Source organism: Enterobacter sp. R-1.6.2 (assembly GCF_035064085.1).
GTDB classification, from domain to species: Bacteria; Pseudomonadota; Gammaproteobacteria; order Enterobacterales; family Enterobacteriaceae; genus Enterobacter; species Enterobacter asburiae_B.
Genome location: NZ_JASEYI010000009.1, coordinates 57,523 through 110,455, shown reverse-complemented (window position 1 = coordinate 110,455; position 52,933 = coordinate 57,523). Strand labels below are relative to the sequence as shown.

Here is a 52,933-nt window from a genome sequence, read left to right as displayed (position 1 = left end):
GGTGCATCCGGGAGGATTCGAACCTCCGACCGCTCGGTTCGTAGCCGAGTACTCTATCCAGCTGAGCTACGGATGCAAAATGGCGGTGAGGCGGGGATTCGAACCCCGGATGCAGCTTTTGACCGCATACTCCCTTAGCAGGGGAGCGCCTTCAGCCTCTCGGCCACCTCACCACACAACGCCTCTTTCGAGTGCTTTGAGTTACTCGTTAAGAGCTTCTCGTCGCTGCGTGGCGCATATATTACTTTCTGGGACTTATAAGTCAAACAATTTTCCAAAAGCTTTTATCGTTTGCACAAATCACACGCAATTCGCATGTAAAAGCCGCAAAGAGGGTGTTTTATAAGCGGATTTTGCAGGCATCTTCACAGAAAACCTTTGCAGAAATAGCGGCGTAAGGGCGAGTTTAGGGTAACGGAGTGGTTAAAAAGAGAGCGTTTGAAATTAAACGGTAACATTGAGCAGGAAATATGACAGGAGGGTTGCGTCTCGCCCGACAGCGAGACGCGACAATATCAGTAACTGGACTGCTGGGATTTTTCAGCCTGGATACGCTGGTAGATCTCTTCACGGTGGACAGATACTTCTTTAGGAGCGTTAACACCAATACGTACCTGGTTACCCTTTACCCCTAAAACTGTCACGGTGACCTCATCCCCAATCATGAGGGTCTCACCAACTCGACGAGTCAGAATCAGCATTCTTTGCTCCTTGAAAGATTAAAAGAGTCGGGTCTCTTGTATCCCGGCATTATCCATCATATAACGCCAAAAAGTAAGCGATGACAAACACGTAAAGTGTAAGCAGTCACGGCATCACATTCTGTTAAACGTAAGTTTAGCCGATATACACAAACTCAACCTGACTTTATCGTTATCGATAGCACAGTGAACAAGACGCCATAACGTTACCGCTATGGCGTCTGCTTGTGCTTTGTAGTTATTACAGTTTCGCGCTTACCCAGCTTTCAACGCTGGCCAAAGCTTGCGGAAGTGCCGCTGCATCCGTACCACCGGCTTGCGCCATGTCCGGACGACCGCCACCCTTGCCGCCCACCTGCTGAGCGACCATACCAATCAGTTCCCCTGCTTTAACGCGGTCGGTCACATCCTTAGAGACGCCCGCAATCAGAGAAACCTTACCTTCTGCCACTGTCGCCAGCACGATAACGGTAGAACCAAGCTGATTCTTGAGATCGTCGACCATAGTACGCAGCATCTTAGGCTCAACGCCCGCCAGATCGCTGACCAGCAGTTTGACGCCCTTAATGTCTACAGCCTTGCTGGAGAGGTTTGCACTCTCCTGCGCCGCAGCCTGCTCTTTCAGCTGCTGCAGCTCTTTTTCCAGCTGACGCGTGCGATCCAGCGCAACGCGCACTTTCTCGCCCAGGTTCTGGCTATCGCCTTTCAGCAGCTGCGCGATGTCGTGCAGCTGATCGCTCTGCGCATGCAGGCTGGCGATTGCGCCTTCACCGGTCACCGCTTCAATACGACGCACGCCTGCCGCCGTACCGGATTCGGAAACAATGCGGAACAGGCCGATGTCACCGGTGCGCGATGCGTGCGTACCGCCGCACAGCTCGGTAGAAAAGTCGCCCATGCTCAGCACGCGAACGCGGTCGTCATATTTCTCGCCAAATAGCGCCATCGCACCTTTTTTCTTCGCGTCCTCGAGCTCCATGATGTGGGTCTCGATTGGCAGGTTACGACGGATCTGCGCGTTCACCAGATCTTCCACCGCGCGGATTTCAGACGGTTTCATCGCTTCAAAGTGCGAGAAGTCGAAACGCAGCACTTTGTCGTTAACCAGAGAACCTTTCTGTGCAACGTGGGTACCGAGTACGTCGCGCAGGGCAGCGTGCATCAGGTGGGTTGCAGAGTGGTTCAGACGAATGCGCGCGCGGCGTGCTTCATCAACGTTAGCCTGTACGCCCTCGCCCACTTTCAGAGAACCGGAAACCAGTTTGCCCTGGTGACCAATCGCCTGACCGTATTTCTGGGTGTCGCTGACGCTAAAGCTAAAGCCGTTGCCTTTCAGTTCGCCCTTATCGCCAACCTGACCGCCGGACTCCGCGTAGAACGGCGTTTTGTCCAGAATGACAACCGCATCCTGGCCCGCGCTGATGCTGTCCACGGCTTTACCGTCAACAAACAGGGCGGTCACTTTGCCGGTCAGTTCCAGCGCGTCATAACCTTTGAATTCCGATGCGCTATCAACGCGGATCATCGCGTTATAGTCTGCGCCAAAACCGCTGGATTCACGCGCACGACGACGCTGCTCTTCCATCGCGGCTTCGAAGCCCGCTTCGTCAACTTTGATGTTGCGCTCGCGGCAAACGTCCGCCGTCAGGTCAACCGGGAAGCCGTAGGTGTCGTACAGGCGGAAAGCGGTTTCGCCATCCAGCGTGTCGCCCTTAAGTTTCGCCAGCTCTTCGTCCAGCAGCGCCAGACCGCGCTCAAGCGTACGCGCAAACTGCTCTTCTTCGGTTTTCAGAACCTGCTCTACCTGCGCCTGCTGGCGTTTCAGCTCATCACCGGCAGCACCCATCACGCCAATCAGTGGCCCAACGAGTTTATAGAAGAAGGTGTCCTTCGCGCCCAGCATGTTGCCGTGACGGATGGCACGACGAATGATACGACGCAGCACGTAGCCACGGTTTTCATTCGACGGGATAACGCCGTCGGCAATCAGGAACGCACAGGAACGAATGTGGTCCGCGATAACGCGCAGCGATTTGTTGTTCAGATCGGTCGCGCCGGTAACGTTCGCAACGGCTTTGATCAGGGTGCTGAACAGATCAATTTCGTAGTTGGAGTTAACATGCTGCAGAACCGCGGCAATACGCTCCAGACCCATACCGGTATCGACGGAAGGCTTCGGCAGCGGCTCCATCGTACCGTCGGCCTGACGGTTGAACTGCATGAACACGATGTTCCAGATCTCAATGTAGCGATCGCCGTCTTCTTCCGGGCTGCCCGGAGGCCCACCCCAGATGTGGTCGCCGTGATCGTAGAAGATCTCGGTGCACGGACCGCAAGGACCGGTATCACCCATCTGCCAGAAGTTGTCAGACGCGTATGGCGCGCCTTTGTTATCACCGATGCGAATAATACGCTCGCGCGGGATCCCGACTTCTTTTTCCCAGATTTCGTAGGCTTCGTCATCGGTTTCATAGACGGTAACCCACAGACGCTCTTTCGGCAGGTTGAACCAGTTTTCACCGGTCAGCAGTTCCCACGCATATTGAATGGCATCGTGTTTGAAGTAGTCGCCGAAGCTGAAGTTACCCAGCATTTCGAAGAAGGTATGGTGACGCGCGGTGTAACCGACGTTTTCCAGGTCGTTGTGTTTACCGCCCGCACGCACGCAACGCTGTGAGGTTGTGGCGCGGGAATAATTACGCTTGTCGAGACCAAGGAACACATCCTTGAACTGGTTCATCCCGGCGTTGGTAAACAGCAGAGTCGGATCGTTGTTCGGTACCAGGGAGCTGCTGGCAACAACCTGGTGTCCCTTACTATGGAAAAAATCGAGAAACGCCTGACGGATCTCAGCGGTGCTCTTGCTCATAATTATCCTGAAATCAAGCTAACGAAATGTCGTAGCCAGCCTGTATCGGTAAACCGTTGGACAGACCAGCTACTGGAAAAAGTGGGAATAAGATAAGTTTTCTTTAGTGGGAAGTAAAATCCCGCATGCGTTCAATCGGCAAAATTACGCCAGATATCCTGAATATCTTCCATCAGAAAGCCGCGGTAGAGCAAAAAGCGCTGGATTTTAACTTTTTCTGAAAACTCACGCGGCAGCGGTTCGCCGTATTTACGAATCGCCTGTTCTCTGGCCAGCTCGCACCAGTCAGTATCGCATTCGCGCATCGCTTTTTCGATGGACTCCCTGGCCACCCCTTTCTGGTTCAGCTCCTGCCGGATGCGCGCGGGCCCATATCCTTTACGGCCGCGGCTGGCGAGAAACCGTGAGGCAAAACGCTCGTCATCAAGATAACGATGCTCATAGCACCAGGCAATCACGCGGTCATAATCTTCCGCGGTGGCATCAATCTCTTCCGGCCCGTTTTTACTCATCACCGGAGCCGACAGTTTTCGCCGCAGCTCCTGTTCACTGTGGTCACGAACGGCCAGGATGCGCACCGCGCGGTCCAGTAAGCGCGCATACGCGGGTCTACGTGTTGTCGGTTCACTCATAAAAAACCTGCTGATTCAGAAATGCAAAAAGGGCCGCATCAGCAGCCCTTCATTTTTAAACGAAACAATTAAAAGTCTTCGTTAGTTTCTTCAGCATCCGCGGCATCCACCACGAAATCAGGTTTGGAGTCCTGGTTGTTCAGCAGAAGCTCACGCACCTTCTTCTCAATCTCTTTCGCTGCAGCCGGGTTCTCTTTCAGCCAGGAGATCGCGTTCGCTTTACCCTGACCAATCTTGTCACCGTTGTAGCTGTACCAGGCGCCCGCTTTTTCAATCAGCTTCTCTTTCACGCCCAGGTCAACCAGCTCGCCGAGGAAGTTGATCCCTTCGCCGTAGAGGATCTGGAACTCAGCCTGTTTGAACGGCGCAGCGATTTTGTTCTTCACAACTTTCACGCGGGTTTCGCTACCGACCACGTTCTCGCCCTCTTTCACCGCGCCGATACGGCGGATATCCAGACGGACAGAGGCGTAGAATTTCAGTGCGTTACCACCGGTAGTGGTTTCCGGGTTACCGAACATCACACCAATTTTCATACGGATCTGGTTGATGAAGATCAGCAGCGTGTTGGACTGCTTCAGGTTACCCGCCAGCTTACGCATCGCCTGGCTCATCATACGTGCCGCGAGGCCCATATGAGAGTCACCGATTTCACCTTCGATTTCGGCTTTTGGCGTCAGTGCGGCTACGGAGTCGACCACGATAACGTCAACGGCACCAGAACGCGCCAGCGCGTCACAAATTTCCAGCGCCTGCTCACCGGTGTCCGGCTGAGAACACAGCAGGTTGTCGATATCCACGCCCAGCTTGCGGGCATAAACAGGGTCCAGCGCGTGCTCGGCATCGATAAACGCACAGGTTTTACCTTCGCGCTGTGCCGCGGCAATCACCTGCAGCGTCAGGGTGGTTTTACCGGAGGACTCTGGCCCGTAGATTTCTACGATACGGCCCATAGGCAGACCGCCAGCGCCCAGCGCGATATCCAGAGAAAGCGAACCGGTGGAGATGGTTTCCACATCCATGGAACGGTCTTCACCCAGGCGCATGATGGAGCCTTTACCGAATTGCTTTTCGATCTGGCCCAGTGCTGCCGCCAACGCTTTCTGTTTGTTTTCGTCGATAGCCATTATTACTCCTGTCATGCCGGGAGAAGCGACTGTGCTTCACCGTGGATTTCTGTTCTGTTGGTGCAATTATACTGTATGGTCATACAGTATCAAGTGTTTTGTAGAAATTGTTGCCAGAGCGTTTTTAACGCATAAACGGTTGCCTGACGACGCACGCTTTCGCGATCGCCGCTGAAGCACTCCCGGCGGGTGATCCCTTCCCCTTTGGACGTGGCGAATCCAAACCAGACGGTGCCGACAGGCTTCACGTCGCTGCCGCCGTCCGGGCCCGCAATGCCGCTAATGGAAATGGCGTAATCTGCCCGCGCCTCTTTGAGCGCGCCAATGGCCATCTCGATCACCACCGGTTCGCTGACCGCGCCATGCTGTTCAAGCGTGGATTCACGCACGCCAATCATCTGAGCTTTAGCTTCGTTACTGTAGGTCACAAAACCGCGTTCAAACCAGGCGGAACTGCCGGCAATATCGGTAATCGCTTTCGCCACCCAGCCGCCGGTGCAGGATTCCGCGGTGGTGATTGTCGCGCCACGCTGCTTCAGCGCAAGGCCAACGATCTCGCTAAGCTGCATCAATTCATGGTCAGTCATTCTCGCTCCAGGCATCAGAAAAACGTGCTGCACAAGATAGCACTTTCTCGTCAGATGTGGGGATGGACTTCAGGTTTTACGAGGGGGCTTCAGAAAAAAGCCGGTACGGACGCACCGGCGGTAGAAAGGTTATTTCATGCTGTCGGCGAGAGTGTTCACATTGTGGCGAAACGCCTTAACGTAGGTGTCAGCCACCCCACCTTTTGCCGACAGCGCTTCGGGGTAAAGCTCGCCCCCGGGCTGTGCGCCCGTCGCCGACGCAATCTGTTTCACCAGACGCGGATCGAGCTGATTCTCCATGAACCAGGTTTTCACGCCGTCGGCTTTAATCTGATTGATAATCTCGGCGACCTGCGCCGCGCTGGCTTCGCTCTCAGACGACAGCCCCTGCGGCGCCATAAACGTCACGCCGTAAGCGCGGCTGAAATAGCCGAACGCGTCATGGCTGGTCAGCACTTTACGCTTCGCCGGCGGGATCTGGCTAAAGCGCGTTTTGGCCCAGTTATCCAGTTGCGTCAGCTGCGCGATATACGGCTTACCGGTAGCCTCGAGCGCCGCTTTATCTTGCGGATCGGCTTTCACCAGCCCGTTCAGAATATTTTGCGCATAGAGCGCCCCGTTCGCCGCGCTGTTCCACGCATGGGGATCGGTCACAGTCTTTCCATCTTCCTCAAGCGTGTGGGTTTTCACCCCTGTTGAGGCGACAACCAGTTGCCCTTTGAACCCGGAGGCTTTCACCAGACGATCAAGCCAGCCTTCCAGCCCCAGGCCGTTCACCACCACCACATCAGCCTTGCTCAGGGCCGCGCTGTCTTTCGGCGACGGTTCGAAGGTATGCGGATCGCCGTCCGGCCCGACCAGCGTCGTCACGTTCACATAGTCGCCGCCCACCTCCTGCGTGATATCCCCCAGTATCGAAAAGCTGGTCACCACATTCAGCGTTTTCGCCATCACGCCGTGCGACATCATCCCCAGCGCGAGCGCCACTACAAATCCTGTACGTTTCATCGTTTCCCCTTGCGTTAAAAATACGCCCGCAGGCTGCCAGCGAGCCTGCTTCGCGTACCCAGTAAAATGGAAATAAAGAACAGCGCGCTGGCGGTGAGCACGATGGACGGCCCGGCCGGCAGACTCATCGCCCAGGAGAGGCTCAGCCCCAGCCATGCGCAGACGATACCGCTGATACCCGCCATTAGGAGTAAGGCAGGTAACGTGCGCACCCAGCAGCGGGCTGCCACGGCCGGAAGCATCATCAGCCCGACGGCCATCAGCGTGCCGAGCACCTGAAAACCGGCCACCAGGTTAAGCACCAGCAGCGCCAGAAACAGTCCGTGCAGCAGGCCAGGCAGCCAGCGGGCGTTCACCTGCAGCCAGGCGGTATCAAACGCTTCTGTCACCAGCCCGCGATAAAACAGCGCCAGCGTGATAAGGGTGAACATGCAAACGCCCGTAACAAACAGCGCGGCGTCGTTGTCCACGGCGAGGATGGAGCCAAACAGCAGATGCAGCAGATCGACATTCGACCCGCGCAGCGACACCAGCGTGACCCCCAGCGCCAGCGAGCCAAGATAAAACCCGGCAAAGCTCGCATCTTCTTTCAGCGGCGTGCGTCGACTGACCAGCCCGGCCAGCAGCGCCACGGTAATTCCCGCGATAAAACCGCCAATACTCATCGCCAGCAGCGACATACCGCTGAGCAAATACCCCACGGCGACACCCGGCAAAATGGCGTGAGAAAGGGCGTCACCCATCAGGCTCATCCGACGCAGCTGAAGAAACACGCCGAGCGCGGTGGTGCTGACCGAGAGCGCCAGGCAAACCACCAGCGCGCGACGCATAAAGCCGTACTCAATAAACGGCTGAAAAAAGAGATGCCAGATCATGCCACCCTCACCCGCTCGGTTTTCCACTGGGGAACGTCAGCATCCAGCCGCAGCGTCTGCGGGAAATGGCGCGACACGCGCTCGCTGTCGTGCAGTACCGCGAGCAGCGTTTGCCCCTTCATATACATCTCCAGCATCAGATCCATCAGCACGCTGCAGGTGGCTTCATCGACCCCGGTAAAGGGTTCATCCAGCATCACCAGCGGCGCCTGCTGCACCAGGACGCGGGCAAACAGCATGCGCTGAAACTGACCGCCGGAGAGTTCATCGATGGTGGATAACGCCATGGACTCAAGCCCGACGCGCTCAAGCGCGCTGGCAATGCGCAACCGCGTTTCGCGACGAAACCCGGAAAAAAGCGACATGCCCGGCCAGCAGCCCATGCTTACCACGTCCTGTACGGTCAGCGGAAACTGCGCCTCCAGCGCGTGACGCTGTGCCAGCCAGCCGATTACCGGCCGCTTACCCTGCCAGCGGAAGCCGCCGCTGACGGGAGGAATAAATCCCGCCAGCGTTTTCAGCAGCGTGGATTTCCCGCAGCCGTTAGCGCCGATAATGGCGGTCATGCTGCCGCGCTCAATCGTGCCCGAGAGGGGCCGCGTAACGGGCTGGCGTTCATATCCCGCGACCAGTTCATTCATCACAATCATGGCAATGCCACCGCCCAGCGCACGGCCAGCCCGATAAAGGCAACAAGCACCAGCGCCAGCAAAAGCCGAACCAGAGCAGACAGAGAAAAAAGGGACGTTGACATTCTGACACCACATTAAATGTTATAACATAACAATAATGAAAGGCGGTGAAGATGTAAATGGCGGGTTTGAAAAGGGAGTGTGCCGAAATGTTTCTGCAGGAAATAGGTGCGCGCGGGTGCCCTCACCCCAGCCCTCTCCCACAGGGAGAGGGGGAATAAGATGACTTACTGACTAAACGGAGACGCCGCCGGCACGCGGGCCTGCGATACCGCCAGCCCCAGCTGCCATACGGCCATCGCATAGTGAGTGCTGTGGTTATAACGGGTGATGGTGTAGAAGTTCGGCATGCCGTACCAGTACTGATAGCCCGTCCCGACATCCAGACGCAACAGACTTACCTGATCGACATTGCCCAACGGCTGAGTCGGTGTTAAGCCCGCCGCCGTCAGCTGCGCAACGCTGTATTTGGTTTTGAAGCCGTTTTCCAGCCCAGGCGCCTGACCGTTCGCCTGCACCGCCACCTGGCCGCCCGGCGTCCAGCCGTGCGCTTTGAAGTAGTTCGCCACGCTGCCGATGGCATCTACCGGATCCCACAGGTTGATATGACCATCCCCGTTAAAGTCGACGGCATATTGCTTATAGGAGGACGGCATAAACTGGCCGTAGCCCATCGCGCCGGCAAACGACCCTTTCAGATCGAGTGGATCGTCCTGCTCGCTGCGCGCCATGAGCAGGAAGGTTTCCAGCTCGGAAGAGAAATACTCCGCGCGGCGCGGATAGTTAAAGGAGAGCGTCGCCAGCGCGTCCAGGATGCGGGTTTTACCCATCACGCGGCCCCAGCGGGTTTCCACGCCGATAATCCCGACGATGATTTCCGGCGGTACGCCGTACACCTGCCACGCGCGGTTGAGCGCATCTTCATACTGATTCCAGAACACCATGCCGTTTTGCACGTTGTCCGGGGTAATAAACTGTTTGCGGTAGCGCAGCCACGCGCCGTTCGGCCCGCTCGGCACCTGGGCCGTCGGCGCCTGCCTGTCCATCAGGCGCAGCACGTAGTCCAGACGCTTGGCCTGAGACAAAATTTCGTGCAGCTGCTGTCTGTCAAAGCCGTGCTTGCTCACCATTTTATCGATGAACTGCTCGGCCGCCGGGTTATTCGCGAAGTCGCCGCCCATCTGCATCATATTGTGCTGCGGCTCCAGCAGGAATCCTCCGGAAGGCGCGCCCGCCGTTTGCTGAACGGCTTCGGTCTTAGGTTTGCTACTACAGGCAGACAGCAGAATAAGCGCAGGCAACAGCGCTGCATAACGACGCTTGAACATGAGACATCCATTTAACGGGTTCGATAAGAACCCAGTATGGTAAAGCATCCGCAACACCTCAAGGAAGCGGTACGCGCCTCCCCCACGCAAATCCGCCCTTTTTTCCACCGAAAATCATTGACCCCATCAATAAACTTTCAAAATAATCCATTTTTCTTTCATTGTGAGATCTAATTAACACTTTAAAACCTTTCAAAGTGATTATTATTAGCCCCGCAAGACAAAAACAAAAAGCCCCACAGGAGAGAAGAATGATAGAAACCATCACCCACGGCGCCGAGTGGTTCATCGGGCTGTTTCAGAAAGGCGGAGAAGTGTTCACCGGCATGGTGACCGGGATCCTGCCCCTGCTGATCAGCCTGCTGGTGATCATGAACGCGCTGATTAACTTTATCGGCCAGCAGCGCATTGAACGCTTCGCCCAGCGCTGTGCCGGTAATCCGCTGTCCCGCTACCTGGTACTACCGTTCATCGGCACCTTCGTGTTCTGCAACCCGATGACCTTAAGCCTCGGCCGCTTCATGCCGGAAAAGTACAAGCCGAGCTACTACGCCGCCGCCTCCTACAGCTGCCATTCCATGAACGGCCTGTTCCCGCACATTAACCCCGGCGAGCTGTTCGTCTATCTCGGGATCGCCAGCGGTCTCACCACCCTTGGCCTGCCGCTCGGCCCGCTGGCGGTGAGCTACCTGCTGGTTGGCCTGGTCACCAACTTCTTCCGCGGCTGGGTGACCGACCTCACCACCGCCATTTTTGAGAAAAAAATGGGCATCCAGCTTGAACAGAAAGTCCATCTTTCAGGAGCCACAGCATGAACCGGATCCGCATTGAGAAAGGCACGGGCGGCTGGGGCGGCCCGCTGGAGTTCGACGCCACCGAAGGCAAAAAGATCGTCTACATCACCGCAGGCACGCGCCCGGCGATCGTCGACAGGCTGCGCGAGCTGACCGGCTGGGAAGCGGTCGACGGCTTCAAGGAGGGCGAGCCGCCGGAAGCGGAAATCGGCGTGGCGGTGATCGACTGCGGCGGCACGCTGCGCTGCGGTATCTATCCGAAGCGCCGCATTCCGACAGTGAATATTCACTCCACCGGAAAATCCGGCCCGCTGGCGCAGTACATCCTTGAGGACATTTATGTCTCAGGCGTGAAGGAGGACAACATCACTCTGGTGAATGGCACTGCCGCGCCGCAAAAAGCGGCCCCGCGCGAGTACGACACCAGCAAGAAGATCACCGAGCAGAGCGACGGCCTGCTGGCGAAGGTCGGGATGGGCATGGGTTCCGCCGTGGCGGTACTGTTCCAGTCCGGGCGCGACACCATCGACACGGTGCTGAAAACCATCCTGCCGTTTATGGCTTTCGTCTCGGCGCTGATCGGCATCATCATGGCGTCCGGTCTGGGCGACTGGATTGCCCACGGCCTCGCCCCGCTCGCCAGCCACCCGCTCGGGCTGGTGACGCTGGCGCTGATCTGCTCCTTCCCGCTGCTGTCGCCGTTCCTCGGCCCGGGCGCGGTGATTGCCCAGGTCATCGGCGTGCTGATTGGCGTGCAGATTGGTCTGGGGAACATTCCCCCGCACCTCGCCCTGCCCGCCCTGTTCGCCATTAACGCCCAGGCGGCGTGCGATTTCATCCCCGTAGGGCTGTCGCTGGCGGAAGCACGCCAGGACACCGTGCGCGTGGGCGTGCCGTCCGTGCTGGTGAGCCGCTTCCTGACGGGCGCGCCGACGGTGCTGATTGCCTGGTTTGTCTCCGGCTTTATTTATCAATAAGAGGTTCCTGCGATGACCGTGATTTACCAGACCACCATTACCCGCATCGGCCAGAGCGCGGCTGACGCGCTGAGCGACCAGATGCTGATCACCTTCCGCGAAGGCGCCCCGGCGGATATCGAAGAGTTTTGCTTTATCCACTGCCACGGCGAGCTGAAGGGCGAGCTGAAGGCCGGGAGCCAGCTGGAGCTGGGCGAGGCGCGCTATGCCGTGACCGCCGTCGGCGACGTGGCCGAGCAAAACCTGCGCGAGCTGGGCCACATCACCCTGCGTTTCGACGGCCAGCCGCAGGCCGAATATCCCGGCACGGTTCACGTGGCGGGCCCGGTTCCGCAGGCTGTCACCCCAGGCTGCACGTTAAAATTTGTTGCGTAATTAAGGAGAAACACATGAGTCAGGTTGCCGTTGTCATTGGTGGAGGACAAACCTTAGGCGAGTTCCTCTGCCGTGGGCTTGCCGCAGAGGGCTACCGCGTGGCGGTAGTGGACATTCAGAGTGAAAAAGCCGCCCGCGTGGCGGACACCATTAACACCGAGTTTGGCGAAGGGGTGGCGTACGGGTTTGGCGCCGACGCCACCAGCGAACAGAGCGTGATGGCGCTGGCCCGCGGCGTGGACGAGATTTTTGGGCGTACCGACCTGCTGGTCTACAGCGCGGGGATTGCGAAAGCGGCCTTTATCAGCGATTTCGAGCTGGGGGACTTTGACCGGTCGCTGCAGGTGAATCTGGTGGGCTATTTCCTCTGCGCCCGCGAGTTTTCCCGTCTGATGATCCGCGACGGCATTCAGGGGCGCATCATTCAGATCAACTCCAAATCGGGGAAAGTGGGCAGCAAGCATAACTCCGGCTACAGCGCGGCGAAGTTTGGCGGCGTGGGGCTGACGCAGTCTCTGGCGCTGGATCTGGCCGAGTACGGCATTACCGTGCACTCGCTGATGCTGGGCAACCTGCTGAAATCGCCGATGTTCCAGTCCCTGCTGCCGCAGTACGCCACCAAGCTCGGCATCAAGGCTGAGGAAGTGGAGCAGTACTACATCGATAAAGTGCCGCTGAAGCGCGGGTGCGATTATCAGGACGTGCTGAACATGCTGCTGTTTTACGCCAGCCCGAAAGCCTCGTACTGCACCGGGCAGTCGATTAACGTCACCGGCGGGCAGGTGATGTTCTGATCGAGCGGTTTGTTCCCCCTCACCCTAACCCTCTCCCCGGAGGGGAGAGGGGACGGTCAGGTGCAGCCTTTTCCCCCTCGCCCCTTTGGTGAGAGGGACGGGGTGAGGGGAAAAATAAGGAGCCAACATGGTAACAACACTCATCACCGTCGCCGCCCTCGCCTGGATTTGCCAGATGGCGTTTGGCGGCTGGCAGATCCACCAGTTTAACCGCGCGTTTGACGCGCTGTGTCAGAAAGGTCGCGTCGGGGTCGGGCGTTCCGGCGGACGCTTCAAACCGCGAGTCGTCGTCGCCGTTGCGCTGGATGAAAACAATCACGTCTGCGATTCCCTCATCATGCGCGGCATGACCGTCTTTGCCCGACCGGTGAAAATCCAGGCAATCAACGGCATTTCGCTGCAGGAATTACGGCCTGATGTGATCTTTCCCCATGATCCACTCTGTCAGAATGCACTATCATTAGCGCTTAATCTGAAACATGGATAATTTCGTTGTGAAAGCTATAGACTTGCGAAATTATCATTTCGCAACCTAAGGAACGAAGCGCCTATGAAACCTCGTCAGCGGCAGGCGGCCATTCTCGAGCATCTGCAAAAGCAGGGAAAATGCTCGGTAGAGGATCTGGCCCACTACTTTGACACCACCGGCACGACAATACGCAAGGATCTGGTATTGCTCGAAAACTCTGGCGCCGTCATTCGAACCTACGGCGGCGTGGTGCTCAACAAGGACGAAGCGGACCCGCCTATCGACCACAAAACGCTGATCAATACCCACCAGAAAGCGCTGATTGCCGAAGCCGCCGTCAAATTTATCCACGATGGCGATTCCATCATTCTGGATGCAGGCAGCACCGTACTGCAGATGATCCCGCTGCTCAGCCGCTTTAACAACATCACGGTGATGACCAACAGCCTGCACATCGTCAACGCACTGTCGGAGTTCGACAGCGAACAGACCATCCTGATGCCCGGCGGCACCTTCCGCAAAAAATCGGCGTCGTTTCACGGCCAGCTTGCGGAGAATGCCTTCGACCACTTCAGCTTTGATAAACTCTTTATGGGCACCGACGGCATCGACCTGAACGCAGGCGTTACAACGTTCAACGAGGTGTTCAGCGTCAGTAAAGCGATGTGCAACGCCGCGCGGGAAGTGATTTTGATGGCCGACTCGTCGAAGTTTGGCCGCAAAAGCCCCAACATTGTCTGTAGCCTTGAAAGCGTTGATAAGCTGATTACCGACGCGGGTATCGACCCGGCGTTCAGGAAAGCGCTGGAAGAGAAAGGAATCGACGTGATCGTAACCGGAGAGAGAGATGAGTGATTTTCTGTTAGAAACGGGCCGCCAGACGCTGATGCTGGAACTGCAGGAAGCCAGCCGCCTGCCCGAACGTCTGGGCGAGGATTTCGTCCGCGCGGCCAACACCATTATCCACTGCGAAGGCAAAGTGATCGTGGCGGGCATCGGTAAATCCGGCCATATCGGCAAAAAGATTGCCGCAACGCTCGCCAGCACCGGTACCCCGGCGTTCTTCGTGCATCCGGCAGAGGCGCTGCACGGCGATCTGGGGATGATTGAAAGCCGCGACGTGATGCTGTTTATCTCCTACTCCGGTTCGGCCAAAGAGCTGGATCTGATTATTCCGCGCCTGCAGGAAAAATCGGTCGCCCTGCTGGCGATGACCGGAAAATCCCGCTCGCCGCTGGCGCTGGCCGCCAAGGCGACGCTGGATATTTCCGTTGAGCGTGAAGCCTGTCCGATGCACCTCGCCCCGACCTCCAGCACCGTTAACACCCTCATGATGGGCGACGCGCTGGCAATGGCGGTGATGCAGGCGCGCGGCTTTAACGAAGAAGATTTCGCCCGTTCGCATCCGGCGGGCGCGCTCGGCGCACGCCTGCTCAACAAGGTTCACCACCTGATGCGCACCGACGATGCCATTCCGCAGGTCAAACTCGATACCAGCGTCATGGACGCGATGCTGGAGCTCAGCCGCACCGGTCTGGGGCTGGTAGCGGTGTGCGATGACAACGGGAGCGTCAAGGGCGTGTTCACCGACGGCGACCTGCGCCGCTGGCTGGTGGGCGGCGGCAGGCTGGAAACCAACGTGTCGGACGCCATGACCAAAGGCGGGTTGACGCTGAACGCCGAGAGCCGCGCCATTGAAGCCAAAGAGGTGCTGATGAAGCGCAAAATCACCGCCGCACCGGTGGTGGATGATGCCGGCAGGCTGTGCGGCGCCATCAACCTGCAGGATTTCTATCAGGCCGGCATTATCTAACCCTTCAGTCCCAGACGCTTCGCCAGCCTGTGCAGGTTGGCGACGTCCATCTCCAGCGCCCGCGCGCACGCCGCCCAGCTGCGGTTATTCTGCTCCAGCGCGCGGGTGATCCTCTGACGCTGAAACGCCTCCGTGGCTTCACGCAGATTTTCATTCGCTATCTCTGGCGCAGCCTGCGCAACAGCCGGTGCGCTTTCATCCTGCAGCGCAAAATGCCGCGCGTGGATCACCACCTCGTCACCCGAACGCGTCGCCCGCGCCAGCACCACCGCGCGGTGGATCGCATGCTCCAGCTCGCGCACGTTGCCCGGCCAGCCGTAGCTCAGCAGATGCGACCTCGCACCCTGGCTCAGCACCACGCGGGAAAGCCCCATCCTGAGACGGCACTGCTCGCAGAAAAAGCCCGCCAGCAGCACCACGTCGTCCCCGCGCTCGCGCAGCGGCGGCACGGTAAGCGGGAACACGCTCAGGCGATGGAACAGGTCGGCGCGGAACTGCCCTGCCAGCACCGCTTCACGCAGGTCATGGTTCGTTGCCGCCAGCACGCGAACGTCCACTCTGTGGCTGCGGTCATCCCCCACGCGCTGGATGTCGCCGTACTGCAAAACGCGCAGCAGCTTGGCCTGCAGCGACAGGGAGAGCTCGCCGATTTCATCCAGAAACAGCGTGCCGTTATCGGCCATTTCGAACTTGCCGCTGCGGTTGCTGATGGCCCCGGTAAACGCCCCTTTTACGTGACCAAACAGCTCGCTTTCCGCCACGCTTTCCGGCAGCGCGGCGCAGTTGAGGTACACCAGCGGGTTCACCGCGCGCGGCGACGCTTCGTGAATGGACTTCGCCACCAGCTCCTTGCCGGTGCCGGTTTCCCCGAAGATCAGCACGTTCAAATCTGAGGCGGCGACAATCTCAATCTCTTTTTTGAGCTGCGCCATGCCCGGAGAAAGGCCGATCATCTCCGTGTGCGTCACCTGCTCAAACGCCGCCGGGCTGCCGGGAAGAATGTTCTGGCTCTCCAGCTGTTCAATCAGCAGGGCATTGTTCAGCGCCCCGGCGGCCAGGGCGGCAATCAGGCGCAGCTCTTCGTCGCTAAAGGTGTCGAACTGGTCCGGCGACAGGCCGTCGAGGGTCAGCGCGCCGATCAGGTTTTGTCCGGCAAACAGCGGCAGGCCGATACAGGCGTGCACCTTCAGGCTCTCCTGTCCGGGAATAAGCCCGTCGTACGGGTCGGGCAAGTCGCTGTCCGCCGGGAAGCGCACCACGTCACCCGCACGGGCGATAGTCTCCAGACGCGGATGGCCCTCAAGGGTAAAACGCCGTCCAAGCACGTCCTTCGCCAGCCCGTCGATAGCCAGCGGAATAAACTGCCGCCCCTCGTAGCGCAGCAGCGCCGAGGCGTCGCACGCCAGCACGTGGCGCAGCGTGGAGATCAGCCGCTGAAAGCGGTCCTGATGGCCGATACCGGTCTGCAGCTCAATGGCGATCTTCGCCAGCACGTCTACGGAAAAGCTCATAGTGACCTCGCTGTCATTTTGACAATGCATGTTGTCATATTGACACTGCTTTTGATAGTCATAATGACTACCCACTACGGATCATAAAAATATTAATTAAGTAAAATCAATAAATTAAAAACTGGCACGCAACTTGATATAGGCAAACCATCTTATTTGAAAATGCTGTATTACGTAGAGGTTGCTATGTCTATTCTGGTTAAAAATAACATTCATTGGGTGGGTCAACGTGACTGGGAAGTGCGCGATTTCCACGGGACGGAATACAAAACGCTGCGCGGCAGCAGCTACAACAGCTATCTCATCCGCGAAGGAAAAAACGTGCTGATCGATACCGTCGATCACAAGTTCAGCCGCGAGTTCGTGCAGAACCTGCGCAGTGAAATCGACCTGGACGACATCGACTACATCATCATCAACCACGCGGAAGAGGACCACGCCGGCGCGCTGACCGAGCTGATGTCCTACATTCCGAACACGCCGATCTACTGCACCACTAACGCCATCGACTCAATCAACGGCCACCACCACCATCCGGAGTGGAACTTCCACACCGTGAAAACCGGCGACGCGCTGGATATCGGCAACGGCAAGCAGCTGATCTTCGTAGAAACCCCGATGCTGCACTGGCCGGACAGCATGATGACCTACATGACTGGCGACGCGGTGCTGTTCAGCAACGACGCCTTCGGCCAGCACTACTGCGACGAGCGCCTGTTCAACGACGAAGTGGACCAGACCGAACTGTTCGAGCAGTGCCAGCGCTACTACGCCAACATCCTGACCCCGTTCAGCCGCCTGGTGACGCCGAAAATCACCGAAATCCTCGGCTTTAACCTGCCGGTGGAGATGATTGCTACCTCCCACGGCGTGGTGTGGCGTGAGAACCCAACCCAGATTGTGGAGCTGTACCTGAAGTGGGCGGCGGACTATCAGGAAGACCGCATCACTATTTTCTACGACACCATGTCCAACAACACCCGCATGATGGCGGACGCGATTGCCCAGGGCATCAACGAAGTGGACCCCAACGTGGCGGTGAAAATCTTCAACGTGGCGCGCAGCGATAAGAATGAGGTTTTGACCAACGTGTTCCGCTCTAAGGGCGTGCTGGTGGGCACCTCCACCATGAACAACGTGATGATGCCGAAAATTGCCGGTCTGGTGGAAGAGATGACCGGCCTGCGTTTTCGCAACAAGCGCGCCAGCGCCTTTGGCTCCCACGGCTGGAGCGGCGGCGCGGTAGACCGTCTCTCCACCCGTTTACAGGATGCGGGCTTTGAAATGTCCCTCAGCCTGAAGGCGAAATGGCGCCCGGATATCGACGCCCTGGAGGTCTGCCGCCAGCACGGCCGCGACATTGCCCGCCAGTGGGCGCTCGCACCGCTTCCGCAAGCTGCCGAACCGACCGCACAGCAGGAAACCTGCGCCTGCGCCGCCGCGGCAGCCGCCGATCCCGGACCGCGCATGCAGTGCAGCGTCTGCCAGTGGATTTACGATCCTGAACTGGGCGAGCCGCTGCAGGACGTTGCGCCGGGCACGCCGTGGAGTGACGTGCCGGAAAACTTCCTCTGCCCGGAATGTTCACTCGGTAAAGACGTCTTTGACGAACTGGGTACGGAGGCAAAATGAACAACGGTATCGTCATCATCGGCTCGGGCTTTGCCGCCCGCCAGCTGGTGAAAAATATCCGCAAGCAGGACGCCAGCGTGCCGCTGACGGTGATCGCCGCCGACAGCATGGACGAGTATAACAAGCCCGATCTGAGCCACGTCATTAGCCAGAATCAGCGCGCCGAGGACCTCACCCGCCAGACGGCGGGTGAGTTCGCGGAACAGTTTAACCTGCGTCTGTTTCCCTACACCTGGGTCACCGACATCGACGCCGCCGCCCACGTGGTAAAAGCAAAAGAGAAAACCTGGCAGTACGACAGGCTGGTGCTGGCCACGGGTGCCTCTGCGTTTGTGCCGCCGATTGAGGGCCGCGAGCTGACGATCACCCTCAACAGCCAGCAGGAGTACCAGGCCAGCGAAACGGCGCTTCGCGACGCGCAGCGGGTAATGATTGTTGGTGGCGGGCTGATAGGCACCGAGCTGGCGATGGATTTCTGCCGGGCGGGTAAATCCGTGACTCTGGTCGACCATGCGGCGAGCATTCTGTCGTCACTGATGCCGGCAGAAGTAAGCAGTCGCTTACAGCATCGCCTGACCGACATGGGGGTGCATCTGCTGTTGAAATCGCAGCTGCAAAGTCTGAGCAAAACCGAAAGCGGCATTCGTGCCACGCTCGACCGCAGCCGCAGCGTTGAGGTGGATGTGGTAATCGCTGCAACGGGCCTGCGCCCGGAAACCGCGCTGGCGCATCGCGCAGGCGCCGAAATACAGCGTGGCGTGAAGGTAAATAGCTACCTGCAAACCACGCAACCTGATATTTACGCGTTAGGTGACTGCGCTGAAATTAACGGTCAGGTACTGCCTTTTTTACAGCCAATTCAATTAAGCGCGATGTATCTGGCGAAAAACCTGCTCGGCGGCAGCGCGCCGCTGAAATTACCCGCCATGCTGATTAAAGTCAAAACGCCGGAATTACCGCTGCATCTTGCCGGTGAAACGCAGCGTCAGGATCTGAACTGGCAAATTACCCTCGAACCGCAGGGAATGGTCGCGCGCGGCGCGGATAACGAGGGTCAGATTCGCGCTTTTGTGGTTAGTGAAGACCGGATGAAGGAGGCTTTCGCACTGCTGAAACTGTTACCTGCTTAACCCTCGCTTTGCCGGGCGGCGCTTCGTTTACCCGGCCAACAGCTAGTCTACGCTGTCTTAATCTTTGGATTTTATTATTCACCGCCCCGATATTCCGGGGCTTTTTTTTACGTATTCTATTCATCAAACAAATGCAAAGTAGATATATCATCGCTATCAATCCCTTATTTATTATTTTCGTAAATACTTTAATCTGAAACAGATTAAAAACATCATCCAGCTTTATTATTGTCAGCCGACTCAGTCTGAAAAGACATCATCAGCAGGAGGCGAATCATGGCGAATTTTTATAAATAACTCAATTATCTTTCTCGTTATTTCACACAAGCGAAGAATGCGGAATATATTTATTCCGCAAAAGTTCTACATTTTCAGCATCTTTTTTATCGGTATGCCGCTATGCGCCAGCCATTGAGGAAGTCGCGGAGGTTGCGCCGTGCAGGAGCCGGTTCAGGAACGTACCACCAGCGCGTCGTAGCCACGCCAGCGGTAGTTGACCATGGAGATCAGCCAGCAGGCGACAAACAGCCCAACCACCACAAACCCGGCGTTGCCCAGATTGTCGTTTACCGTGCCAATCAGATCCCACACGCCGCCGCTGAGGGCAAATTTGTCCATCAGCAGACCCAGCGCTTCCAGCCCGCCGATAAACAGCGCCACCACCACGGAGGTGCCGGTAATGGTCATGTTGTAGTAGAGCTTGCGCTGCGGCTTGTTGAACGCCCAACCGTAGGCACCGACCATCAACAGGTTATCGAGAGTATCCACCAGCGCCATGCCGCTGGCGAAGAGCGCCGGGAAGACCATGATTGACCACACCGACATCCCGCTTGACGCGCTGGCGGCAGAGATCCCCAGCACGCCAATCTCGGTGGCCGTGTCAAAGCCGAGGCCAAACAGGAAACCGACCAGGTACATCTGCCAGCTTTTATTCACCAGGCGGAAGGTTTTGCCAAACAGCCAGTTCATGACGCCACCCTGGGCAGGGAGCGTGATGTCGCCCTGCACTGGCCTGCCCTGTTTCAGCGCCTGAAAACTGCGCCAGACGCCGCGCAGGATCACCATGTTCACCAGCGCCATCGCCAGCAGGAAGGTGGCGGAAACGGCGGTGCCAATCAGGCTGCCGGTTTCGTGGAACCATTCCATGTTTTTCTGAAACGCCGTCGCGGTCGCGGCGATAGCAATGGAGGCCAGCACCACGATGGTGGAGTGCCCCAGCGAGAACCACGCCCCCACGCCGGAAGGACGTTTGCCCTGCTGCATCATCTTACGCGTCACGGTATCAATCGCCGCGATGTGGTCAGCGTCCACCGCGTGACGCAGCCCGTAGCACCACGCCAGCAGGCTGGCGGCCATCAGCGCCGTGCTGCCGCTAAAAGCGTGCCATGCCCATCCCCAGGCCAGCAGGTTTGCCATTACCAGAGCCAGCAGCAGAAGCGCGGCGCGAGGTTCATTGCGTAAGAGTCGTAACATTTTAAGTCCTTTGTGAACATGACCGGGCAGCGGCGATCGCCGCCTGCCCGAAGGAGATCGCTCCGTCACCTGCGGGCAGGCGCGAAGGAAAAAGAAGCGTAAAGTCAGATAGATAATGACGCAGCCGCGCGCGCAGCAGACGGTTGTGTAGCACGCCGCCGCTGAGACAGATTGTCGACAGCGACAGGCGTCGGGCATGGCGCGCGGCGAGTTGCGCCAGCCCTTTTGCCAGCGCGTCGTGAAACGCCCACGCGCGCTGGCAGGATTCCGCCTGCCAGCTCAGCCACTGCTGCCAGAACTGCGCGAGGTTATCCACGTCCAGCGTCACCGGATGGTCGACGCCCGCGCACTGCGAGGCCAGCGCTTCCAGCCGGCAGGCCGCTTCACCTTCCCAGGATTGGGTTTCGATGCCCAGCGCGCAGGCGACCGCATCAAACAGGCGACCACAGGACGAGGCCTGCGGCGCGTTGATGCCGCGCCGGATCGCCGTTGCCAGCAGCGGCCAGTTTTCACGCTGAACCGCGCGCGTTTCCGGATACTGCTGCCAGTCAGGGACAAACGCCAGGCAGTGGGCGAGTAAATTACGCCACGGCTGCCGCGCCGCCAGATCGCCCCCCGGCAGCGCAACGGCAGGCAGCCCGTCCAGACGCTCGCACGCGAGATAGTTCACCCGCAGGCACTCCCCGCCCCACAGCGCGCCGTCCTCGCCCATGCCGATCCCGTCCAGCGTCAGGGCAATCACGTCTCCGCCGTCGAGCGGCCAGCCGTTCTCCGCCAGGCACGCCGCCGCATGGGCGTGATGGTGCAGTACGGTTTCGACCGGCAGCCCCTGCGCCTGCGCCCACCGTTGTGTGTGATAACCCGGATGGGCGTCACACACCACGCGCTTCGGCTGAAAGGCGTAAATTTTCTGCATCAGCGATAGCGCGCCGCGCCACTGCGCTTCGACACCCTCGTCACCGAGATTGCCAAAATGCTGGCTCAGCACCGCCTGGCTGCCACGCACCAGGCAGAAGGTGTTTTTCATCTCCGCGCCGGTGCATAGCATGGCGGGGATATTCTCAAAACCCGCAGGCAGCGCGACGGCATCGGGCACAAAACCGCGCGCGCGGCGAAGCATCGCGCCGTCGCGATCCACCACCGAATCGTCCATCCGCTGCAGGATATCGCGGTTGTGCAGCAGGAAGCCGTCCGCGACGTCGCCGAGCTCATCCAGCGCCTGCTGGTTGGTCATGGCAGGCGGTCTGCCGCTGAGGTTGCCGGAAGTCATCACCAGCGGGCGCTGGCAGTCCATCATCAGCAGGTGTTGCAGCGGATTAGCGGGAAGCATGATGCCAATACAATCGAGCCCGGGTGCAATCCCTTCGGGAAATCCGGGAAGCGAGGCTTTTGGGGTCAGCACAATCGGCGCTGCGGAGGAGCGTAACAGCGTCTGGATCGCCTCCGGCACGCCGTCCGCATTCGGGATCATTACCGCCAGCGGCTTAGACGGTCGCTGTTTGCGTGCCCGAAGCGTCGCGACCGCCTGCGGATTACGCGCGTCGCAGACGAGATGAAAACCGCCCAGCCCTTTGACCGCGACTATGCCGCCGCTTTTCAGCATCGCCACCGCCGCGCTCAGCGCAGCCTCACGGGAAGCGGTGATGTCGCCCGCACGCCATCCCAGCGCTGGCCCGCAGTCCGGGCAGGCTACCGGCTGGGCGTGAAAACGTCGATCGGCGGGATTGCGGTATTCCGTCTCACAAGGCAGGCAGAGGGGAAATGCGGCCATTGACGTGGCCGGACGGTCATAGGGCATCGCGCTGATAATGGTAAACCGCGGCCCGCAGTGCGTGCAGTTGATGAACGGATAGCGATAGCGGCGCTCGCCGGGGTCGCGCATTTCAGCCAGACACGCCAGACAGGTCGCGGCATCGGGAACAATCTGCGTGTCCATCGCCCCGCCCGCGCTGTGGCGGATGGTAAAGTCCTCCGGCACCTGCGCCCACGTAAACGGCTGCGTTTCAACGTGGTCAATGCGTGCCAGCGGTGGGCAGTCCTGATGCAGCCTCGCGGTAAAGGCCCCCCCATTACCCGCGAGGCGCACCAGCACGCCCTCTCCATCATTGCAGACGTCACCGGTCAACTGAAGCGCCTGCGCCAGCTGCCAGACGAAGGGACGAAACCCCACGCCCTGCACCTTGCCGCGCACGCGCAGCTGTACGCCGTTGCTGCTCATAGGGTTCAGAACAGCAGCGATGACGACGTGTCGAATGCCGCGCGACGGCGCTTTTCGGCGCTCATCTGCTCAAGCTTGTCGCGATCCACGCAGACCAGCGCGTGCGTCGGGCAGGCTTCCATGCAGGCCGGACCGGCGTCGCGGTGATAGCAAAGATCGCATTTGTTGGCTTCGGCTTTCTCCGCACGTACGCTCAGCCCCATGCCGCTGTTGCGTACCACCGGACGAACAACCACCTCCATCGCGCCGTACGGGCAGGCGACCACGCAGGTTTTGCAGCCAATGCAGCGCTCCTGCATGACGTGCACAAAGCCTTTCTCGCGTTTAATTGCCCCGTTCGGACAGACGTTCGCGCACGGTGCGTCTTCGCACTGGCGACAGATGGCGGCGGTGGAAATATTCACGCCTTTGATGACGTGGATGCGCGGCAGGAAGGTGTCAGGGGTGAGCGACGCGCAGTCCTGCTCCGCCTGATGGGAAACCACGCACGCCACTTCACAGGTACGGCAACCAATACACTTACTGGCATCGGCCATAATAAAACGGTTCATCTGCTTCTCCAGCATTACAGTTATGCGCGGAGATATTCATAAACCGTGCCAATAGTTAACCTGTTGATTTTAGATGAATTTAAAAATCACGATGGTGCTGTCATCGTCACTTATGACGATGACAGCTGTCGACATCAGCGGTGCGGGCCGTCAATAACGGAGTCGCGCAGGACAAGCTCGCCGGAGAAGGTTTGCTGATACTTAAACTCACCGCCGTCGAGCATGAAGATCAGGCGGCTGATGGTCTCTTTGATCATCTCCGTCACCGGAATACGCACGCTGGAGAGCGACGGCACGATGTAGGGCGCGATGGCCACGTCGTCGAAACCGATCACCGACACCGCGTCCGGTGCGGCCACGCCGCTGTCGTGGAGCTGCTTCATGGCGCCGATCGCCATGTCGTCATTACTCGCCACCAGCGCCGTAAACCGTTCACCGCGCGCAAGCAGTTCGGCAACCGCCGCCGCGCCGCTGGCGGGGTTCCACTTTCCCTGCGCAATCAGCCCCTCGCGCAGCGGAATACCGTGCTGCGCCAGCGCGTCCTTGTAGCCGGAGAGACGCTCAACCCCGGTGGGGGAATCCAGCGAGCCGGTGATAAACGCGATCTCCCGGTGCCCTTTCGCAATCAGCTGCGACACCGCCTCCTGACTGGAGGCTTTATGATCTGACCAGACGCAGTGGCTGCTGTTTTTCCGCAGGCGGCGGTTGAGCACCATAATCGGCTGCTCGCACTTCTCGACGATCTCATCCATCTCTTCCACGCTCAGGAAGCGCGGATAGATAATCACCGCGTCGCAGCGCATATCGAGCAGGTACTGGATCGCCTCGCGCTCTTCATCCGCGCTGTGCTTGCCGTCCGCGAGGATCAGCTGCCGCCCCTTTTCTTCCGTCATGCGCGCGGCGTGAAACAGCAGTTCGCTAAAGTAGACGCCGTGATAGAGGGTGTTCGTCACCACCAGCCCCAGCGTCTGGGTACGTTTGGTTGCCAGGTTTCGCGCCAGCAAATTCGGGCGATAGCCGCTCTCTTCAATGGCCTGAAACACCCGGTCTTTGGTCTCCTGGCTGACGTAGCCATTTCCCGACAGCACCCGGGACACCGTGGCTTTCGAAACGCCTGCCCGCTTCGCCACTTCAAGCATCGTGGTCATAGTGTTATTCCGTCTGAATCTGATGGAGCGCAGTGTACTGCACTGCAAAAAAATTGTCGCAGCGGTGAAATCACGCTTTCGACACCTCATTGCGATCTTCATCACGAAACGAAAAAATGGTCAAAAAGCGATCTTGTTTCATTCACAGAAACTCATGATGATTATGTGTAACCGGTTTCCTACATGTCTCACAACAATAACAGGATCACATCCGATGGCCAAAAATTACGCTGCGCTGGCGAACGACGTTATCAGCGCGCTGGGCGGCAAAGAGAACATCGTCGCCGTCACCCACTGCATGACGCGTCTGCGTTTCGTACTGAAAGACGAAAGCCTGACCGACGCAGCGCGCCTGAAAAGCATCAGCGGCGTGCTCGGCGTGGTACGCAACGACAACCAGTGCCAGGTCATTATTGGCAACACGGTTTCACAGGCGTACCGCGAAGTGGTGAGCCTGCTGCCCACGGACCTGCAGCTCGCAGTGCCGGAAGGTCCGCAGAAGATGACCTTACGCCGCATTGGCGCCGGGATCCTCGACGCGCTGATCGGCACCATGTCCCCGCTGATCCCGGCGATCATTGGCGGCTCGATGGTCAAGCTGCTGGCGATGATCCTCGAGATGACCGGCGTGCTGCCAAAAGGCGCGCCGACGCTCACTATTCTGACCGTCATCGGCGACGGCGCCTTCTTCTTCCTGCCGCTGATGGTGGCGGCCTCGGCGGCGGTGAAGTTCAAAACCAACATGTCGCTGGCCATCGCCATCGCGGGCGTGCTGGTGCACCCGAGCTTTATCGAGCTGATGGCGAAAGCCGCGCAGGGCGAGCACGTTGAGTTCGCCTTTATTCCGGTGACGGCGGTGAAATACACCTACACCGTCATCCCGGCGCTGGTGATGACCTGGTGCCTGTCGTATATCGAACGCTGGGTGGATCGCATTACCCCGGCGGTGACGAAAAACTTCCTCAAGCCGATGCTGATCGTGCTGATTGCCGCCCCGCTCGCCATCGTGCTGATTGGCCCGCTGGGGATCTGGATCGGTAGCGCCATCTCCGCGCTGGTCTACACCATTCACGGCTACCTGGGCTGGCTCTCCGTCGCCATCATGGGCGCGCTCTGGCCGCTGCTGGTGATGACCGGGATGCACCGCGTGTTTACGCCGACCATCATTCAGACCATTGCCGAAACGGGCAAGGAAGGGATGGTGGTGCCGTCGGAAATCGGCGCCAACCTGTCGCTCGGCGGCTCGTCGCTGGCGGTGGCGTGGAAAACCAAAAACCCGGAGCTGCGCCAGACGGCGCTGGCGGCGGCAGCCTCCGCCATTATGGCGGGGATCTCTGAACCGGCCCTGTACGGCGTGGCGGTGCGTCTGAAACGTCCGCTGATTGCGAGCCTGATCAGCGGTTTTATCTGCGGGGCGGTCGCCGGCATGGCCGGTCTTGCCAGTCACTCGATGGCGGCACCGGGGCTGTTCACCAGCGTGCAGTTCTTTGACCCGGCCAACCCGATGACCATCGTCTGGGTGTTCGGCGTGATGGGGCTGGCAGTGGTGCTGTCGTTTGTTCTGACCCTGCTTTTAGGGTTTGAGGATATCCCGGTCGAAGACGAGGCTGAAAAAGCGCGCGCCCTGCAGACCGCACCGGTACAGAACAACGCAGCAAAAGCATAAATTGAAAGCGAGGTAAGAATGTCTGTTTTTCCACAAGGATTTTTATGGGGCGGCGCGCTTGCCGCCAACCAGAGTGAAGGTGCTTACCGTGAAGGCGGCAAAGGACTGACGACGGTCGATATGATCCCCCACGGCGCGAATCGCCTGGCGGTGAAGCTCGGTAAGGAAAAGCGTTTTTCGCTGCGTGACGACGAGTTCTACCCGAGCCACGAAGCGATTGATTTTTACCATCGCTATAAAGAAGACATCGCCCTGATGGCGGAGATGGGCTTTACGGTGTTCCGCACCTCCATTGCCTGGAGCCGCCTCTACCCGAACGGCGACGAACCGCTGCCGAACAAAGAGGGCATTGCCTTCTATCGCGCGGTGTTCGAGGAGTGCAAAAAGTACAACATCGAGCCGCTGGTGACGCTCTGCCACTTTGACGTGCCTATGCACCTGGTGACGGAATACGGCTCCTGGCGCAACCGTAAGATGGTCGATTTCTTTGCCCGCTACGCCCGCACCTGCTTTGAAGAGTTTAACGGGCTGGTGAAATACTGGCTGACCTTCAACGAAATCAACATCATGCTGCACAGCCCGTTCTCCGGCGCGGGGCTGGTGTTTGAGGAAGGCGAAAACGAAGACCAGGTGAAATACCAGGCCGCGCACCACGAGCTGGTGGCAAGCGCGCTGGCGACCAAAATCGCCCACGAGGTGAACCCGGAAAACCAGGTGGGCTGCATGCTGGCGGGCGGAAATTTCTATCCGTACTCCTGCAAGCCGGAAGACGTGTGGATGGCGCTGGAGAAAGACCGCGAGAACCTGTTCTTTATCGACGTGCAGGCGCGCGGCAGCTACCCGGCCTACTCCGCACGCGTGTTCCGCGAGAAAGGCGTGATGATAGTGAAAGATCCGGGCGACGACGAGCTGTTAAAAAACACCGTCGACTTTGTCTCGTTCAGCTATTACGCCTCGCGCTGCGCGTCGGCGGATATGAACGCGGGCAACACCAGCGCGGCGAACATCGTGAAGTCCCTGCGTAACCCGCATATTCAGGTGAGCGAATGGGGCTGGGGCATCGACCCGCTCGGCCTGCGCATCACCATGAACATGATGTACGACCGCTACCAGAAGCCGCTGTTCCTGGTGGAAAACGGCCTCGGGGCGAAAGACGTTATTGATGAAAACGGCGAGATCAACGACGACTACCGCATCAGCTACCTGCGCGAGCACATCCGCGCGATGGGCGACGCGATTGAGGACGGCGTGCCGCTGATGGGCTACACCACCTGGGGCTGCATCGACCTGGTGGCCGCCTCAACGGGCGAGATGAGCAAGCGCTACGGGTTTGTGTACGTTGACCGCGACGACGCCGGAAACGGCACGCTGGATCGCAAGCGCAAGAAATCGTTCTGGTGGTATAAGAAGGTGATTGCGAGTAACGGGGCGGATCTCGAGTAACCTCTCCTTGCCCCTCACCCTAACCCTCTCCCCAGAGGGGAGAGGGAACCGTTTGGTGCGGTTTTCACCCTCTTTACTCCGGGAATAAAGGACTGCTCGGCGCGGTTTTCACCCTCTTTACTCCGGTAATAAAGGACTGCTCGGCGCGGTTTTCACCCTCTCTCCTCTGGGGAGAGGGCCGGGGTGAGGGGTTCAAACCCTCCATCCCCAACCCACTCCGCAAGCCGTGAATACACCACTTCCACCGCCTCCTTCACCGGCGGCGTCATCGGGTAATAAAACCCAACGATATCCGGCTGAATCCCCAAAAACAGCACCTCGCCCACGTCGTCTTTAATCTGATCGACCAGGTAGTTCAGCGGCATATTGTGGGTGGTCATCATAAACATCTCGGCGATGTCGTCCGGGTCAATCAGGCGGATCTCGCCGGGGTTGAGCCCCATATCGGTGGCATCGACGATTAACAGCCTCTCCGGACGCAGCTCGCGGACGGCGACCACGTCGTTTTCCGGCGCGCTGCCGCCGTCAATCACCACCCAATTGCCCTGCGGATTCGCGGCGCACATCTCTGCCAGCAGCGGGCCCGCGCCGTCGTCGCCCATCATGCTGTTGCCGACACACAGTAAAACGTCAGTCACGTAATCTCCTCACCATCAGGTAGATGGCGCTCTCCTGGTGAATATCGTGCAGCATGCCGAGCAGCGTTTTGCTCCACGACTGCTGCTCGGGGGTTTGCCTGGCGAGCGCCGCGTCAAAGGCGTTGGCGAGCATCGCAATGTGGTTGGCGTCGATGACGATCTCGCCGTACTTCGGCACGCCCTCCATCTTGCGCCGCGCCGTGCTGCCCTCCTCCAGCGTGGCGATCCATGCCAGGTACTCGGGCCACGGGCAGCTCAGCGCCGCCTCCAGGCAGTCAATCACCCCGAGGTGATGCCCAATCGCCAGGCTGTAATAGACCACCTGCTGCGCCGCGTCGGGCGTGGCATCGTTCTCATCAATAAACTTACGGCTCAGCTGGCTGAACACCACCGTTTCACTCATCGGATACGCGCCTCATCCACGATGCTGTTCAGGTTCGCCACGATCTCATTGAGACGCGGATCGTTTTCCGCCTCCAGCCAGCGCGCCACCTGATGGTCGCCCTGGCTCAGCAGGCGCAGATAATCATCGGCAATCTGGCGCCCGTAGCGATAGCCCGCCAGCCTGCGCGCCGTGCGGTCAATCTTCACCCGCAGCGGCTGAACCATGTCCGGGTGCAGGATGGCCGCCGGCCGGTTGTCCAGCTCGCCCGGCTCGCGCGCGTGGATTTTCTGCTCCAGCAGGCCGAGCGCCATGGCAAAGCCGTACAGCGTCGCGGCGGGCGTTGGCGGGCAGCCCGGAATGTAGACGTCCACCGGCACGATTTTGTCGGTCCCGCCCCAGACGCAGTAGAGGTCGTGGAAGATGCCGCCGCTGTTGCCGCAGGCCCCGTACGAGATGCAGATTTTCGGGTCCGGCGCGGACTGCCAGGCGCGCAGCGCCGGCGAGCGCATGGCGCGGGTGACGGCTCCGGTAAACAGCAGGATGTCCGCATGACGCGGGGACGGCACCACTTTGATGCCGAAGCGCTCGGCGTCAAACAGCGGCGACAGCGTAGCGAAGATCTCAATCTCGCAGCCGTTGCAGCCGCCGCAGTCCACGCGGTAGACGTAGGCCGAGCGTTTGATTTTTTTCAGCAGCGACGCCTTCATGCTGGCGATGGACTCCTCCACCGTCATCGGCACCGGAATGCCGTTAGCGTCGCGCGGGCCGAGTAAATTTTCCATCAGCTGGCCTCTCTCATATGGCGGGTGATATCAATGCGGTCGGACGGCAGCAGGCACTTCTGACGCTTGCACTCCGGGCAGGTTTCAAAGCTTTCGCGGTGGTGCTCCGCGCGGGCGTCACCGTTGTGCTGCAGCAGCGCGATGGCGTAGTCGATCTCTTTTTGCACGGCGAACGGGCGCTGGCAGACGCGGCAGCTGCACAGGTCAAAGCGCGACTGCTGGAGGAAGTCCTCCTTCTTCCACACCGCCAGCTCGTACTCCTGCGACAGGCGAATGGCGACCGTCGGGCAGACCTCCTCGCAGCGGCCGCAGAAGATGCAGCGCCCGAGGTTAAACTGCCAGGCCAGCTCGCCGGTTTTGAGATCCGTTTCTACCGTTAAGGCGTTCGACGGGCAGGCGTTGACGCAGGCCGCGCAGCCGATGCACTGCTGCGGGTTGTGCTCCGGCTTGCCGCGAAAATTTTTATCCACCGGCATCGGCTCCAGCGGATAGCGGCTGGTCTGCGTGCCGGTTTTGATTACTTTTTTGATAAAGGTAAACATGGCGAGTCCTTATTTCAGCGGCGAGTTTTTACGCTCGATGCTGTAGCGCTCAAGCTCTTTGTACGGCACCACCTGGCTTTTCTTCTTGCGCACGTCGACCACGGTCATGCGGTCGGTGCAGGAGTAGCACGGGTCGAGGCTGCCGATGATCAGCGGCGCATCGGAAACCGTGTTGCCGCGCAGCATATAGCGCAGGGTTGGCCAGTTGGCGTAGGTGGCCGCGCGGCAGCGCCAGCGGTAGAGCTTCTGGTTGTCGCCGGTCATGCTCCAGTGGATATCGTCCCCGCGCGGCGCTTCGGCAAAGCCGAGGGCATAGCGGTTCGGAATGTAGGTGAAGCCTTCCACCATCAGCGGGCCGCCCGGCAGGTTATCGAGGCCGTAGTCGATCATGTTCAGGGCCGTGAACACCTCGTTAATACGCACCTTGAGGCGCGAGATGACGTCGCAGCCCTGCTCGCTGTGCACGGTCATCGGCAGCAGGCCGTAGCCGACGAACGGGTGATCGGCACGCGTGTCGCGGGCGTGGCCGCTGGCGCGCACCATCGGGCCGACGTTGCTGAAGTCGCGGGCAATTTCCGGGTCAAGGCGGCCGATGCCGACGGTGCGCTGCTCGATGTTTGGCGTGCTGAGCAGCATGTCCACCAGCTCCTGCACGTCGCGGCGCATCTGCTGCGCCAGCTGGCGGGTCTGGATCATGTCGTCCTTCAGCAGGTCGCGGCGGATCCCGCCGATCAGGTTCAGGCCATAGGTTTTACGCGCCCCGGTGAGGATCTCCGCCATCTTCATTGACGCTTCACGCACGCGGAAGAACTGCATAAACCCGGAGTCAAAGCCGACGAAGTGGCAGGCCAGGCCGAGGTTCAGCAGGTGCGAGTGCAGACGCTCCACCTCCAGCAGAATGGCGCGGATCATCTGCGCGCGCTCCGGCACCACGATCCCCATGCCGTTCTCCACCGAGGTGGTGTAGGCGGTGCTGTGGGCGAAGCCGCAGATACCGCACACGCGGTCAGAGAGGAACGTTACTTCGTTGTAGCCCATGCGGGTTTCCGCCAGCTTTTCCATGCCGCGGTGGACATAGAACAGGCGGTAGTCGGCGTCGATGATGTTTTCGCCGTCGACAAACAGGCGGAAGTGGCCCGGTTCGTCGGAGGTGACGTGCAGCGGGCCGATCGGCACCACGTTGTTTTTCTTGCTGCCCAGCTCGTTGATAAACTCGTAGGTTTCGCTGTCGGTGGTCGGCGCCGGGCGCTGGCGGTAGTCCATGCTGTCTTTGCGCAGCGGATAGAGTTCGTCCGGCCAGTCGTCCGGCAGCACCAGGCGGCGCTCGTCCGGCAGGCCGACCGGCACCAGGCCGTACATGTCGCGCACTTCGCGCTCGCCCCAGACGGCGGCGGGCACGCGCGGCGTGACGGACGGGTATTCCGGCTTAGCCGGGTCGACTTCCACGCGCACGGTGAGCCAGCACTTCTCGCCCTGCTCCATCGACATCACGTAATACACCGCATAGTTGCCGCACAGCTGGCGCTCGTCGTTGCCGAACAGCACCGACAGCCAGCCGCCCTGCTGGTAGTACAGAAATTCCACCACTTCCGGCAGATAGTTCACCTTAATGGTGACGGTTACCTGGTCTTTGGTTTGCCAGGACTCCTCCAGCACCACGCCGGGGAAAGCCTGATGCAACGCGGCGAGATACTGCTGACCTTTCTTTTCTTCAGACATAAATACTCTCTTTAATCACGCCACCAGCAAGGAGACGAACGCTAAAAATGCAAAACCAAAACCGGCCCAGGTGATGCGCGACGTTTCCACAAAACGCAGGCGCGCCATGCTGTTTTCAAACAGGGCAATCACCAGCCCGCCGACCAGCAGCTTGAGGGCGGCAACCACGACGGCCAGCACCAGACCGCCTGCGGAGAAGTGCGTCATCTGCCCCCACGGGAAGAAGACGCCGACAAACATCTGCAGCACCACCAGCTGTTTGAGGCTGATGCCCCACTTCAGCACCGCGAAGCCGTAGCCGCTGTATTCGGTAAGCGGCCCTTCCTGCAGCTCCTGCTCGGCTTCCGCCAGGTCGAACGGCAGTTTGCCCATCTCAATAAACGTGGCGAACGCGCAGGCGCACAGCGCCAGCACCAGCGGGATCGAGCGCGCCACCGGCCAGTGGTAAACGGTGTGGGTGATAAAGCTGATGTGGGTGGAGCCCGCCACCTGCGCGGCGACCCACAGCCCCAGCAGCAGGATAGGCTCCACCAGCACGCCGAGCATTGCCTCGCGGCTGGCACCGATGCCGGTAAACGGGCTCCCGGTGTCCAGGCCCGCAATCGCAAAGAAGAAGCGGGCGATGGCAAAGAGGTAGATAAGCGTGATCAGATCGCCAAGCACGGGCAGCGGCGACGCCACCGTCACCACCGGCAGCGCGGTGGCGATGGTCAGCATGACGCCCACCATCACAAACGGCGTCAGGCGGAAAACCCAGCCTGCGGCATCCGGCGCGACGCTCTGACGGGAGAGCAGTTTAAAGAGATCGCGGTACTCCTGGAGCACACCGGGCCCGCGACGGTTGTGCATCCGGGCGCGCGCCACGCGCGTGATGCCCGACAGCAGCGGCGCAGCGGCGAACAGCACCAGCGCCTGAAGAATTGCCAGTAACAGACTCATGTCAGGCTCCTCGTGAAATCACAATGACCACCAGCACCGCCAGCTCGATGACCGCCAGACGGCGGAACAATACGGGCGCGGCGGCGCTCTGCCAGCCGGGTACCCAGCCTACCGGGTTCAGCCAGTGGCGCAGCTTCAGCACGGCGGCGAAGTTCTCCTTCACCGGCATGGCGAAACCGTGGGCGGTGATGACCATCGACTGTTCGTGTTCGTAGCCGCAGGCCCACGCCGCACCGCGCGAGCGGGAGGCGAGCCGGTCGCGTTTGAAGAACAGCATCAGGACGAGCGGCAGCAGCGGTGCGCCAATCAGCAGCAGCGCGATCATGGGCTGAGAGACGGTGGTATTCGCCACGGTCAGCGGCAGAGGAATAGCGTTGCCCAGCAGCGGCAGCAGCCACGGCGCGGCGACGCCCCCCGCGATACAGCACAGCGCCAGCGCGACCACGCTGATGCCCATCAACAAGGGTGCGCAGCAGGCGTTTTCCGCTTCGCGGGTGCGCGGCGCGCCGAGGAAGGTCACGCCGTAGACTTTCGCCATGCACATCACCGCCAGCGCCCCGGTAATCGCCAGCCCGACCGCCAGCAGCGGGCCGAGCAGGCGTGCGATAAATGCGTCGCTCTGGCCGAGCGCGAAGAAGGACTGATAGATCACCCACTCCCCGGCAAAGCCGTTCAGCGGCGGCAGCGCGGCCATTGCCATCAGACCCACCAGCATGGCGAGTGAAATGACCGGCATCTTTTTGCCAATCCCGCCCAGCTTTTCGATATCCCGATGACCGGTGCGGAACCAGACGCTGCCCGCGCCGAGGAACAGGGTGCTTTTAAACAGGCTGTGGTTGACGAGGTGATACAGACCGCCGATAAACCCGGCGGCAATCAGCGCCGGATGATTGAGCGCCAGCCCGGTCACTCCCGCGCCAATGCCGAGCAGGATGATGCCGATATTTTCCAGGGTGTGGTACGCCAGCAGGCGCTGGATATTGTGCTCCATCAGCGCGTACAGGCCGCCGACGAACGCGGTAATCATTCCGGCGACCAGCAGCACGACGCCCCACCACAGCGGCGGCTGTCCGCCGGTCAGCGTAATCGCCAGAATCCCGAACAGACCCACTTTCATCACCACCGCAGAAAACAGCGCGGCGGCGGGCGCGGAGGCATTCGCATGCGCCTGCGGCACCCAGCCGTGCAGCGGGATGATGCCAGCGAGCAGGCCAAAGCCGAGCACGCCCAGCAGCCAGACGTCGTTCCCCAGCGGATGGCCGTTGAGCGCAGCGAAGTCCAGCGTGCCGAAGCGGTGCCACACCAGCCAGCAGGCCAGCGTCAGCAGCAGCGTCCCGAGGCGTCCCAGCGCAAACCACAGCTTGCCGGAGGTGCTGCAGCCGGTCAGGAACACGCCGCACAGCGCCATGATTTCCGCCATCACCACCAGCGCGCCGAGGTTGCTGGCAATAACGGTGCAGACCGCCGCCGCCATCAGCAGGTTAACCAGCAGGCCGTTAGCCCTGGCGTGCGGATGGCGGTGCCAGTCGATATTGAACAGGCTGATAAACAGCCCGCACAGGCCAAACGTCACCAGCCAGATGGCGTTCAGCGGCGTGATCGCAACCGAGTGGCGAATCAGCGGCATCACGGCCTCTGAGGACTGGCCGCCGAGCAGGACATCGCCGCCTGCCGCCAGCGTCATCAGGCTAGCAACCGCCCCGCCGATCCCGGCGATCGCGCCGCTCAGAGTTTTATGGAATGAGAAGATCAGCGCCAGAACAGCGGCGGCAGCAAAACAGGCTACCGCGCTGGTAATCATCATCGCCGCGTTCATTTCGCCCCCTCGTTAAGCGCCTGTAGCAGAGAAAGGTCGCCAAAATCACTGTTGATGGTCAGCTCGCGTTTACGCTTGCTGGTACGGGCGATGTCGCGAATGTTAACCAGAATCAACGCCTTAGTCGGGCAGGTGCGCACGCAGGCCGGGCCCTGCTCATCGAAGCTGCACAGGTCGCATTTCACCGCAACGGCACGGATGCCGGGCACCCAGTCCAGCAGCGTACTTACGCGTGCCGGAGCCGGTGGCGCGGGTGGGGCTTTTGGCGAGTTGGCGTTCGCCGGAATATGCAGCGGACGGCTGCCGGAAAATTCAATCGCGCCGAACGGGCAGGCAATGCCGCACAGCTTGCAGCTTACGCACAGGCTTTCGTTCAGCTGGACAGCGCCATCAACGCGGGTGATGGCATTCACAGGGCAGACACCCGCGCAGGGGGCGTCTTCACAGTGATGGCAGAGCTGCGGGGCAGACTCTTTTTCATTACGCATGACGTGCAGGCGCGGCATGGACTGCAGCCCATGCAGGCGATGCGTTTCCGAGCACGCCGCCTCACAGGTTCGACAGCCAATACAGACCGTCGAGTCAGCAATTACAAAACGGTTCACCGGGTTATCCTCTGGTGATAGTCATTTTTGACGAAAAACTGTCTTGTCGACACTTCTCGACACGCAGGAGTCAGGCCACGTTCGCTGAGGCGTTTCCGTCCATCAGCTGCTTCAGGTTGACCGGGAGATCGTGTTCAACGGCGGCGTACAGGCCGTTATAGACCGGCGCGATTTTTTCCAGATAGTGCTCCAGCACCTGCTGGCGATCGCGGTTGCTGACGTGGCCATCCACCATGCCATCGGCCATCAGCTGCGCCTTCGCAATACACTGTTTTTCGCCGTCTTTTGTCTCGAGGTGGTACTCAATGGTGTGGCTGTTGAAGTTATCCGCCAGGGTAACGTTGATGGTGAAATGGCCGAACAGGACGAAGCGCATGTCGCCCTGCGCCGCGCAGCTCATCGCGTGGTGAAGACGCGCTTTCGAGAGGGTGATGCCCTGAACCAGAGAGTTGCAGTAAAGGTGCCACTGGTCCTGCAGCTGCTGATGACGCTGCGCGATGTAATCCGCTTTTTCGCTGATTTCCCAAATAGTCATAGAAGGTATCCGGTTAATGGAGATAGCAGCTGTTAAGCAGATTCCATGCCAGTTTTTATCTTGCTGATTTTAAATAGATTTAATTACAAAACCGCTGTCAACGCCGCGATGTCGACGTGTCATTTCGACAGCGTTGACATCGTCACGCCTTAACAAAAATCAAGCTGGCACCGTTATTGCATTCAATGGCGCAATTCATTGAGGAGGCGTCATGCACGAAATCACCCTCTGCCAGCGGGCTCTGGAACTTATCGAACAGCAGGCAGTGCAAAACCACGCGAAGCGCGTCACCGGCGTCTGGCTGAAGGTCGGGGCGTTTTCCTGCGTCGAGACCAGCGCCCTGAATTTCTGTTTTGAGCTGGTGTGTCGCGGCACGCTGGCGGAAGGCTGCGAGCTCCATATCGAAGAGCAGCAGGCGGAGTGCTGGTGCGAGCAGTGCCGGCAGTACGTCACCCTGCTGTCATCAAAGGTTCAGCGCTGTCCGCAGTGTCAGAGCACCGGTCTTCGCATCGTGGCGGACGACGGCATGCAGATCCAACGCCTCGAAATCGAGAAGGAGTAAAGTATGTGTAGCACCTGCGGTTGCGCCGAAGGCAACCTGTATATAGAAGGGGATGAACACCGTCCCCATTCCGCGTTTCGCTCCGCGCCCTTTTCCCCTGCCCCGCGTCCTGCTGCGGCTTTAACCGGTATCACCTTCGCCCCGCAACGCTCCGCTGCGGGCGATCTGCACTACGGCCACGGCGAAGCGGGTACCCACGCGCCGGGCATCAGCCAGCGCCAGATGCTGGAGGTGGAAATCAACGTGCTGGACAAAAATAACCAGATCGCCGCCCGCAACCGCGCGCGCTTTGCCACCCGCAAACAGCTGGTGCTGAACCTGGTCTCCAGCCCCGGCTCCGGCAAAACCACGTTGTTAACGGAAACGCTCAAACGCCTGAACGGGCGCGTCTCCTGCGCGGTGATTGAAGGCGACCAGCAAACCGTTAACGACGCGGCGCGCATTCGCGAAACCGGCACCCCGGCGATTCAGGTCAATACCGGCAAAGGCTGCCACCTGGATGCGCAGATGATTGCCGACGCCGCCCCGCGTCTGCCGCTGGCGCATAACGGCATTCTGTTTATTGAAAACGTCGGCAACCTGGTCTGCCCGGCAAGCTTCGATCTGGGCGAACGCCACAAGGTGGCGGTGCTTTCGGTGACCGAAGGCGAAGACAAGCCGCTGAAGTACCCGCATATGTTTGCCGCCGCCTCCATCATGCTGCTGAACAAAGTCGACCTGCTGCCGTACCTGAACTTCGACGTGGATAAGTGCCTGTCCTGCGCCCGGGAAGTGAATCCCGAGATTGAGATCCTGCTGGTATCCGCCACGCGCGGCGACGGCATGGACGCCTGGCTGAACTGGCTGGAGAGTGAACGATGTGCATAGGCGTACCGGGACAAATCCATTCCATTGACGGGAACCAGGCCAAAGTGGAGGTCTGCGGCATCCTGCGCGACGTGGACCTGACGCTGGTGGGCAGCAGCGATGAAACGGGCGCATCGCGTCTCGGCCAGTGGGTGCTCGTCCACGTGGGGTTTGCCATGAGCGTGATTAACGAAGCGGAAGCCCGCGACACGCTGGATGCCCTGCAAAACATGTTCGACGTGGAGCCTGACGTGGGCGCGCTGCTGTACGGCGAGGAGCGTTAGCCATGCGTTACGTTGATGAATACCGCGCGCCCGAGCAGGTGCTGCAGCTTATCGGGCACCTGAAAACGCGCGCGGCGCTGCTGGACTACACGAAAGAGAGACCGCTGCGGATCATGGAGGTGTGCGGCGGACACACGCACGCCATCTTCAAATTTGGCCTCGACCAGCTGCTGCCGGAGAACATCGAGTTTATCCACGGCCCCGGCTGCCCGGTGTGCGTGCTGCCGATGGGGCGAATCGACAGCTGTATCGAAATTGCCAGCCAGCCCGACGTCATTTTCTGCACCTTTGGCGACGCGATGCGCGTGCCGGGGAAAAACGGCTCGCTGCTGCAGGCGAAAGCGCGCGGGGCCGACATCCGGATTGTCTATTCGCCGATGGATGCCCTGACGCTGGCGGAGGACAACCCCGCGCGCAAGGTGGTGTTTTTTGGCCTGGGGTTTGAAACCACCATGCCCGCCACCGCCATCACGCTGCAGCAGGCGAAAGCACGCGGCGTCGGGAATTTTTTCTTCTTCTGCCAGCACATTACGCTCATTCCCACGCTGCGCAGCCTGCTGGAAGAGCCGGGAAACGGCATTGACGCCTTTCTGGCACCGGGGCATGTCAGCATGGTAATTGGCACAGACGCCTACGGTTTTATCGCTGAACAGTACAATCGTCCGTTAGTGGTCGCTGGTTTCGAACCACTTGATCTACTGCAAGGTGTCACCATGCTGGTTGAGCAGAAAATAGCGGCCCTGAGTACCGTGGAAAACCAGTACCGCCGCGTGGTACCGGAAGCGGGAAATGAGCGGGCGCAGCAGGCGATAGCCGATGTGTTCAGCGTTGAGGGCGACAGCGAGTGGCGTGGTCTGGGGCTGATTGCCGAATCCGGCGTGTGCCTGACGCCGGCCTATCGCGCGTTCGACGCCGAAGCGCATTTCCGCCCGCAGCCGCAGCAGGTTTGCGACGATCCCCGGGCCCGCTGCGGCGACGTGCTCACCGGTAAATGCAAACCTCATCAATGCCCGTTATTTGGCAATACCTGTAACCCGCAAACGGCGTTTGGCGCGCTGATGGTCTCCTCCGAAGGGGCGTGTGCCGCGTGGTATCAGTATCGCAACCAGGAGAGTGAAGCATGAATACGGTTGAAATGGCGCACGGCAGCGGCGGACAGGCGATGCAGCAGCTGATTAACCGGCTGTTTATGGAAGCCTTCAACAACCCCTGGCTCGCCGAACAGGAAGACCAGGCGCGCATTGACCTCGCGACCCTCACCGCGCAGGGCGACAGGCTGGCGTTCTCCACCGACAGCTACGTGATCGATCCGCTGTTCTTCCCCGGCGGCGATATCGGCAAGCTCGCCGTCTGCGGCACGGCCAACGACGTGGCGGTCAGCGGCGCCATTCCGCGCTACCTCTCCTGCGGGTTTATCCTCGAAGAGGGGTTACCGATGGAGACGCTAACGGCAGTGGTCAACAGCATGGCGCACACCGCGCGCGAGGCGGGGATAGCTATCGTCACCGGCGATACCAAAGTGGTGCAGCGCGGCGCGGCCGACAAGCTGTTTATCAACACCGCCGGCATGGGGGCGATCCCCGCCGATATTCACTGGGCGGCGCAGCATCTTAGCGTGGGCGACGTGCTGATCGTGACCGGAACGCTGGGCTGCCACGGGGCGACCATCCTAAACCTGCGCGAAGGTCTGGGGCTGGACGGGGAACTGCGCAGCGACTGCGCGGTGCTCACCCCGCTGATCCAGACGCTGCGCGGTATTCCCGGCGTGAAAGCCCTGCGGGACGCGACGCGAGGCGGCGTGAACGCCGTGGTCCACGAATTTGCAGCAAGCTGCGGGTACGGGATTGAACTCACCGAGCGTAGCCTGCCCGTGAAGCCTGCCGTTCGCGGCCTTTGCGAACTGCTGGGCCTTGACCCGCTTAACTTCGCCAACGAAGGCAAACTGGTGATTGGCGTTGAACGCGCGGCCGCGGAAGCCGTTCTTGAACAGCTGCGGGCTCATCCGTCAGGAAAAGAGGCGGCGATGATTGGTGAAGTGGTTGAGCGCAAAGGGGTGCGCCTGGCCGGGCTGTATGGCGTTAAACGGACGCTGGATCTGCCGCACGCGGAACCCTTACCCCGTATTTGCTAGAACCGCGCCAAAAGCGGTCAGCACTGAATCTCTTTTTTGCCAGTTTCTATTGGAAAGCAATATGCCGTATACACCGATGAGCGATCTTGGACAGCAGGGCCTGTTTGACATCACGCGCACACTTTTACAGCAGCCCGATCTCGGTGCGCTGAGCGATGCCCTGACGCGGCTGGTCAGGCAATCGGCGCTGGCGGACAGCGCCGCGATTGTGCTCTGGCTTAGCGGAACGCAGCGCGCGAGCTACTACTCGACGCGTGATAATGGCAAAACGTTTGAATACGAAGACGAAACGTATCTGGCGCACGGCCCGGTGCGCCGCATACTCTCCCGGCCTGAAGTGCTGCACTGCAACTTTGCGGAGTTCCGCCAGGCGTGGCAGAAGCTGGCGGAGAGCGACCTCTATCAGCCTTTCGGGCATTACTGCATGCTGCCGCTGGCGGCTGAGGGCCAGATTTTTGGCGGCTGCGAGTTTATCCGCACGACCGACCAGCCCTGGAGCGAGGCGGAATACGAGCGCCTGCACACCTTTACCCAGATTGTGGCCGTCGTCGCGGAGCAGATCCAAAGCCGCGTCACCAATAACGTCGATTACGACCTGCTGAGCCGCGAGCGCGACAACTTCCGCATTCTGGTCGCCATCACCAACGCCGTGCTCTCCCGCCTGGACATGGACGAGCTGGTCAGCGAAGTCTCGAAAGAGATCCACCACTATTTCAAAATCGACGCCATCAGCATTGCGCTGCGCGGCCATCGCAAGGGCAAGCTGAACATCTACTCCACGCACTATCTCGATGAAGCCAACCCGGCGCACGAGCAGAGCGAGGTGGACGAAGCGGGCACCCTTTCCGAGCGGGTCTTCAAAAGCAAAGAGATCCTCCTGCTCAACCTGAACGAGCAGGACCCGGTCGCGCCGTACGAGCGGATGCTGTTTAACACCTGGGGCAATAAAATTCAGACCCTGTGCCTGCTGCCGCTGATGTCCGGCGACACCATGCTGGGCGTGCTAAAGCTGGCGCAGTGCGAGGAGGGCGTGTTTACCACCGCCAACCTGAAGCTGCTGCGCCAGATTGCCGAGCGTATTTCCATCGCGCTGGATAACGCCCTCGCCTATCAGGAAATTCATCGCCTGAAAGAGCGGCTGGTGGATGAGAACCTGGCCCTGACCGAACAGCTCAACAACGTGGACAGCGAGTTTGGTGAAATCATCGGGCGCAGCGACGCCATGTACAGCGTGCTTAAGCAGGTTGAGATGGTGGCGCAAAGCGACAGCACGGTGCTGATTCTGGGCGAAACCGGCACGGGCAAAGAGCTGATAGCCCGCGCAATCCACAACCTGAGCAACCGCAACAGCCGACGGATGGTGAAGATGAACTGCGCCGCGATGCCTGCGGGACTGCTGGAAAGCGATCTGTTCGGCCACGAGCGCGGTGCATTCACCGGGGCCAGCAGCCAGCGGCTTGGCCGTTTTGAGCTGGCGGACAAAAGCTCGCTGTTCCTCGACGAAGTGGGCGATATGCCGCTTGAGCTACAGCCGAAACTGCTGCGCGTCCTGCAGGAGCAGGAGTTTGAGCGCCTGGGCAGCAACAAGCTTATCCAGACCGACGTGCGGCTGATTGCCGCCACCAACCGTGACCTGAAAAAAATGGTCGCCGACCGCGAGTTTCGCAGCGATCTTTACTATCGTCTGAACGTCTTCCCGATCTTCCTGCCGCCGCTGCGCGAGCGCCCGGAAGATATCCCCCTGCTGGTCAAAGCCTTTACCGCGAAGATCGCGCGCCGGATGGGGCGCAACATCGACAGTATTCCTGCCGAGACGTTGCGCACTCTTTCATCGATGGAATGGCCCGGCAACGTGCGCGAGCTGGAAAACGTCATCGAACGCGCGGTGCTGCTGACGCGCGGTAACGTGCTGCAACTCTCCCTGCCTGAGGTTACGCTTCCTGACGTGACCGCGCCCGCCGCCGAGACAGCGAAAGAGGGAGAAGATGAATATCAGCTCATTATGCGCGTGCTGAAAGAGACCAACGGCGTGGTCGCCGGGCCAAAAGGTGCCGCCCAGCGCCTAGGGTTAAAACGCACCACCCTGCTGTCACGCATGAAGCGTCTCGGGATTGATAAAGAGAGCCTCATTTAAGACCTTATTCCGGCGGTGTTTTTCTGACACCGCCTTTTGTTCCCCTGCGTAATTGTCCCTCATTGACACAAAATCGTTTCCTCTGTATAAAATTCCGCCTTAATAATGAGTTTCATTTGCATCAATAATAATTTTAATGAAGGGTAGCGTTTCATGAAAAAGGTCATCTGCGCGTTAGGCCTGGCGATTGCGTCGGTCGGTTCTGCTCTGGCAACCACCTATCCCCTGACGATTGAAAACTGTGGCTACAAAGAGACGTTCACCAAAGCGCCGGAACGCGTCGTGGCCCTGGGTCAAAACACCGTCGAAATTTTGCTCCTGCTGGGCCTGGAAGATAAGGTGAAGGCCAGCGCCTTCTGGCCGACCAAAGTGCTGCCGCAGCTGGCGGAACAGAATGCAAAAATCAAAACCCTGACGGTCGAAATCCCGACCCTTGAATCCGTTCTTGCGCAAAATCCTGACTTTGTCCCGGCGCAGTCGCCCCTGCTGCTGGGGCCGGAAAGTAAGGTCGCAAAACGTGACGATTTGAAAACACTGGGCGTGAACAGCTACGTGTCCCCGGGCATGTGCGCGACCAAAAAAGCCACAGGCGATATGTACGGCAGCCGCCAGAAGCTGTGGGATATGACGTATCTCTATAAAGAGATTGAGGATTTCGCCAAAATCTTTAACGTTGAAGACCGCGGTCAGGCCGTTATTGCCGATTTCAAAAAACGCGAGGCCGACCTGCGTAAGGAATTCGGCAAGAGTAAAAAAGACCTTTCGTTTGTCTTCTGGTTCTCCAGTTCATCCCCTTCTGCAGACGCCTACGTCGGCGGTAAAAATAGCCCCTCCGGGTTTATCGCCAGCCTGATGGGCGGCCATAACGCCATCACGTCCGAAACAGAATGGCCAACCGTGGGTTGGGAAAGCATTATTGCCGCCAATCCGGATGTCATTGTGGTGTCCAGCCTGGACCGCAACCGCTGGGCACTTGATAACGCGGAAGAAAAAATCAAATTCCTGAAGAGCGATCCGGCGGTCAGCCAGCTGGACGCGGTTAAAAAAGGCCATATCGTGGTGATGGACGGCCAGGCGATGAACCCGACGATCCGTACGATTTACGGGGCTGAGCAGGTCGGCGAACAGCTCAGAAAGCTGGGGCTGAACTGATGACAACCGCTGTTCTTCAGGCCCGGCAGAGCCTGGTTCTGACGACCTCGGGTTTGCTCGCCCTGGTACTGTTATTTCTGACGATCGCGCTGAGCGTCAGCGTCGGCGAGCTGTCCATCCCGCTGGATAAGGTGTTTTACGCCATCAGCAATAAAATGGGGCTCACCGAGGTTCCGCTCACCCGCATCTATGAGAGCGTGATCTGGGACTTTCGCCTGAGCCGCGCGCTGGTGGCGGCCTGCTGCGGCGCGGGGCTGGCCATCTGCGGTGCCGTATTGCAGAGCCTGCTGAAGAACGCCCTGGCGGAACCTTACGTGCTCGGCGTGTCGGCAGGTGCCTCAACCGGAGCGGTGTCGGTCGTCGTATTGGGGATTGGCACGGGTGCGGTGTCGTTGTCTGCCGGGGCCTTTGCCGGGGCGTTCGCCGCCTTTGCGTTTGTCGCGTTTCTGACGAACGGCGCGCGCGGGGGAAATGAACGTACCATTCTGGCTGGCGTTGCCGCCTCACAGCTGTTCAACGCCATTACTGCCTACACCATCAGCACCTCCGCCAGCGCCCAGCAGGCGCGCGACGTGATGTTCTGGCTGCTGGGCAGCTTCAGCGGCGTTCGCTGGCCGGAATTCCAGCTGGCGCTGGTGGTGGTGCTGACTGGATTAGCCGTTTGCCTCTACTATTCCCGGGCGCTGGATGCCTTCACGTTCGGTGATGACGCTGCGGCCTCTTTAGGTATTGCCGTCCCGTGGGTGCGCCTGACGCTCTTTACCACTACCGCGCTGATTACCGCGACGATTGTCAGCATGGCGGGCTCAATCGGCTTTGTCGGGCTGGTGGTACCGCACGTGATGCGTTTCCTGTTCGGGCCGCTGCACCGCACGCTGCTGATTGCCAGCGCGCTGGCAGGGGCGATCCTGATGGTGCTGGCAGACATTGCCTCGCGCATGCTGATTGCGCCGCAAAGCCTGCCCGTCGGCGTGGTCACCGCGCTGGTTGGCGTGCCTTTCTTTGCCGTGATTATCTACCGTTCAAGGAATAAGTGATGAGTATTTGCGCTGAAAATATTACCTGGAAGGTCGGCAAAAAGGTCATCGTTAACAACGTCTCGCTGAAGGTGTCACGGGGCGAAACGGTAGGGCTGCTTGGTCCTAACGGCTGCGGTAAATCGTCTCTTTTACGGATCCTCGCGGGGCTTCGTCGCCCGGATGCTGGACTCGTCACTCTGGACGGGCAGGACATCTCCCGCATCGCCAAAAAGCAGCTGGCGCGCCGGGTCGCCTTCGTCGAGCAGCACGGCATGACGGACGCCAACATGCGCGTGCGCGACGTGGTGAAACTCGGGCGTATTCCGCACCACTCCGCTTTTTCCAACTGGAGCAACCACGATGACGAAACCGTCACCGCCGCCCTGCAGCGCGTGGATATGCTGGATAAAAGCGATCAGGGCTGGCTGAGCCTCTCCGGCGGAGAGCGCCAGCGGGTGCATATTGCCCGCGCGCTGGCTCAGACCCCAACGGAAATCCTGCTGGACGAGCCGACCAACCACCTCGACATTCATCATCAGATGCAGCTGATGCAGTTGATCAGCGAATTACCGGTCACCAGCATTGTCGCTATCCACGATCTCAACCACGCCTCGATGTTCTGCGACTCGCTGATTGTGATGCAGAAAGGGCAAATTGTGGCGACGGGGACACCGCAGGACATCTTATCCGAGTCGCTGCTGTGGGATGTCTTCCGGGTCAAAACCAAAATCGAGATCTCGCCGTTCCATGGCAAAAAGCACATCCACTTTATCGTTTAGGGGCGAGTGAACGACGATGCCCCTTCGCCCTGCCGCCGCGCTCTGGCCGCCCGTCTTACTGGGTAGCCAGTTTGTTTTCAACATTGGCTTTTACGCCGTCGTTCCCTTCCTGGCGATATTCCTGCGCGACGACATGCTGCTCTCCGGCGGACTGATCGGGCTGATCCTGGGCCTGCGTACCTTCTCGCAACAGGGGATGTTTATCGTTGGCGGTGCGCTCTCGGACCGGTTTGGCGCGAAAGTGATTATCCTGAGCGGCTGTATTGTTCGTGTTTCAGGCTATCTGCTGCTGGCCTTCGGGGAATCCCTGTGGCCGATTATTCTGGGCGCGTGTCTGACGGGCGTTGGCGGCGCATTATTCTCCCCCTCGATTGAGGCACTGCTGGCAAAAGCAGGCACTCAAAGCGAGGCAAAAGGCAAACGCAGCCGCGCGGAGTGGTTTGCGCTCTTTGCCGTCTGCGGAGAGCTCGGCGCGGTACTGGGCCCGGCTGCTGGCGCTCTGCTCACCGGCCTCGGCTTTCGTCAGGTGGCGCTGGCGGGAGCAGGCGTCTTTATCATTGCGCTAGTGGTGCTCTTCTTTTGTCTGCCTGCTGCTGGCCACCGTTCACAGACGCTGAAAATACAGCCCTGGTGGACAACGTTCCGTCAGCCGCGCTTTGTCGCCTTTATCATTGCCTACAGTTCATGGCTGTTAAGCTATAACCAGCTTTATCTGGCGCTGCCGGCGGAAATCCAGCGTTCTGGCGGTAACGAGAAAGATCTCGGCCCGCTTTTTATGCTGGCCTCCGTTCTGATCATCACCTTACAGCTGCCGCTGGCGCGCTTCGCCCGTCGCGTGGGCGCGGTGAGAATTTTGCCGGTGGGATTTTTGCTGCTGTCAGCCGCCTTTGCGAGCGTGGCGACGTTCGCCCCGATGACGCCGCCGGAAGGCTGGCTGCGCTTACTGCCTTCGGTCTGTTTTGTGACGCTGTTGACGCTGGGGCAAATGCTGCTGGTGCCATCGGCTAAAGATCTGATCCCTCGGTTTGCGGAGGAATCCACGCTTGGCGCGCACTACGGCGCACTCGCCACCGCCGGAGGCATAACGGTACTGGCAGGAAACCTGGTGTTTGGCAGCCTGCTGGATCGCGCGCTGGTGCCCTCAACGCAGGCGATGTATCCCTGGCTGCTGCTGGCCCTCTTCCCGCTCTGCAGCGCGCTGGTCCTGAAGGTGATTTGCCGCCCGCTGAGACGCTGAGCCGATCACTTTTTCGGACGGTACTTTTCCGGCAGTTCCGGCACGGGACGGCGGTCATCCATCAGATGACGAACGGTCAGAATGGGATGGCGCCATAACATACGCGGGCCTGCCCAGCGCATAACCTGCTTCATCTCTTCACGTCTGGCAGGCTGGTAGCAGTGTACGGGGCACTGCTTGCAGGCAGGCTTTTCCTCACCGAAAACGCATTTATCCAGGCGCTTATCGGCATACGCATTGAGCGCCTGATAGTGCCTTTCCTCCTGAGATGCCTGCGGGCAATGCTTTTCATACAGCGCGATCATTTTCGCGATGGTCTCTTTTTCTCGTGAGATGCGTTTACCGGACATAGCGGATTACCGAATAATAAAGTGCATCGATAATACACTTTTCAACGCTGGATTTCAGCGGTTGCATTTCGTTTCCTGAAGGCTGATTCCAGTTTTAGCCCTGCACCGGCGAACAATCACTGGTATTTTATACAGCATCAGAAATGACCTTTGTCCGTGTTGTCTGGAGACCCTATGCAAGAGCTCACGATCGGCAAACCCTATCGCCATTTGAAAGTGGGATATTTTAGAAAGCGCCATGAAGACCGAAATACCAAAATACCGAAGCGCTACAGCGTACATGCGGCGCTGAGCTTAAAAGGTGACTGGCTTGAAAAGGCGGGGTTTACGACCCATTCCCGAGTCAGGGTGGGCGTGGAGCATGGAAAAATTGTCATCGAATTAATGGCGGAAGATGCCTCGTAAAGCCACGACATTTTTCTGCGCCGGACCTTTTTTTCATGCGACAATAGAAGGAACAAACGGCCATTGAGCCCATCAAAACGGTTTATTTTCAAAGAAATGGACATCATAACTCCATGAGCACAATCGACAATTTCGACGCACATACGCCGATGATGCAGCAGTATCTGAAGCTGAAAGCACAGCATCCGGAAATCCTGCTGTTTTACCGTATGGGCGATTTTTACGAGCTGTTTTATGACGATGCTAAGCGTGCATCGCAGCTGCTCGACATCTCGCTGACCAAACGTGGCGCATCGGCAGGCGAGCCCATTCCTATGGCAGGTATCCCGCACCACGCGGTAGAAAACTACCTGGCGAAGCTGGTGAATCAGGGCGAGTCCGTTGCCATCTGCGAACAGATCGGCGATCCGGCGACCTCAAAAGGCCCGGTGGAACGCAAAGTCGTGCGCATCGTCACGCCTGGCACCATCAGTGATGAAGCCCTGTTGCAGGAGCGCCAGGATAACCTGCTGGCAGCGCTGTGGCAGGACGGTAAAGGGTTTGGCTACGCGACGCTGGATATTAGCTCCGGACGTTTTCGCCTGAGTGAACCGGCTGACCGTGAAACGATGGCCGCCGAACTGCAGCGCACCAACCCGGCAGAATTGCTCTATGCCGAAGATTTCGCCGAAATGGCGCTGATTGAAGGTCGTCGCGGGTTGCGCCGTCGTCCGCTGTGGGAATTCGAAATTGATACCGCGCGCCAGCAGCTGAATCTGCAGTTTGGCACCCGCGATCTGATTGGCTTTGGCGTTGAAAACGCCCCGCGCGGGCTATGTGCGGCCGGTTGTCTCCTGCAGTACGTGAAAGATACCCAGCGCACCGCACTGCCGCATATCCGCTCTATCACCATGGAGCGCCAGCAGGACAGCATCATCATGGATGCCGCCACGCGCCGTAACCTGGAGATCACGCAGAACCTGGCGGGTGGCGTAGAAAATACGCTCGCGTCGGTCCTCGACAGTACGGTAACGCCAATGGGCAGCCGCATGCTGAAACGCTGGCTGCATATGCCGATCCGCGATACCGAGACGCTGGTTTGCCGTCAGCAGACGATTGCCGCGCTGCAGGATCGCTATACCGAACTGCAGCCGGTTCTGCGCCAGGTGGGCGATCTGGAGCGTATCCTTGCGCGTCTGGCACTGCGAACGGCACGACCACGCGATCTCGCGCGGATGCGTCATGCTTTCCAGCAGCTGCCGGAACTGCGTGCGCAGCTGAGTGACGTTGACAGCGCGCCGGTACAGAAACTCCGCGAAACCATGGGCGAATTTACCGAGCTTCGCGAACTGCTGGAGCGCGCTATTATCGATGCACCTCCGGTTCTGGTGCGTGATGGCGGCGTGATTGCCCCAGGCTACAACGAGGAGCTGGACGAATGGCGCGCGCTGGCCGACGGTGCGACGGACTACCTCGATAAGCTGGAAATCCGCGAGCGCGAGCGTCTTGGGCTCGACACCCTGAAAGTGGGGTATAACGCGGTACACGGTTACTACATTCAGATTAGCCGCGGGCAGAGCCACCTGGCGCCGATTCACTACGTGCGTCGCCAGACGTTGAAAAACGCCGAACGCTATATCATTCCTGAACTGAAAGAGTACGAAGACAAAGTCCTCACCTCGAAAGGCAAGGCGCTGGCCCTGGAAAAACAGCTGTATGAAGAGCTGTTCGACATGCTGATGCCGCACCTGGGCGACCTGCAGCAGAGCGCCAGCGCGCTGGCGGAGCTGGACGTGCTGGTCAATCTGGCAGAACGCGCTGAAACGCTGAACTACACCTGCCCAACCTTTACCGACAAGCCCGGCATTCGCATCACTGAAGGCCGTCACCCGGTGGTAGAACAGGTGCTGAACGAACCGTTCATCGCCAACCCGCTGAGCCTGTCACCGCAGAGAAGAATGTTGATCATTACCGGTCCGAACATGGGCGGTAAGAGTACCTATATGCGTCAGACGGCGCTGATTGCGCTGCTTGCGTATATCGGCAGCTACGTCCCGGCGCAAAACGTGGAGATTGGCCCCATCGACCGTATCTTTACCCGCGTCGGGGCAGCGGACGATCTGGCGAGCGGTCGCTCAACCTTCATGGTCGAGATGACCGAAACGGCAAACATTCTGCATAACGCGACGGAGCACAGCCTGGTGCTGATGGACGAGGTCGGGCGCGGAACGTCAACCTATGACGGTCTGTCGCTGGCATGGGCCTGTGCGGAAAGCCTTGCGAATAAAATCAAGGCCATGACGCTGTTTGCCACCCACTATTTCGAACTGACGCAGCTGCCGGAGAAAATGGAAGGGGTTGCGAACGTTCATCTGGATGCGCTGGAGCACGGCGATACCATTGCCTTCATGCACACGGTGCAGGATGGCGCGGCGAGCAAGAGCTATGGCCTGGCCGTCGCGGCGCTGGCAGGTGTGCCGAAAGAGGTGATCAAGCGCGCGCGTCAGAAACTGCGTGAACTGGAAAGCCTGTCACCGAATGCGGCAGCGACGCAGATTGATGGTACGCAGATGTCGCTGTTGGTGCCTGCGGAAGAGACGTCGCCTGCGGTGGAAGCGCTGGAAAACCTCGACCCGGATTCACTGACGCCGCGTCAGGCGCTGGAGTGGATTTACAGGTTGAAGAGTCTGGTTTAGTTTTCTGCGGTCTGTTTTGTCGGGTGGCGGCTTCGCCTTACCCGACCTACAAAACCGTAGGCCCGGTAAGCGCAGCGCCACCGGGCTTTTTTTTTACAGCAGCGGCGGAATTGTCGGCACCTGCGGCGCCTCGTCAATATCCTTCTGCGTCATGCGGAACGCTTCCGGGTAATGCTCGCGGCTGGTACGGCGCAGCGGTTCGGTATCGCGCCAGGTATACAAACAATGCTGGCACTGGTAAACGGTCCAGACCCCTTTTACCGGCGACGTCGCCATCACTTCAATATGCTCATCGGCACAACGTGGACAAATCATCTTTTCCTCCTTATTGACGTGCTGCCAGCATCGCGGTCAGTTTTTCAGCCCAGGCTTTGGTTTCAGGCAGATCCTGTACCGGCTGGCTGTAGTGGCCCCGGGTGTCCGGCGCGACAGGCGTGGTGGCATCGATAATCAGTTTGTCGGTAATGCCAGCCGGGCTGGAGCCAGGATCGAGTTCAAGGACCGACATGTTCGGCAGTTGCACCAGATCGCCTGCCGGGTTCACTTTCGACGACAGCGCCCACATCACCTGCGGGAGGTTGAACGGATCGACATCCTCATCCACCATAATTACCATCTTCACGTAGCCCAGACCGTGCGGCGTGGTCATGGCGCGTAAACCCACCGCGCGGGCAAAACCGCCGTAGCGTTTTTTGGTGGAGATAATCGCCAGCAGACCATGGGTGTACATCGCGTTCACCGCCTGCACTTCCGGGAATTCCGCTTTCAGCTGCTGGTAGAGCGGCACGCAGGTGGCCGGTCCCATCAGATAGTCAATCTCGGTCCACGGCATGCCGAGGTAAAGGGATTCAAAAATCGGCCTGGTGCGGGAAGAGACTTTGTCGATACGGACCACCGTCATGTTACGGCCACCGGAATAGTGTCCGGTAAACTCGCCGAATGGCCCCTCGATTTCACGCTTGCGGCCTTCAATCACCCCTTCCAGGATCACTTCAGACCCCCACGGCACATCGAAGCCGGTCAGCGGCGCGGTGGCAATCGGGTACGGGCTTTCACGCAGCGCGCCGGCCATTTCATACTCGGACTGATCGTATTTCAGCGGCGTGGCGCCCATCAGGGTGATGATCGGGTCGTTGCCCAGCGTAATCGCAATCGGCAGGTCTTCACCGCGCTCTTCCGCCTTGTGCAGATGCAGGGCGATATCGTGCATCGGAACAGGCTGCAGGCCGAGCTTGCGCTTGCCCTTCACTTCCATGCGGTAGATCCCGACGTTCTGCTTGCCGAAGTTGTCCGGGTCGAGCGGATCGCGCGAGACAACGCACGCTTTATCGAGATAAAAACCGCCGTCACCGTCGTTCAGACGAAACAGCGGCAGGATATCGAACAGGTTAATGTCTTCACCGTCCACCGTATTCTGCGCCCAGGCCGGGTTGGCGCGACGCTCCGGCGTGACGGGGAATTTATCCCAGCGGCGGATAAACTCGTCGATCTGTTTTTTTACCGGAGTGTTCGCAGGGAGCCCCATCGAAATGGCGTGGTTCTGCCAGGAGCCGATGGTGTTCATCACCACGCGGGCATCGGTAAAGCCACGAATGTTGTCGAACCACAGCGCGGGCGCGCCGTCACCAATGCGGCCGGTCGCGTTGGCTGCCGCCGCCAGATCGGGCTCGGCGTTAACCTCTTCCTCAATTTTCAGCAGCTGCCCTTGCTCATCGAGCGCCTGCAGGAAGCTTCTCAAATCATCAAATGCCATCTTTATTCTCCTGTGAAAAATGTTTCGCCTCCCGCTGCCCGTTCCAGCGGCGCGCCTTTTTATGCTCCAGACCGAACTGGTCGAGCACGCGGGTCACGATGTGCTGGGTAATGTCATCGGCGGTTTGCGGGTGGTTGTAATACGCAGGCATGGGCGGCACCATCGCCACGCCCATGCGGGAAAGTGCGAGCATGTTCTCAAGATGAATGGTGCTGAGCGGCGTTTCACGCGGAACCAGCACCAGCTTGCGCCCCTCTTTCAGCACCACGTCAGCCGCGCGTCCCACCAGCCCTTCGGCGTAGCCCGCGCGGATCCCCGCGAGCGTTTTCATGCTGCAGGGAATGACGATCATGCCGTCGGTGCGAAACGAGCCGGAGGAGATGGTGGCGGCCTGGTCAGCCGGACTGTGGACAACGTCAGCCAGGGCAGCAACGTCCTGCGCGGTGTAGGGCGTTTCCAGCTCAATGGTGGTTTTTGCCCACTTAGACATCACCAGATGCGTCTCCACCTCCGGCATTTCCCGCAGCGCCTGCAGCAGCGCCACGCCCAGCGGTGCGCCCGTTGCCCCCGTCATTCCCACTATCAATCTCATTCATCACCTCAATATTTTGTTCGTGTACGAACATTATAAATAAGCTACTCCAGGATCGTTTACCTGACAAGATCGTTCGCATACGATCACACGAATGGCTAAAAGATGCCGCGTTAAAATTGAGAGCAATAGCGGCTATCATAGGGGAGAGATTTTTTCCGTCGGAGTGTTCATGGAACTAAGACAAGAGGCGTTCCACCTGTTACGTCAGCTTTTTCAACAGCATACCGCGCAGTGGCAACATGCCTTACCGGAACTGACCAAGCCACAGTATGCGGTGATGCGCTCTATTGCCGAGCATCCGGGTATTGAACAGGTGGCGTTGACCGAAGTGGCGGTCAGCACGAAAGCGACCCTGGCGGAGATGCTCAGCCGCATGGAGGCGCGCGGTCTGGTCAAACGCGAGCACGATCCGGCCGATAAGCGCCGCCGGTTTGTCTTCCTGACGCCGGAAGGAGAAGCCCTGCTTGCAGGCTGTAAACCGGTTGGCAACGAGGTGGATGAGGCGTTTTTAGGACGTCTTAACAAGGCCGAGCGGGAGCAGTTCTCCGCGCTCATCAAAAAGATGATGCACGATTAATTCACGCTGGTGCGCATAAAATCAATAAAGGTGCGCACTTTCGCTGACACATGCCGGGCATCGGGATAAACCGCATAGATGCCCTGCTGTGCAAAGGTATATCCCGGTAAAACCGGGACCAGTTTTCCCGCATCAAGCGCATCGCGCACCAGCCATTCCGGCAGTAACGCCACACCTCCGCCCGCGAGTGCAAAGGCCATAAGAGCCTGCGCGCTGTCGGCAAACAGGCGCGGCGCTTTTTTTATCTCCAGCGTTTCGGGCGCACCGCTGGCATCCTTCACCTGCCAGCGCAGCGGCGAGGCCAGGCGCTCGTGAATAATCCAGTCGGCGTTGGCAAGGTGCGCAAGCGTTTCGATCGGATGGTTAACGAGCCACACGGGCGTCGCGACGGGGAGAATGGAGAAGTGCGAAATCAGCGCGGCGTGGTTGCGCGAATCGGCAAGCGTTCCCAGCCGGATAGCTACGTCAAAGCGCTCCGAGATAAGGTTGGCGTGCAGGGAGGACGAAACGTGCCGCACGCGAAGATCCGGGTGCTGCTGGCTAAACCTGGCCAGCAGCGGCACCACTACCTGTGAGCCATACTCGGGCGTCGTCGTGATCCGCAGTTCGCCAGTAAGCCCCGCATGATTCGCGCGGACATCATCCTGCAGCCGTTCTGCA

General features: G+C 59.4%; 52 protein-coding genes and 2 tRNA genes (1 of these 54 cut by a window edge). 24 read left to right on the top strand and 30 right to left on the bottom strand.

The window, feature by feature from the left end:
* Window positions 1-2 precede the first annotated feature (2 nt).
* The 11 genes from QMN93_RS11885 to mltB form a co-directional block, all read right to left on the bottom strand.
* A tRNA-Arg gene (locus QMN93_RS11885) sits at window positions 3-76 on the bottom strand.
* A 4-nt stretch (window positions 77-80) separates the two neighbouring features.
* Window positions 81-173 (bottom strand) — tRNA-Ser (locus QMN93_RS11880).
* A 342-nt stretch (window positions 174-515) separates the two neighbouring features.
* Window positions 516-701, bottom strand: a complete 186-nt coding sequence (csrA, locus tag QMN93_RS11875) for a carbon storage regulator CsrA (protein WP_000906486.1) — start codon at window positions 699-701, stop codon at window positions 516-518.
* Between the two features lie 241 nt (window positions 702-942).
* Complete coding sequence (alaS, locus tag QMN93_RS11870; protein WP_045888112.1) at window positions 943-3,570, bottom strand: alanine--tRNA ligase; 2,628 nt, start codon at window positions 3,568-3,570, stop codon at window positions 943-945.
* Between the two features lie 131 nt (window positions 3,571-3,701).
* On the bottom strand, window positions 3,702-4,202 hold the full coding sequence (gene recX, locus QMN93_RS11865) for a recombination regulator RecX (RefSeq protein ID WP_033146366.1): 501 nt from the start codon (window positions 4,200-4,202) through the stop codon (window positions 3,702-3,704).
* Between the two features lie 68 nt (window positions 4,203-4,270).
* Window positions 4,271-5,329, bottom strand: coding sequence for a recombinase RecA (gene recA / locus QMN93_RS11860; RefSeq protein WP_023308943.1), 1,059 nt, complete (start codon window positions 5,327-5,329; stop codon window positions 4,271-4,273).
* Window positions 5,330-5,418: 89 nt separating this feature from the next.
* Window positions 5,419-5,916, bottom strand: coding sequence for a nicotinamide-nucleotide amidase (gene pncC / locus QMN93_RS11855; RefSeq protein ID WP_023308944.1), 498 nt, complete (start codon window positions 5,914-5,916; stop codon window positions 5,419-5,421).
* Window positions 5,917-6,045: 129 nt separating this feature from the next.
* A complete protein-coding gene (locus QMN93_RS11850; protein ID WP_182382613.1) occupies window positions 6,046-6,924 on the bottom strand; it encodes a metal ABC transporter substrate-binding protein in 879 nt (292 codons plus the stop codon).
* A gap of 14 nt (window positions 6,925-6,938) precedes the next feature.
* A complete protein-coding gene (locus QMN93_RS11845) occupies window positions 6,939-7,799 on the bottom strand; it encodes a metal ABC transporter permease (protein WP_048975962.1) in 861 nt (286 codons plus the stop codon).
* Window positions 7,796-8,449 (bottom strand): metal ABC transporter ATP-binding protein, encoded by a 654-nt coding sequence (locus tag QMN93_RS11840; RefSeq protein WP_094934787.1) that lies wholly within the window; start codon window positions 8,447-8,449, stop codon window positions 7,796-7,798. The genes QMN93_RS11845 and QMN93_RS11840 overlap by 4 nt, the downstream gene beginning before the upstream one ends.
* 269 nt (window positions 8,450-8,718) lie before the next feature.
* A complete protein-coding gene (gene mltB / locus QMN93_RS11835) occupies window positions 8,719-9,819 on the bottom strand; it encodes a lytic murein transglycosylase B (protein ID WP_193139861.1) in 1,101 nt (366 codons plus the stop codon).
* Window positions 9,820-10,070: 251 nt separating this feature from the next.
* Here mltB and srlA point away from each other — a divergent pair, with 251 nt between their 5' ends.
* The 7 genes from srlA (at window position 10,071) to gutQ (ending at window position 15,041) form a co-directional block, all read left to right on the top strand.
* Window positions 10,071-10,634 carry a PTS glucitol/sorbitol transporter subunit IIC gene (gene srlA / locus QMN93_RS11830; RefSeq protein ID WP_023333189.1) on the top strand — a complete coding sequence of 188 codons (564 nt, stop codon included), beginning with the start codon at window positions 10,071-10,073 and terminating at the stop codon, window positions 10,632-10,634.
* On the top strand, window positions 10,631-11,590 hold the full coding sequence (locus tag QMN93_RS11825; RefSeq protein WP_023308950.1) for a PTS glucitol/sorbitol transporter subunit IIB: 960 nt from the start codon (window positions 10,631-10,633) through the stop codon (window positions 11,588-11,590). Before srlA ends, QMN93_RS11825 begins: the two co-directional genes overlap by 4 nt.
* 12 nt (window positions 11,591-11,602) lie before the next feature.
* On the top strand, window positions 11,603-11,965 hold the full coding sequence (gene srlB / locus QMN93_RS11820) for a PTS glucitol/sorbitol transporter subunit IIA (protein WP_023308951.1): 363 nt from the start codon (window positions 11,603-11,605) through the stop codon (window positions 11,963-11,965).
* Between the two features lie 14 nt (window positions 11,966-11,979).
* Window positions 11,980-12,759: a sorbitol-6-phosphate dehydrogenase gene (gene srlD / locus QMN93_RS11815; protein ID WP_193139864.1), complete on the top strand. Its 780-nt coding sequence runs from the start codon at window positions 11,980-11,982 to the stop codon at window positions 12,757-12,759.
* A 127-nt stretch (window positions 12,760-12,886) separates the two neighbouring features.
* Entirely contained in the window at window positions 12,887-13,246 is a 360-nt protein-coding gene (gene gutM / locus QMN93_RS11810; RefSeq protein WP_064673535.1) for a transcriptional regulator GutM, read from the top strand.
* Window positions 13,247-13,309: 63 nt separating this feature from the next.
* On the top strand, window positions 13,310-14,083 hold the full coding sequence (locus QMN93_RS11805) for a DNA-binding transcriptional repressor (RefSeq protein WP_021241949.1): 774 nt from the start codon (window positions 13,310-13,312) through the stop codon (window positions 14,081-14,083).
* Complete coding sequence (gene gutQ / locus QMN93_RS11800; protein WP_029742068.1) at window positions 14,076-15,041, top strand: arabinose-5-phosphate isomerase GutQ; 966 nt, start codon at window positions 14,076-14,078, stop codon at window positions 15,039-15,041. The genes QMN93_RS11805 and gutQ overlap by 8 nt, the downstream gene beginning before the upstream one ends.
* Here gutQ and norR read toward each other — a convergent pair.
* The gene (norR, locus tag QMN93_RS11795) at window positions 15,038-16,552 is read right to left on the bottom strand and encodes a nitric oxide reductase transcriptional regulator NorR (RefSeq protein WP_193139866.1); all 1,515 of its coding nucleotides are present in this window, start codon (window positions 16,550-16,552) and stop codon (window positions 15,038-15,040) included. The genes gutQ and norR overlap by 4 nt on opposite strands.
* 186 nt (window positions 16,553-16,738) lie before the next feature.
* Here norR and norV point away from each other — a divergent pair, with 186 nt between their 5' ends.
* Window positions 16,739-18,184, top strand: a complete 1,446-nt coding sequence (norV, locus tag QMN93_RS11790; protein ID WP_193139868.1) for an anaerobic nitric oxide reductase flavorubredoxin — start codon at window positions 16,739-16,741, stop codon at window positions 18,182-18,184.
* Window positions 18,181-19,314, top strand: a complete 1,134-nt coding sequence (gene norW / locus QMN93_RS11785) for an NADH:flavorubredoxin reductase NorW (protein ID WP_193139870.1) — start codon at window positions 18,181-18,183, stop codon at window positions 19,312-19,314. Before norV ends, norW begins: the two co-directional genes overlap by 4 nt.
* A 450-nt stretch (window positions 19,315-19,764) precedes the next feature.
* Here the strand turns inward: norW and QMN93_RS11780 are convergent, their stop codons facing one another.
* From QMN93_RS11780 to QMN93_RS11765, 4 genes are all read right to left on the bottom strand, one after another.
* Window positions 19,765-20,787: a HoxN/HupN/NixA family nickel/cobalt transporter gene (locus QMN93_RS11780; RefSeq protein WP_048975979.1), complete on the bottom strand. Its 1,023-nt coding sequence runs from the start codon at window positions 20,785-20,787 to the stop codon at window positions 19,765-19,767.
* 1 nt (window position 20,788) lies between these two features.
* Window positions 20,789-23,005, bottom strand: a complete 2,217-nt coding sequence (hypF, locus tag QMN93_RS11775) for a carbamoyltransferase HypF (protein ID WP_193139872.1) — start codon at window positions 23,003-23,005, stop codon at window positions 20,789-20,791.
* A gap of 5 nt (window positions 23,006-23,010) precedes the next feature.
* Window positions 23,011-23,556, bottom strand: coding sequence for an electron transport protein HydN (gene hydN, locus QMN93_RS11770; RefSeq protein WP_023308960.1), 546 nt, complete (start codon window positions 23,554-23,556; stop codon window positions 23,011-23,013).
* Between the two features lie 134 nt (window positions 23,557-23,690).
* Entirely contained in the window at window positions 23,691-24,704 is a 1,014-nt protein-coding gene (locus QMN93_RS11765; protein ID WP_045888102.1) for a LacI family DNA-binding transcriptional regulator, read from the bottom strand.
* A 214-nt stretch (window positions 24,705-24,918) separates the two neighbouring features.
* Here QMN93_RS11765 and ascF point away from each other — a divergent pair, with 214 nt between their 5' ends.
* Together ascF and QMN93_RS11755 are read left to right on the top strand one after the other, a co-directional pair.
* Window positions 24,919-26,370, top strand: coding sequence for a PTS cellobiose/arbutin/salicin transporter subunit IIBC (gene ascF / locus QMN93_RS11760; RefSeq protein WP_193139874.1), 1,452 nt, complete (start codon window positions 24,919-24,921; stop codon window positions 26,368-26,370).
* 18 nt (window positions 26,371-26,388) lie between these two features.
* On the top strand, window positions 26,389-27,813 hold the full coding sequence (locus QMN93_RS11755) for a 6-phospho-beta-glucosidase (protein ID WP_193139876.1): 1,425 nt from the start codon (window positions 26,389-26,391) through the stop codon (window positions 27,811-27,813).
* 152 nt (window positions 27,814-27,965) lie between these two features.
* Here the strand turns inward: QMN93_RS11755 and hycI are convergent, their stop codons facing one another.
* The 9 genes from hycI to hycA all read right to left on the bottom strand — a co-directional run bounded on the left by hycI (window position 27,966) and on the right by hycA (window position 35,774).
* Window positions 27,966-28,451 (bottom strand): hydrogenase maturation peptidase HycI, encoded by a 486-nt coding sequence (hycI, locus tag QMN93_RS11750; protein WP_193139878.1) that lies wholly within the window; start codon window positions 28,449-28,451, stop codon window positions 27,966-27,968.
* A complete protein-coding gene (locus QMN93_RS11745; RefSeq protein WP_033146381.1) occupies window positions 28,444-28,854 on the bottom strand; it encodes a formate hydrogenlyase maturation HycH family protein in 411 nt (136 codons plus the stop codon). The genes hycI and QMN93_RS11745 overlap by 8 nt, the downstream gene beginning before the upstream one ends.
* Window positions 28,851-29,618 carry an NADH-quinone oxidoreductase subunit B family protein gene (locus QMN93_RS11740; RefSeq protein WP_033146382.1) on the bottom strand — a complete coding sequence of 256 codons (768 nt, stop codon included), beginning with the start codon at window positions 29,616-29,618 and terminating at the stop codon, window positions 28,851-28,853. Before QMN93_RS11740 ends, QMN93_RS11745 begins: the two co-directional genes overlap by 4 nt.
* Window positions 29,618-30,160: a formate hydrogenlyase complex iron-sulfur subunit gene (locus QMN93_RS11735; protein ID WP_121424513.1), complete on the bottom strand. Its 543-nt coding sequence runs from the start codon at window positions 30,158-30,160 to the stop codon at window positions 29,618-29,620. Before QMN93_RS11735 ends, QMN93_RS11740 begins: the two co-directional genes overlap by 1 nt.
* 9 nt (window positions 30,161-30,169) lie before the next feature.
* Entirely contained in the window at window positions 30,170-31,879 is a 1,710-nt protein-coding gene (gene hycE / locus QMN93_RS11730) for a formate hydrogenlyase subunit HycE (protein WP_193139880.1), read from the bottom strand.
* Window positions 31,880-31,894: 15 nt separating this feature from the next.
* The gene (locus QMN93_RS11725) at window positions 31,895-32,818 is read right to left on the bottom strand and encodes a respiratory chain complex I subunit 1 family protein (protein ID WP_064673527.1); all 924 of its coding nucleotides are present in this window, start codon (window positions 32,816-32,818) and stop codon (window positions 31,895-31,897) included.
* A 1-nt stretch (window position 32,819) separates the two neighbouring features.
* Window positions 32,820-34,634: a formate hydrogenlyase subunit 3 gene (gene hycC, locus QMN93_RS11720; RefSeq protein WP_193139883.1), complete on the bottom strand. Its 1,815-nt coding sequence runs from the start codon at window positions 34,632-34,634 to the stop codon at window positions 32,820-32,822.
* Window positions 34,631-35,239 carry a 4Fe-4S dicluster domain-containing protein gene (locus tag QMN93_RS11715; RefSeq protein ID WP_023308971.1) on the bottom strand — a complete coding sequence of 203 codons (609 nt, stop codon included), beginning with the start codon at window positions 35,237-35,239 and terminating at the stop codon, window positions 34,631-34,633. The genes hycC and QMN93_RS11715 overlap by 4 nt, the downstream gene beginning before the upstream one ends.
* Before the next feature lie 70 nt (window positions 35,240-35,309).
* Window positions 35,310-35,774, bottom strand: coding sequence for a formate hydrogenlyase regulator HycA (gene hycA, locus QMN93_RS11710; protein WP_029739532.1), 465 nt, complete (start codon window positions 35,772-35,774; stop codon window positions 35,310-35,312).
* Window positions 35,775-35,985: 211 nt separating this feature from the next.
* Between hycA and hypA the strand changes: the two genes are divergently transcribed.
* From hypA to QMN93_RS11660, 10 genes are all read left to right on the top strand, one after another.
* Window positions 35,986-36,336 (top strand): hydrogenase maturation nickel metallochaperone HypA, encoded by a 351-nt coding sequence (gene hypA / locus QMN93_RS11705; RefSeq protein WP_193139885.1) that lies wholly within the window; start codon window positions 35,986-35,988, stop codon window positions 36,334-36,336.
* Window positions 36,337-36,339: 3 nt separating this feature from the next.
* Window positions 36,340-37,203: a hydrogenase nickel incorporation protein HypB gene (gene hypB / locus QMN93_RS11700; RefSeq protein ID WP_193139887.1), complete on the top strand. Its 864-nt coding sequence runs from the start codon at window positions 36,340-36,342 to the stop codon at window positions 37,201-37,203.
* Window positions 37,194-37,466, top strand: a complete 273-nt coding sequence (locus tag QMN93_RS11695) for a HypC/HybG/HupF family hydrogenase formation chaperone (protein ID WP_023308975.1) — start codon at window positions 37,194-37,196, stop codon at window positions 37,464-37,466. Before hypB ends, QMN93_RS11695 begins: the two co-directional genes overlap by 10 nt.
* A gap of 2 nt (window positions 37,467-37,468) precedes the next feature.
* A complete protein-coding gene (gene hypD / locus QMN93_RS11690) occupies window positions 37,469-38,590 on the top strand; it encodes a hydrogenase formation protein HypD (protein ID WP_264884744.1) in 1,122 nt (373 codons plus the stop codon).
* Window positions 38,587-39,597 carry a hydrogenase expression/formation protein HypE gene (gene hypE / locus QMN93_RS11685; protein ID WP_193139890.1) on the top strand — a complete coding sequence of 337 codons (1,011 nt, stop codon included), beginning with the start codon at window positions 38,587-38,589 and terminating at the stop codon, window positions 39,595-39,597. The genes hypD and hypE overlap by 4 nt, the downstream gene beginning before the upstream one ends.
* Window positions 39,598-39,658: 61 nt before the next feature.
* A complete protein-coding gene (gene flhA, locus QMN93_RS11680) occupies window positions 39,659-41,731 on the top strand; it encodes a formate hydrogenlyase transcriptional activator FlhA (RefSeq protein WP_193139892.1) in 2,073 nt (690 codons plus the stop codon).
* Between the two features lie 153 nt (window positions 41,732-41,884).
* Complete coding sequence (locus QMN93_RS11675) at window positions 41,885-42,883, top strand: ABC transporter substrate-binding protein (RefSeq protein ID WP_133550584.1); 999 nt, start codon at window positions 41,885-41,887, stop codon at window positions 42,881-42,883.
* Window positions 42,883-43,920, top strand: a complete 1,038-nt coding sequence (locus QMN93_RS11670; RefSeq protein WP_048979267.1) for an iron ABC transporter permease — start codon at window positions 42,883-42,885, stop codon at window positions 43,918-43,920. The genes QMN93_RS11675 and QMN93_RS11670 overlap by 1 nt, the downstream gene beginning before the upstream one ends.
* Window positions 43,920-44,681, top strand: coding sequence for an ABC transporter ATP-binding protein (locus tag QMN93_RS11665; RefSeq protein ID WP_047059969.1), 762 nt, complete (start codon window positions 43,920-43,922; stop codon window positions 44,679-44,681). The genes QMN93_RS11670 and QMN93_RS11665 overlap by 1 nt, the downstream gene beginning before the upstream one ends.
* Before the next feature lie 16 nt (window positions 44,682-44,697).
* Window positions 44,698-45,918, top strand: coding sequence for an MFS transporter (locus tag QMN93_RS11660; protein ID WP_193139894.1), 1,221 nt, complete (start codon window positions 44,698-44,700; stop codon window positions 45,916-45,918).
* Between the two features lie 5 nt (window positions 45,919-45,923).
* Here the strand turns inward: QMN93_RS11660 and QMN93_RS11655 are convergent, their stop codons facing one another.
* Window positions 45,924-46,268: a nitrous oxide-stimulated promoter family protein gene (locus QMN93_RS11655; protein WP_193139896.1), complete on the bottom strand. Its 345-nt coding sequence runs from the start codon at window positions 46,266-46,268 to the stop codon at window positions 45,924-45,926.
* A gap of 174 nt (window positions 46,269-46,442) precedes the next feature.
* Here QMN93_RS11655 and QMN93_RS11650 point away from each other — a divergent pair, with 174 nt between their 5' ends.
* The gene (locus QMN93_RS11650) at window positions 46,443-46,673 is read left to right on the top strand and encodes a SymE family type I addiction module toxin (RefSeq protein ID WP_023333217.1); all 231 of its coding nucleotides are present in this window, start codon (window positions 46,443-46,445) and stop codon (window positions 46,671-46,673) included.
* Window positions 46,674-46,786: 113 nt separating this feature from the next.
* The gene (gene mutS / locus QMN93_RS11645) at window positions 46,787-49,348 is read left to right on the top strand and encodes a DNA mismatch repair protein MutS (protein ID WP_039263367.1); all 2,562 of its coding nucleotides are present in this window, start codon (window positions 46,787-46,789) and stop codon (window positions 49,346-49,348) included.
* A 93-nt stretch (window positions 49,349-49,441) separates the two neighbouring features.
* On the opposite strand, the gene QMN93_RS11640 is transcribed toward mutS, so the two are convergent.
* Genes QMN93_RS11640 through QMN93_RS11630 form a run of 3 tightly spaced genes read right to left on the bottom strand, consistent with a single transcriptional unit; the run spans window position 49,442 to window position 51,693 of the window.
* Window positions 49,442-49,663, bottom strand: coding sequence for a non-oxidative hydroxyarylic acid decarboxylases subunit D (locus tag QMN93_RS11640; protein WP_003862116.1), 222 nt, complete (start codon window positions 49,661-49,663; stop codon window positions 49,442-49,444).
* Between the two features lie 10 nt (window positions 49,664-49,673).
* On the bottom strand, window positions 49,674-51,101 hold the full coding sequence (locus QMN93_RS11635; protein WP_182382627.1) for a non-oxidative hydroxyarylic acid decarboxylases subunit C: 1,428 nt from the start codon (window positions 51,099-51,101) through the stop codon (window positions 49,674-49,676).
* Window positions 51,091-51,693: a non-oxidative hydroxyarylic acid decarboxylases subunit B gene (locus tag QMN93_RS11630; RefSeq protein ID WP_193139898.1), complete on the bottom strand. Its 603-nt coding sequence runs from the start codon at window positions 51,691-51,693 to the stop codon at window positions 51,091-51,093. Before QMN93_RS11630 ends, QMN93_RS11635 begins: the two co-directional genes overlap by 11 nt.
* A 172-nt stretch (window positions 51,694-51,865) precedes the next feature.
* On the opposite strand from QMN93_RS11630, the gene QMN93_RS11625 reads away from it, so the two are divergent.
* Window positions 51,866-52,273 (top strand): MarR family winged helix-turn-helix transcriptional regulator, encoded by a 408-nt coding sequence (locus QMN93_RS11625; RefSeq protein ID WP_023308984.1) that lies wholly within the window; start codon window positions 51,866-51,868, stop codon window positions 52,271-52,273.
* Here the strand turns inward: QMN93_RS11625 and QMN93_RS11620 are convergent.
* Window positions 52,270-52,933 carry the 3' portion of a LysR family transcriptional regulator gene (locus QMN93_RS11620; protein WP_193140005.1) on the bottom strand. Its footprint extends 224 nt past the window's final position, so only the last 664 of its 888 coding nucleotides appear in the window; its start codon lies beyond the right edge, outside the window; its stop codon occupies window positions 52,270-52,272. The two genes, QMN93_RS11625 and QMN93_RS11620, sit on opposite strands and share 4 nt — an antisense overlap.

Coding starts and splice junctions, on each gene's coding strand:
- hypB (WP_193139887.1), top strand. CDS start 36,340: ATGTGTAGCACCTGCGGTTGCGCCGAAGGCAACCTGTATATAGAAGGG.
- QMN93_RS11845 (WP_048975962.1), bottom strand. CDS start 7,799: ATGATCTGGCATCTCTTTTTTCAGCCGTTTATTGAGTACGGCTTTATG.
- QMN93_RS11670 (WP_048979267.1), top strand. CDS start 42,883: ATGACAACCGCTGTTCTTCAGGCCCGGCAGAGCCTGGTTCTGACGACC.
- srlD (WP_193139864.1), top strand. CDS start 11,980: ATGAGTCAGGTTGCCGTTGTCATTGGTGGAGGACAAACCTTAGGCGAG.
- mltB (WP_193139861.1), bottom strand. CDS start 9,819: ATGTTCAAGCGTCGTTATGCAGCGCTGTTGCCTGCGCTTATTCTGCTG.
- QMN93_RS11625 (WP_023308984.1), top strand. CDS start 51,866: ATGGAACTAAGACAAGAGGCGTTCCACCTGTTACGTCAGCTTTTTCAA.
- hypA (WP_193139885.1), top strand. CDS start 35,986: ATGCACGAAATCACCCTCTGCCAGCGGGCTCTGGAACTTATCGAACAG.
- hycE (WP_193139880.1), bottom strand. CDS start 31,879: ATGTCTGAAGAAAAGAAAGGTCAGCAGTATCTCGCCGCGTTGCATCAG.
- hypE (WP_193139890.1), top strand. CDS start 38,587: ATGAATACGGTTGAAATGGCGCACGGCAGCGGCGGACAGGCGATGCAG.
- hypD (WP_264884744.1), top strand. CDS start 37,469: ATGCGTTACGTTGATGAATACCGCGCGCCCGAGCAGGTGCTGCAGCTT.
- mutS (WP_039263367.1), top strand. CDS start 46,787: ATGAGCACAATCGACAATTTCGACGCACATACGCCGATGATGCAGCAG.
- QMN93_RS11840 (WP_094934787.1), bottom strand. CDS start 8,449: ATGATTGTGATGAATGAACTGGTCGCGGGATATGAACGCCAGCCCGTT.
- pncC (WP_023308944.1), bottom strand. CDS start 5,916: ATGACTGACCATGAATTGATGCAGCTTAGCGAGATCGTTGGCCTTGCG.
- QMN93_RS11630 (WP_193139898.1), bottom strand. CDS start 51,693: ATGAGATTGATAGTGGGAATGACGGGGGCAACGGGCGCACCGCTGGGC.
- hydN (WP_023308960.1), bottom strand. CDS start 23,556: ATGAACCGTTTTATTATGGCCGATGCCAGTAAGTGTATTGGTTGCCGT.
- QMN93_RS11665 (WP_047059969.1), top strand. CDS start 43,920: ATGAGTATTTGCGCTGAAAATATTACCTGGAAGGTCGGCAAAAAGGTC.
- gutM (WP_064673535.1), top strand. CDS start 12,887: ATGGTAACAACACTCATCACCGTCGCCGCCCTCGCCTGGATTTGCCAG.
- norV (WP_193139868.1), top strand. CDS start 16,739: ATGTCTATTCTGGTTAAAAATAACATTCATTGGGTGGGTCAACGTGAC.
- QMN93_RS11675 (WP_133550584.1), top strand. CDS start 41,885: ATGAAAAAGGTCATCTGCGCGTTAGGCCTGGCGATTGCGTCGGTCGGT.
- QMN93_RS11725 (WP_064673527.1), bottom strand. CDS start 32,818: ATGAGTCTGTTACTGGCAATTCTTCAGGCGCTGGTGCTGTTCGCCGCT.
- srlB (WP_023308951.1), top strand. CDS start 11,603: ATGACCGTGATTTACCAGACCACCATTACCCGCATCGGCCAGAGCGCG.
- QMN93_RS11640 (WP_003862116.1), bottom strand. CDS start 49,663: ATGATTTGTCCACGTTGTGCCGATGAGCATATTGAAGTGATGGCGACG.
- recA (WP_023308943.1), bottom strand. CDS start 5,329: ATGGCTATCGACGAAAACAAACAGAAAGCGTTGGCGGCAGCACTGGGC.
- QMN93_RS11735 (WP_121424513.1), bottom strand. CDS start 30,160: ATGTTTACCTTTATCAAAAAAGTAATCAAAACCGGCACGCAGACCAGC.
- QMN93_RS11740 (WP_033146382.1), bottom strand. CDS start 29,618: ATGGAAAATTTACTCGGCCCGCGCGACGCTAACGGCATTCCGGTGCCG.
- recX (WP_033146366.1), bottom strand. CDS start 4,202: ATGAGTGAACCGACAACACGTAGACCCGCGTATGCGCGCTTACTGGAC.
- norR (WP_193139866.1), bottom strand. CDS start 16,552: ATGAGCTTTTCCGTAGACGTGCTGGCGAAGATCGCCATTGAGCTGCAG.
- alaS (WP_045888112.1), bottom strand. CDS start 3,570: ATGAGCAAGAGCACCGCTGAGATCCGTCAGGCGTTTCTCGATTTTTTC.
- ascF (WP_193139874.1), top strand. CDS start 24,919: ATGGCCAAAAATTACGCTGCGCTGGCGAACGACGTTATCAGCGCGCTG.
- hypF (WP_193139872.1), bottom strand. CDS start 23,005: ATGAGCAGCAACGGCGTACAGCTGCGCGTGCGCGGCAAGGTGCAGGGC.
- QMN93_RS11780 (WP_048975979.1), bottom strand. CDS start 20,787: ATGTTACGACTCTTACGCAATGAACCTCGCGCCGCGCTTCTGCTGCTG.
- QMN93_RS11655 (WP_193139896.1), bottom strand. CDS start 46,268: ATGTCCGGTAAACGCATCTCACGAGAAAAAGAGACCATCGCGAAAATG.
- hycA (WP_029739532.1), bottom strand. CDS start 35,774: ATGACTATTTGGGAAATCAGCGAAAAAGCGGATTACATCGCGCAGCGT.
- QMN93_RS11660 (WP_193139894.1), top strand. CDS start 44,698: ATGCCCCTTCGCCCTGCCGCCGCGCTCTGGCCGCCCGTCTTACTGGGT.
- flhA (WP_193139892.1), top strand. CDS start 39,659: ATGCCGTATACACCGATGAGCGATCTTGGACAGCAGGGCCTGTTTGAC.
- QMN93_RS11635 (WP_182382627.1), bottom strand. CDS start 51,101: ATGGCATTTGATGATTTGAGAAGCTTCCTGCAGGCGCTCGATGAGCAA.
- QMN93_RS11805 (WP_021241949.1), top strand. CDS start 13,310: ATGAAACCTCGTCAGCGGCAGGCGGCCATTCTCGAGCATCTGCAAAAG.
- QMN93_RS11695 (WP_023308975.1), top strand. CDS start 37,194: ATGTGCATAGGCGTACCGGGACAAATCCATTCCATTGACGGGAACCAG.
- norW (WP_193139870.1), top strand. CDS start 18,181: ATGAACAACGGTATCGTCATCATCGGCTCGGGCTTTGCCGCCCGCCAG.
- QMN93_RS11850 (WP_182382613.1), bottom strand. CDS start 6,924: ATGAAACGTACAGGATTTGTAGTGGCGCTCGCGCTGGGGATGATGTCG.
- gutQ (WP_029742068.1), top strand. CDS start 14,076: ATGAGTGATTTTCTGTTAGAAACGGGCCGCCAGACGCTGATGCTGGAA.
- QMN93_RS11765 (WP_045888102.1), bottom strand. CDS start 24,704: ATGACCACGATGCTTGAAGTGGCGAAGCGGGCAGGCGTTTCGAAAGCC.
- QMN93_RS11755 (WP_193139876.1), top strand. CDS start 26,389: ATGTCTGTTTTTCCACAAGGATTTTTATGGGGCGGCGCGCTTGCCGCC.
- QMN93_RS11745 (WP_033146381.1), bottom strand. CDS start 28,854: ATGAGTGAAACGGTGGTGTTCAGCCAGCTGAGCCGTAAGTTTATTGAT.
- QMN93_RS11650 (WP_023333217.1), top strand. CDS start 46,443: ATGCAAGAGCTCACGATCGGCAAACCCTATCGCCATTTGAAAGTGGGA.
- hycC (WP_193139883.1), bottom strand. CDS start 34,634: ATGAACGCGGCGATGATGATTACCAGCGCGGTAGCCTGTTTTGCTGCC.
- csrA (WP_000906486.1), bottom strand. CDS start 701: ATGCTGATTCTGACTCGTCGAGTTGGTGAGACCCTCATGATTGGGGAT.
- srlA (WP_023333189.1), top strand. CDS start 10,071: ATGATAGAAACCATCACCCACGGCGCCGAGTGGTTCATCGGGCTGTTT.
- QMN93_RS11825 (WP_023308950.1), top strand. CDS start 10,631: ATGAACCGGATCCGCATTGAGAAAGGCACGGGCGGCTGGGGCGGCCCG.